Genomic DNA, 57,671 nt, shown 5'->3' on the forward strand with positions numbered 1-57,671 from the left:
CAGCCTCCGCCCGCCCGGGTGCCAGCGGCAGCAGAAGCACAATCATCAGGATGGCGGTAAGTGCTGCTTGCATACTTTTACGATTCATAGTTACCCCTCCGGCTTCTCAAATCTCTTCTATTACTATATCGGTTACGCACAGGATGGACTTATAGTTCCCTCTCTCTTATGTGTATGTCCGAATCTAGCAAATATTCGAAAGAGACCGCCGGGCCCTTTACTCGTTGTTGAACCGGTCCGGGTGAGAGCCGAAGCGCTGATCGCGGTTCAGGCCGTTGATCCGGCTGATCTCCTCTTCAGACAGCTCGAAGTCAAAAATATCGGCATTCGCAATAATCCGTTCCTCCTTGACCGACTTCGGAATCGTCACGATTCCGTTCTGCAGATCCCAGCGCAGGATGATCTGCGGCAGTGTTTTGTTGTGTCGGGCTGCAATATCAGCCAGTACCTCATTATCCAGCAGATGCCCTTGGGCCAGCGGGGCCCAGGCTTCAATCTGAATGCCCTGTGCCTTGCAATATTCGCGGAGCTCCTGCTGGTTAAGCAGCGGATGCAGCTCCACCTGGTTGACCATCGGCTTCACGGTGGCGTCAGCCAGCAGATCCTCCAGATGATCGATCTGGAAGTTGGATACTCCGATGGCACGGACTTTACCGTCCGCATACAGCTTCTCAAGTGCGCGCCAGGTGTCTTTGTATTTGGCCCGGATCGGCCAGTGTACCAGATACAGATCGGCATAATCCAGCCCCAGCTTGCTTAAGCTCTGGTCAAATGCAGCCAGCGTAGAATCATAGCCCTGCTCTGTATTCCATACCTTGGTGGTGATGAACAGTTCCTCACGCGCAACTCCTGATTCACGGATAGCCTGTCCGACCCCTTCTTCATTTCCATATACGGATGCGGTATCAATACTTCTATAACCGGCCTTGATGGCTGCTTTGACCGAATCCATAACCTCCTGGCCCTCTTGTACCTTGAAGACACCCAGCCCGAACCATGGCATTTCTACACCGTTAGCTAATTTCGTTGCCGATTTTAAGTTCATCATAATCACACTACCACCTGTCTATTGGATTGGTTAGATTAACTAGAATAATGAAGCAGGGATCAGCTTGCGCCCGCCTTTGATCAGGGTCGAATCCAGGGCATCCCCTTTATCTCCGCCAAAATACAGCTGCCAGTACACGCCGAAGCGGATGCTGACATCATTCTTGACCAGCTCCGGCGGCGTGACGATCAGCCACTGGAACTTCAGCGCCTTCGAGATCTCGAAGACCGGATCGAGCACGTTATTCGAGACCATCTCACCGAACGGGTTATCGTACAGGAAGACCGTCCAGCCTTTGTTTTCCCGGTTAACGCGCTTGTGAGTCATAATCATCATCGCCACCAGCAATTGAACAGACTGACGCTGTCCGCCGCTGCCCACCGCCTCATCCAGTGCGCCGCGGTTGATAACCTCCCAATCGGAATAATGATAGTCCTCGGGAGCGGCATACAGGAAGTAATTCTCCGTCACCGGCTTATACACCTGCAACACCGGGAAGCGGTTCTGCAGTGCGGCGTACACCATGCGTCCATCGTTAATCAGCTCTCTGACAGCTGAAGCCGGAACCTGCTCCATCTTCGGGAACCGCTCCAGCAGGCTGCTGATGCAGCGGTTGAAGTACTCGCTGACCAGCGGTTCGATGTCATCGGTCGTCCGTGGAACGTTAATATTCCTGTAATTCAGCTTAACCAGCGGGAAGGCATGGCCGTTCTCATTGTGAATGATCATCCGGCGTTCCATCCGCTTCAGAATATCAACGATCTGCACCACACGCTTGGTTGCCCGGCCTACCCACAGCTTGCGGGATAGCTCCATATCCTCTTTATCGCTGCGGATGCTCTCCATCTGATCACGTGAGCTCTGAAGCATCGAATCCAGCACCTGTAAGGCGATAGCGAAATCATCCCAGTGAACATTGTTCAGGCGTTCCTGAATCTTGGTCTCAAGCTCTGCATTCCAGCCAGACTTGGCCACCTTGCCGCTTAGCTCCGTCTTCTCTTCCTTCACCTTGCGGGAGATCTCTGCCCGCTGGCTGCGGCTCTCCTTGCTGCGCTGCAGCCAATCCTCCACCAGCGTCTCGCAGCTCTCCCGCACCTTCAGCTGCAATTCTTCAGGCACATCCCGGAGCGGCACACGGTGCTCGACATGGGTATCCATGATCCGGCTCTGATTGCCGAGAACGAGCAGCCATTGATCCATAGAAGCCAGCGCCTGCTTACTGGTATTCAGCAGATGCTCATTCTCCCGGACCCGCAGACTGATCTCTTCTTCCTTCTGTTCCAGCGGCTCATGCCACAGCTCTACCGTCCGCTCATGCTTCTCCTTGATCGCCTTCTCGGACTTGCCCAGCTCTTTGCGCAGGCTGTCAAGCTCGGTCTGGCAGCGGATGAAGGAATCACGGAGCTGTTGATAGTCCTCGTCCAGAATCATCGTGTCGCTCTTCTGTCGGACTCTGGCGGACTGAATCATATCCGGTGACTCCTGCGGCTCAGGGGCAGACGGCCATCCGGCATCTACCTGCTGCACAGCAGCTTCCAGCTCAGCCAGCTGTTCTTTTGCCGCCTTGATCTGAGCTGTTCTTGTGCGGATCTCCAGCTCATTCTGGCTTAGCGACTGCTGAAGACTCTCAACCGTACTGAGCAGCTGCAGCAGCTTGTCCTGTACCGCCTCATTCAGCAGTTCATCGGCAGCAGCTTCATCTGCCTTAACATCCGCCTCAGCATCAGCACCCTGAACCTTTGCACCCCCAAATTCACCGGGGAACTCTATGTCTGGGAACCAGTTCTGCAGCCGCGGGAATACAGAATAGCGGGCATCCCCGATCCATTTCTCGCGCTGCAAGGCGAGACTGTCCATCTCCGCCTTCAGCCGGGCGAGCTGCTGGTCCTTAACCGCAATCTCTTTGCTGAGATTATTCTTCTGTTCCACAGACTTGTGCTTGTCTGTATAGTTCTGCTCGTGCTTCCGGCTCCGCTCACTCCACTCCCGCAGCGCCGCCGCCCGGGTCTCCTGCTCGGACTTCTCCGCTTCACAGGCTGACAGGTCTCTGGAAATTCCAGCCAGAACCTCCTCATAGCGTGCCTGTTCTGCATTCATTTCATTCAGCTGGCTCCGAAGCTCCTGCAGCAGGGTCTCTGCACTCTTCTGTCTAATCCGCAGACTTGCGGTATGCTCGCCCTGATGCAGGCGTTCATATTCCTGCCGGGCGGATCTCAGCTTGGCAAGATATGTTTCCTCCGCCTGAAGCTCCTCCTCCTGCTCACGGAGTCTGGAGGCCATCCCCCGCTTCCACTCCTGGAAATGATCCGGCTGCAAGACCATCTGCGGCCCTTGATGCGCCAGCAGCAGGAAGGCGTCTCTACCGCCCTCCGCCATCTCCTCGCGCACGAAAATCGGGACCGGAGCCTTAAGCAGAAGCTCCTTAAGTAGCTCCGGCTGGAGCTTAGCCGCCTCACGCTTCGTAACAATCAGACCGTAAGGAAGCAGCGGATGGCGTTCCAGCTCCTCCTCGCGGACCAGGTAAGGCTGATCGTTCAGATACATGGTGCCGGTCATGGAGCTAATCTTGAGGGCATCCAGCGTATCCTTCACCGTTACGATATCATGGTTAGGCAGCCAGTAGGTTTCCTGCTGCAGCTCGACATCCAATAGCTGCTGATAATAATCCCGCCGCAGCCGCTTCGTCTGCTGCTCGGTATCCTCCAGCCTGCGAATGAACCGCTCCTGGATTAGAGGCTTCGCTTCAAATAGAGCTGTCGCGCCAAGCAGCTGATGCTCCTCATACATCTCCAGCAGCACTACGAGCTGTGACCAGAGCTGTGATTCCTTGTTCATCTGGGCTTCGATGCGTCCGGTAAGCTCCTCTGCCTGGGCCTCGGCCCCCAGCAGCTTCTCAGCCAGCCGGGTATGCTGCGTATGCAGGAGCAGCTTCTGGTCTTCAGCGGTCTTGCGCTGTTCGTTCAAGGCCTCAATCTGCTCAGTCAGCCCTCTGGCCGCAATCAGCGTCCGCTGTAGGGCGGCTGCCGGTGAGTGGGCGGCTTCCTGTCCGTGGCGGGAAGCGAACACACCCAGCTCCTCTGTATACTGACGGATCATGGCTGTTAATTCCTGGAGCTTCCCATCCAGCCTGCCAAGCTCCAGCAGCAATTCCTCCCTGCCCTTGCGCAGAATCTGTTCTTCCGCTGCATGGGAATACTGCTGTCCGCTGTAGAACAGGATCTTCGCCTGCCATAGCCGGTAGACCTCCTCCCACTGTACCCGCAGCTCCTGCTTGGCCCCTTGAATCACCTCTTGGCGCTCCTTCATCGCAAGCGACCCTTCGATGGCTTCAATCTCCTTCTGCCACTGCTCCATCTGGCGGAGCTGCAGCTTGCGCCGGGCCAGATAATGGGCAACCTCCAGCGACTTCTCCCGCTGCTTGGATTCTTCCAGACGCTGCTTGGCCCGTGTCTGATTGTCCGAGACCGCTCTGAAGTGCTCCTGCTTGCCGTCATGCTCTTCCTTCAGCCGCAGGTACTTCAGATTATCGCTCTCGAATCTGAGCGTCTTCGCTTCCAGATAATGTCCGGCCAGCTCATCCGCCGTTCTGCGGCGCTTGTCTTCCGCCTGCTTCAGTTCATCATGAATAACGGTATAGAGCTGCGCTCCTAGCCTCTCGGTCTCCCGGAAGCTGAGGTCCGCCTCCGTTCCGAGTTTCACCGCTTCATACAGAGGAGCCGCAAGAGAGGTGAACTCGGCAAAAGCCCGCTCCCGCTGCTCCAGCATCGGCAGCCGCTGTGCAACCGTAGCGGTATCCACGAACATCCGCTGAAGCGAGCCTTCATCCTCGCGCATACTTCCCCCAAGACTGGAACCAATCTCTGGAATAATCAGCCGCTCAAAAAGATTATGATTGGTGAATGCGTCATTTTTCTGAAAATAGCCCTTGATGCCGCCCTCTTCCCCGTTGATTCTGCGCATATTGCGCCATTCATCAATATGGATATCATGGTCAGCCAGGTAGGCATAGTATTTCTTCAGATCGGAGCTGCTGCTGCCGTAAACATTAATCTCACCCCGCCGTTCCCGCACAAACTGCTGAATCGCTTCGAAGCTCGCTGGCGTATTCAGCTCATGATCATATAAGGGCAGGGTGGATAGTGTAAGCTCAGCCGTCTCCTCATATTTCAGCAGCGCGTATAGCAGATAATCCACTTTGATCTCAAGCTGGTCCATGGAATGTTGAGCAGTCATCGCGATCCCGGTGGTGACATACTCCGTCCGCTCCTTATCGTCGAGCCGCCATTCGATCGCCACGTGGAAGGTGTAGGGCTTCAGCTGTTTTTTGTGATTATGGAAGAAGGCCTCGACCTGGTTCTCATTATCCTTACCCCAGGCGGCTCTAGGCATCAGCAACTGGAAAATCGACTGCAACAATACGCCCTTCCCCCCGCCGTTCATCAGCGTAATCAGGGTATTGGCCGGGCCTTCTTCATTACACAGATCGAGGATCATATCCTCATATTTCTTCAGCATCTTCTCATATTTCAGTCCGGCGATGCGGATTCGCTCAATGCGCGGCATGGGCTTCACCCTCCTGTTCGCTGAGTGTCCGGCCAACCAGAGCCTTCAGCTCTTTGTACCGGTCCACATCGTGGTAGAGATAACGCATCCGCTCGTACAGCTCTTCTCTTGGGAAAATCCGCTTCTCATGCTCGGAAATGAACACCAGATGCTCTTCCTCCAGCAGCTTCATGCCTTCGTGGATGAGGCCAATCCGGGAGCCTGCACCGCGGGTCAGCGAATCGCCCTCCTCCTGGCTGCGGGTCTGCATATAGAGGCTGGTCCATACTCTGTGCATGGCCTGGATATCCAGCCGCCACTGCTTGCTGAAGCTGCCGTCTTCATCCATACCGATCCAGCCTTGGAACAGCTCGGATACCTGATCAGACAGTTGTATGTAAGACATGCTGTCCTGTCCCGGCTTGAAGTGCTGCTCATCCTGGTCCATCTCCGCCAGAAAAACGAGGATAATAACGTTAATGATATGTAGATGCGTCTTGCGCTCAATCCGTGAATACTTATTGCGCAGCTGAGTGAAGTTGCTGGCGAATCCGGAGCCGATCGGACTCACGAGCAGGTGCAGGCGGTGACCGGAATTCATAATCCGGCAGCCGGCTTCTTTGGCTACGTATTGCAAGGCATCATAAGCGGCGGTATCCTGCAGACATTCGGCGGCAGCGGGATCATCCAGCGGAATCACCTTGCGCTTAAGCAGGTCGAAGAACAGCCGGGAAGCCTGCTGAACTTGCTCTAGGGAATAACTCATATCCGAATCATCTCACTTCTCTCTACTATAGTAATGGTATAAGGGCTGATCTCAAGACCAGGGATACAGATGCGGTCCTGCTGCTGTGAAGAGATGGTGGTCCGCAGCCTTGCGCCGCGAAGCACTTCCAGCTCCGGGTGGTCCAGCATCAGCCGCTGTAGCAGCTTCTGGCACTCGTCCGCCACGCCATGGCCTTCCGCTTCCTGCTCCTCGACAGTAATTGCGGTATGGAAAAATTGCACCCACAAATCCACGGCATCCGGGCAATCCGCCCAGCGCCGTTGCTCCTGTTCCGTGAACGCCTCGGCAGTGAAGGTGAAGCTGCCGTACGCAGCCACTCCGGCTATAACCGGCAGCCACAGCTCGCATACCTCGGTCCAGGGAATACCTCTGGGCACATAATGGATGTCCTCGTCTTCCCCAGCTTCCTCCGTCACATCCGGCGTATCCTCCGGCAGGAAGCCAACCTCCTGCTCTTCCCAGGCCCAGGCCAGCGGATAGATGAAATCCTGGCTGGGCGAGAACAGCCCGCTGATCAGCGTCTCCAGGCTATCCCCATCCCTCAGCCCTTCGGGCTTCACCCATTCCTCCCACACATGGGTGCGGAAGTTAAAGCCCGCTGCTCCCCAGAATAATTCCGGGAAGTTCAGCCGCAGATTCGTCTCCGCTTCGAAGATGCTCAGCACGACCTCGGCCAGCTCGTCATGCACCCGCCGGGACAGCTCCACCCGCTCGGAGAGCTGACGCAGCTCATTGAAATCAATGACATCCTTCTCATCATTGGCCAGCCGGGCCAGCGAGCGGTGGATATTATCGAAATGCTTGCGTTCCTCGTCAAACTGCTGGTGGATCTCCTCCAGCCGCTCGTGCCGCTGAGTGCCGTATTCGCTGAAGATATGCTTCGGATTACGGCGCAGGGCATTACGATATTCCTGCTGCTGCTGTGTCATTTTGCGTACGCGGGAGATCAGCTCATTCACATCCTGCATCGCCTGGGTAACCCGTCCATGCTTGATATGCATCTGAATCTCCAGCAGCTTGATGCTGACCTGGAACTCGTCGATAATCTCGTGGCTCATGAAGATCAGCTCCATCGCATACTCGGAGAGCCGGTAAATGGTAGTCCCGTTCTCCTCCCAGCTGATACGCGTAGCATCCTCGTCCACAGTGAAATACTTGTATTTCTGGACCCCGATCTGCCGGGTGTGATCATCGTAATAATGGGACTCGAAATCCCCGCCGCTGCCGCTCCACAGCAGTCCGTCTACCAGCCGTTCAACCGATTCCGGGCTGCCGAGCTTCTCTATGCCGAAGCGCTCCAACGAGCTCCAGGCCAGATCCACCAGGTCCTCCCTGGCCCGCTGTTCATTCGATTCCAGCTCCAGATAATAGACCTGCAGCAGCACACTAAGCGCAATCATTTCCTTATACGGCTGCAGCTCACCCAGATTCATGCCTGCACCGAGACTCCACAAGGGGTTAAGCCGCTTGTTCCGTTCTCCGAAATCATTCCAGTTCATGCTCTTGCCAACCTCGCCATCACTTCATAATTTCCCTACAACATAACATAAACCCAAATCCGCACCGAAGGGTGAAGGTTGGGCCGGAACATACACAGTTATAGACGGTTTGTTCATGCTCAGAACCCCGAGATAATGGGAATGTATGTTTCTATTCTCATGTCATTCTATTATATCAATGTTTCATAGATATGGCTATTTGCAAAAAAAATAGAGGCGCCCGCGCAGGGACCCCTCTATTTTTTAAAGCTACTTCATACCACACCATAGCACACCGCTATTTGTATTTCTCATTCACCAGATATTGCAGATTCTTCTTCACCGCAGGCCATTCTTCATCGATAATGCTGTACAGCACATTGTCCATAACAGCGCCTTGAGCGGTGATCCTATGCTTGCGCAGAATACCCTCCCGGACCGCTCCAATTCGCTCAATGGCCCGCCGGGAGCGCAAATTGTGACTGACAATGGAGAAGTCCACGCGGATCAGGCCCAGCACTTCGAAGGCATATTGCAGTAAAAGCAGCTTCGACTCTGTATTCACCGCAGTTCTCCAGTATTCCGGTGAAATCCAGGTGCAGCCGATCTCTGCATTGCGATGCGTACGGTCCAGATGCATCAACCGCGTGGTCCCTACGATCCGGCCGGATGGCTGCTCCACCATCACATAAGGGATTTCCTTGCCTGCCGCCTGATTCTCCAGAGCCGTATCCACCAGTTGTCCTGCCCCTTCCTCTGAGCTGATCTGCCTCCAGGTGTACTCCCAGATCTGCGGATTGTGCAGCAGCTTCTTAAGCTCAAGCTTATGCTCCTCTGCCAAAGGCACAAGCCGGATTACGCCACCTGCAAGCTGGCCTGCTTCTATTACTGTCAACTGACTTCCCCCTATATCTTTTTACCTGTTATACTTTTCACCTATTATATATGAAGCGATTTATTCCCAACCGTCAATCTTAGCTGTCAATTGCTGAATGAACTCCTGGGCGCTCAGTGTGAATAATGTGTTCTCCGCACGGCTTCGTACCGAGATTGTTCCGTCATTCTGCTCCTGATCTCCCAGCACCAGCATATAAGGGATTTTCTCCAGCTGAGCTTCACGGATTCTGTAGCCCAGCTTCTCATTCCGGGAATCTACCTCCACCCGCAGTCCGGCAGTAGCCAGCTGTCTTCTGACCTGCTCAGCATACTCGTCATGAACCACAGAGACTGGCAGCAGCTTGACCTGCACCGGAGACAACCACAGCGGGAACGCTCCGCTATAGTGCTCTGTAAGAATACCCATGAACCGGTCAATAGAGCCGAACACCGCACGATGGATGACAACCGGACGATGCTTGTTGTTATCTTCGCCAATGTAAGTCAGGTCGAACTTCTCAGGCATCTGGAAATCCAGTTGAATCGTACCGCATTGCCAGCTCCGCTTCAGGGCATCGAGGACATGGAAATCAATCTTCGGTCCGTAAAAAGCGCCATCCCCCGCATTCACGCGGTACTCTATTCCATTCTTCTTCAGTACACGCTCCAGCGACTCCTCCGCCTGATCCCAGAGCTCTTCGGAACCCATATAGTCCTCCGGGCGTGTAGACAGCTCGACCTTGTACTCAAATCCAAAGATCGAATAGAACTGATCGATCAGCTCCAGCACCCGAGTAATCTCAGATTCAATCTGCTCCGGCAGCACGAACAAATGAGCATCATCCTGGCAAAAGGTACGGACCCGCATCATTCCGTTCAGCGCACCGGAGGATTCATGGCGGTGAACCTGGCCATATTCCGCAATGCGGATCGGCAGATCCCGATAGGAACGGAGGCTGTTCTTGTAGATCAGCATGTGTCCTGGACAGTTCATCGGCTTCAGCGCAAAGTCTGTCTCATCCACCTTCGTGAAATACATCTCATCCTTGTAATGATCCCAATGTCCGGATTGCTCCCACAGACGACGGTTCATCATCAGCGGTGAGCGCACCTCTTCGTACCCGTCGGCACGCTGCAGCTTGCGGGAGAAATCCTCCAGCGCTGTGCGGATCAGCATCCCTTTGGCCAGGTAGAACGGCATGCCCGGCGCTTCCTCGGAGAACATGAACAATTCCAGCTCCTTGCCCAGCTTGCGGTGATCCCGTTTCTTCGCTTCCTCCAGCAGATGCAGATGCTCCTCAAGTAGGGCTGTGCTCAGGAAAGCCGTGCCGTATATCCGCTGAAGCACCTGATTGTCAGCATCCCCGCGCCAGTAGGCACCAGCTACACTTAGCAGCTTGAACGCCTTAATCCGTCCAGTGGAGGGCAGATGCGGCCCCCGGCACAGGTCCGTGAATTCGCCTTGCTCATACAGGCTGATGACCGCGTCCTCCGGCAGATCCCGGAGCAGCTCCAGCTTCAGCGGCTCTTCCAGCTGTTCAAAGAACTGCACCGCTTCCGCCCGGCTGACCACCCGGCGCCGGATCGGCAGGTTCTCCTTGATGATCTTCCCCATCTCCCGCTCAATCGCAGCAAGATCCTCGCTGGACAGGGGCTGTTCAATATCTATATCGTAATAGAAGCCGTCCTCGATCACCGGACCAATGCCCAGCTTCACGTTCCGTTCTCCATAGATCCGTTTGATTGCCTGGGCCAACACATGGGCTGTGCTGTGTCTGTGAATCATCAGCCCGTCGCTGCTGTCTGCTAACACAATCTCCACGAGGCTGTCCCCTTCAACCGGACAATCAAGGTCAACGAGTCTGCCATCGATTTTGCCGGCTACTGCATTCTTCCTTAGACTTACGCTAATCGACTCCGCAATCTGCGCAATTGTGGTGTTACGCGAATACCTCCTATTTGCTCCATCCGGCAGCTGCACTTGAATCTCCATGATTATGGCCTCCATTTCTTCAGTGTATATTCGTATATGTGAACACAAAAAAACGCATCTCATCCCGGAAAGGGACGAGTGCGTCTTAAGCTCGTGGTTCCACCCTAATTCGACTATACGTCACTTCACCCCCGGCTGTTCGGCGGAAACGTGATCAGTACAATCCTCATGGCATCCGTTAACGGGGATGGGTCGGTGGCATTTACAGCCTCGCTAACAGCAGGAGGGTTCAGTGTCACGGCTATAGAGGGGTAACATCCGGCTGGTCTCTGTAAGAAGCTCTCACCTTGCACTTCTCTCTCTGGTCAGTCCTCACGGGATATCCTGTCTCTGGTCATTGCCTTGGTTATGGTGTTGCTGGTTACATAATACGCACGGTCTTCGTCAGAAGTCAATACCGCGCAGAAAAAAACTTAAAATCCGCTTCCCGCTCGACCGCTTAATCCTTTTAACTTTAACTCCCTTAATCCCTCAGCCCGCGGGCCTTATCCGTTAAGCTCACTCCGCTGCAATCGCAGGATGATATCCCCCACTTCTTCCACCGTATGCGCAATAGAGTCTGCTCCGGCAGCCGATAGCTCCTCCTCCGATCCATAGCCGAACAGGACCCCTATGGAGGTTACGCCACAGGCTTTTGCCCCAATAATGTCATGCTCCCGGTCCCCGATCATCAGCGACTGCGAAGCAACAAGATCATTCTCGTCCAGTACATGCTGAATCACCTCGCGCTTCTTCGAGCGTGTCCCGTCCAGATTGCTGCCTGCCGCATACTTGAAGAACCCGTCCAGCTCATAATGGCGCAGGATCTGCTCAGCGAATACAATAGGCTTGGAGGTCGCCACATACAGCTCGAACCCCTTGGCTCTCAAGCTCTCCAGCAGCTCCGGAATGCCTGGAATCACATGGTTCTCGAACATCCCCAACGTCCGGTAACGCTCCCGGTAGAACTCCACAGCCTGTGCCGCTGCCTCCGCCGTAAAGCCCTGAATTTCAATAAAAGAATCATATAGCGGCGGACCTATGTAAGGAATCAGCAGGTCAGGATGCTCCACCTCGATGCTGAATTGGTTAAGCGCATACTCCACGCTTTTGGTAATGCCTTCCTTGGGGTCAGTCAATGTGCCGTCCAGATCAAATAAGATGTGCTTCAAGCTGTCCTTCATCTCTCCCGGATGCTCCCTTCGTGTGCAATTGCTATCTATCATACCTTTCTTCCTGTTTATTTTCTATAGATTAGCCTTTTTAGTCTCTTTGGATTGAATAGACATGTGAAAGAGCCGGTTGCCTGCTTATATTCAGGACCGGCTCTATATGCGATAGCTCTCATTTGCTGATGATTGAGGAAGCTGAGCTGCTGGAAGCCATCGGCTCTATGCTTACCAGGCCACGCGGATAATCAGGCCTTTAGGGTCGCCGACTTCAAGATAAGCTGCCTGGCCGTTGACATCATCATACGGGAAGCCGTAAGCCAGTCCGCTGATGCTATGGTCATGCCAGAATTTTGCATAAAAGTTCGCTGGAGCCGCATTGTAATAGTTCGCTACGTTGTTCCAGTTACTAGTGGTGTACACATGGCGGTTGATCGCAGCGGAAGTGGCGGCATCGATTAACGAACCGTCATTGCGCAGAATATCCTGGGTGCTATAGCTGGAATACCCTGCGAAGTAATTCGCATTGGCTCCACCGGCCTTGAACGATCCATGGACTGGAGCAATAATCCGGTAAGGCGCCTGATCGGTTGCCAGCGATTTGAAGGCGGACGGAACTTCATTCTGGTATTTGGTGAAAATGCCGGCCCGTGTCTCCGATTCCAGCTCACCAACCGTCTTGTCATAACCGCCGGACAAGCCTACCAGCCGGTGCTGGATCGGGAAGCCGAAGGCATCTACACGGGTGGTATTACCATGATAGCCTGTAGCATCCACCGTGAATTCAACGAAGTCGAAATAGAGATTACGGTTAGGATCGGTTGGATTATCGATATCCGGTCCGGCAAAACCGTCGTCATAGGTCTTGATGTACAGTGGTGTGCCTACACTGAGGAACATGCGGCCGGAGGTGATTTTGGGCAGCGTTACCCAATTGGTCTGGCTAACCGTATGATAAATATTGGCATAGTTGACCCCGTTCTTGGTCAGATGGCCGGAAGCATTATTCAGCGCATTCGAGATCGGAATGAGATTGCCGCTAAGATCCAGATAACTCCATTTACCGTTGGCCGGATTGATGCCGATGACGCCCCAATAGACCTGGTTATCGGGGTAAGCGCCTCCCGTTCCATTCATGACTTTGACAGACACGGAGCCTCCCGGCGGTGTCGGAATAGAAGAGGCAGCGATAGAATAGATCGAACCGGAAGACCCGGAAGGCGGAGTAGTCGGCGCTGCAGTGGGCGCGGTTCCCGCAGTGTAGTTGAACCAGCCGGTATCATAAGCCGGAGTCCCATTGTTGTAGGTGAAGAAGTACGAGAGTGCTGTGCCGCTGGCGACGCCTGTAACCACCTGCTCATAACGCGATTTACTGTTGTTATAAGTCATTCGGTAGTTTAGCTGGGTTCCCGAGTTCACCTTGTAATGCACATCGGTCCAGCTGGTACTGACCGTAGATTTGAACCAGATGGTAGCTGAGGTTCCCGACAGATCTACCCCTTGGGTATAATCAGCTGCGGCTGCTTTGGAATTGAACAAAGGCAGGCAAGAGAGCAAAAGCACGAACGCAAGCATCGTCATTAGCCATTTTTTGGACATTCTTAGATTCCTCCTGAATAATATTGGCATTGCAGCACTTCCCTTCAACTACAGGAGCTATAGAGCATTCTGTATTTCGCTGAGCTGCTTATTCTATCCCCTGTTTCCTCCTCTCTCTTCCCGCTGCATCAAAACCAGAATTACCAATGCTTGTATCCGTTTACAAATATGATTATAGTTGCACAATCGGCAATTGAGTAGGCACGGAATTTCGGATTTAGGTTCCCATATTTTGGTTTTTGGCATAATGATCTATAGCTTAACCCACAGGATGCTGCAAAAATAGTAAAAAGCCCGCAATTCCCAGATGCCGGGTAATCACAGGCTTTGTCTAACGGATATTCACGAATCACTTGTGCCAGTGCTGCGAAATAAAGGTATCCCGTCCGGATTGCTCACGGTCCTCTTTATAATGCTTCGGATTCTTCTTATGATAGTCCTGATGATAGTCTTCTGCCGGATAAAATACCGGCGCAGGCAGAATCTCCGTCACCACCGGAAGCTCGAATCTGCCGCTGACTGCCACCTGCTCCCGGGAAGCAAGTGCAGCCAGCCGCTGCTCTTCCGTATAATAGAATACCGCCGTGCGGTACTGCGTTCCCCGGTCCTGAAACTGTCCACCGTCATCCGTCGGGTCAATCTGCGGCCAGAATAACGCAAGCAGCCGCTCATATGGGAACAATTCCGGGTCAAAAGTGATTTGAACCACCTCGTAGTGACCGGTTGTACCGCTCTTCACCTGCTCATAAGTAGGGTTATCTACCGTTCCTCCGGCGTATCCCGATACAATCCCGTGAATTCCGGGAAGCTCTTCGAACGGCGTAACCATGCACCAGAAGCAGCCTCCGGCAAACATTGCCTGTTCCATAGCCATACTTCCACTCCCTGTCTCTCATCTAATGACTCTTGCTAAACCCTGTACTTGAAGATAATGCCTAACGATCTGAAAGTCAATTTGATCGCTAGGACTGATTGCCCTTAGATAAACTTAAGAAATAGAATATTTATTCTATTGATAGTTCAGAAAGAGAATAATTAAACTTCAAGTATGTTCGGAATGGAAATTCCTTTTTGCAGAATAATGACTAAAATATAGTTTTTCTATTGTCTATTTCACCACAAAATCTATCTTTTTGATACTTGGAAGTGGAATACAAATTCTGTTAATTGACATTTCCTTGCAGAAGCTGTACTATTTTATAGAATGATTTTTCCGCTAGTGAGGTGTAATGATGGGTAAACGCGATGATATTCTTCAGGCAACCCTTGATTTAATTACTGAAGAAGGCTTACAATCTGTTACTTTTGCCAAAATATTCAAGAGGGCCAATGTAGGCTCCAGCACATTCTACCATTATTTCGAGAACAAGGAGCAGCTGGTCAATGAGTTGTACCATAAAGTCCGCATACATAAAAATGAGTTCGTCATGAACGGCTATGATCCCGGCTTAACCATCTATGAGCGTGTGAAGAGCCTTCTGAAGAATACGGCCAACTATTCGCTTCAATACCCCAAAGAGGTTGATTTCACAGAGAACTATTGCTCCTCGCCCTATATTTCCGAGGACTTGCGGAACACACTGGCCCCCTCAACCTTAGAGATATTCTCCATCATTGAAGAAGGCCAGCGGCAGGGAATCATCCGGGAAATGAATGTCTGTCTGTGCTATCAGCTGATCTACGGGATATTAATTGCTGTCATTAAAGGATACCTGGACGGAAAATATCCGCTTAACGAGCAGCAGATTACGCAGACCATTGAAGCCTGCTGGCTTGCGATTAAGCTGTAGCAGCTTACGGTCTCTTCCGGCAGCATAAATAAGGCCGTCCCTTAAGCAGAACTCTGCCTAAGAGACAGCCTATTCCGGCATCAGCCGGTTGATGAATGCTAGACCTGAGGGACCAGATTCCGGCTGCCCGAGGACTTGTAGATCTCTGCAATCAGCGTGAGCGCTTTGATGCCCTCTGCACCGTCAATCCAGAACCTGCGGCCTTCACGGATGTGGGCATAGAAATCATGAATTAACCGTGAGTGCCCGGTGCCCCAGTACGATTTTCCGCCGCTGCTGATGCTCTGCGGCTCGCAGAGCATCGTCTCCTGACCATCCTTCCACAGATACAGGCTGTCCCGGCGCTGCTGCAGGGTCCCTTGCTCGAAGACCAGCTCCAGCTCCACCGGCGAATTGGCCTGATACGCATTGGTTCCATAGAAGAGCCCGCGCGCCTTGTTTTTGAAGTCGATACACGCATGTGCGCTGTCCTCGACCTCAATGACATCGTTCAACACATCGGTGCTGACACTGCCTTTCACGGCAGCGATGTCACCGCCGAACCATTGCAGCAGATCCAGGGTATGGATAGCCTGATTGATCAATACCCCTCCACCTTCCGTAGCCCAGCGGCCTCTCCAGGGACTGTTCGTGTAGTACTCCTCAGTCCGGGTCCAGGTTACCAGACCCTTCATACAGAGGAGATTGCCCAGGCTGCCGGAATCGATTACTTGTCTGATCCGCACTGAAGGTTCATTATAACGGTTCTGGAACACTACACCCAGCTGACCCGCTGCATGCTCCGCCGCCTCCTGCATCAAGAGGGCCGAAGGTACATCCAGCGCCATGGGCTTCTCGGTTAACACATGCTTGCCGGCCTTCAGCAGCTCTACCGCCATTCCGGCATGCAGATGATGCGGCGTGCAGAGATGGACAATGCCGATATCTGCACGCTCCAGCAGCTCCCTGTAATCCGTCAGGCCTTCACATTCGTAATCCTGAGCAGACTGTGCTGCCTGAACAGGATCACTGTCCACCACGGCTACCAGCCGCGCATTCTGGATGGAAGCAATGGCTCTGGCATGCAGCGGGGCAATCGCCCCGCAGCCGATAATCGCTGCTCCATTGGTATTCATCTTAACCACCTTCCGATCTTCTGATAGCTGTAATGCAACTATTTGAGCGTATCCGGGGTCAGATTCACCGCTTGACGCTGCGCCTCCAGACACAGCTCAGCAGCCTTGAACGCATGCTCCTGCGTCATCGCCTTCTCCGTCCGTTCCAGGCAGTCCAGAATCAGCTCACCGAAGAACGGGAAACCGATCTTCCCGGCCACATGCTCATAATGCTCTCCCTCGCCGTCTACCCAGTAGACATGGTCCGGTGTGCTGGAGCGGCCGATATCGCTGTATTTGCGCAGTTCAATATAGCCTTCCGTGCCGAGAATGATCGTCCGGCCATCGCCCCAGGTTCCGAGTCCTGACGGAGTGAACCAGTCCACGCGAAAATACTGCGTAGCCCCGTTATCCCCAACCAGCGTAGCATCCCCGTAATCCTCCAGCTCCGGGTAAGCCGGATTGTTGTAGTTGGCGACCTTACTGTGCAGTACCTTGGCATCACGGCAGCCCGCGTAGAAGAGGAACTGTTCAATCTGATGGCTGCCGATGTCACAGAGAATGCCGCCGTATTTGTCACGCTGGAAGAACCATTCCGGCCGGCTGGGTGCATTTAACCGGTGCGGCCCCAGTCCCATCACCTGAAGCACACGGCCAATCGCCCCCTGCTGCACCAGCTGACCGGCATAGACAGCGCTCTCTACATGCAGTCTTTCACTGTAGTATGTCATGTATTTCCGCCCCGTCTGTTCCACTTGAAGGCGTGCTGCCGCGAGCTGGTCCAGAGAAGTAAACGGAGATTTGTCCGTGAAATAATCCTTCCCGTGTGCCATCACCCGCAGACCGAGCGGACCGCGCTCCGAAGGAACGGCCGCTGCTGCTACGAGCCGGACCTCAGGATCTTCAAGAATCTCTTCAGCAGAGCGTGCGGCTTTGACGCCGGGATACTTGTTCAGGAATGCTTTTACCTTCTCGGGGTCAGGATCGTATACCCACTTCAGCTCGGCTCCCGCCTCCACCAGCCCGTTGCACATCCCGTAGATATGCCCATGATCCAGTGCCAGCGCAGCAATTACGAATTCACCCGGTCCCACCACAGGCTTCGCCTCATGTACCGGAGCATACATCATTCCATCCTTGCGGCTCATGCTTGCACCTCCAATCTGGAATGCAGATGCCGGAGGCTGATCTCCAGGCTCTCGAACGGATCACGCTGGCACACATCCTGCTCCACGATATGCCATTCCACCCCCGTCTTGCGGCAGGCATCAATAATCGCTCCATAGTTCATATTGCCTTCGCCGATCTCGGCAAACACTGCCTTACGGTTCAGAATAGTCATATCCTTGAAATGCACGGCCTGCATTCTGCCTTCCACCTTGTGAATCCACTCTACAGGATCTCCGCCCCCCGCCTGAACCCAGTACAGATCCAGCTCGAACCCGAAGACCTCCGGATCACTGTCCTGCAGCAGCACATCCATACCGGTCAGACCGTCAAAACGTTCAAATTCAAAATCATGATTATGATAAACGAATTGCAGACCATACTCTTCCTTAAGTGTACGTGCAATGCCGGAAGCCAGCTTGGCAAAGGTGCGGTAGCCCTCCTGGCTGGTCTGATATTCCGCAGGCAGCGAGCCAAGACCGATGTATTTGCAGTCCCACAGCTTATGTTCGGCGGCGAGCGCATCCAGATCATTCACCAGCCGGTCCCAGGGAACGTGTGTCGCACATATTTTCAGATTAAATTCATCGGCATATTCCTTCACCAGCCTAGGGTCCATAGGACCGATCCCGGAGATCTGCACAGCCTGGTACCCGATGCTGCTCACCTTCCGCAGGCTCTCCCGTAAGGCTTCCGGCGTCTGGGTATATTCACGCAGGGTATACATTTGGGCGGCAATCGTTGAACGGTTCATTGTATTCATCCACTCCTAGATAAGTTTAATTGGCGTAAGAGAGTAAAGTTAATCTAGTGGGTACCCGATACATCAAGGGCTTTCTGGCTGACCGGAGCTTTCTGAAAAGTCGAATTCTCCACCTGCTCCATCAGCTTCTCATAGAACAGCTCGCTGTCGATCGGCAGGTCCACCCAGTTGTCGATCCACGCAGACAGATACATGGCATTGGACAGGGTCAGCCCGTGAATGCCCTCTTCCCCCGGAGCCAATAGCGGCTCATCATGCAGAATCGCATTGGTGAAGTTGCGCAGAATCCCCTTATGCTGCTCTCCATTCCCGGCTTCCACGGGAATCTCGCATTTCCAGCATTCCGGCGCTCCGAAGCCCCCGGTATATTCCGCATTGAACTTCGGCTCAGGGGTGCGAAGGCGGAAGAAGGTCAGCGTGCCGTCTTCGATGACGATTTTACCGTTGTCGCCTGTAATCTCGAACCGGTTCGTCCCCGGCGCTTCCCCTGTAGTCGTGATAAACAGCCCGGTTGCGCCATTCTCATACTCCACGTAGGCGGTCACATCATCCTCAACCTCAATATTCCGGTACTTCCCGAACTGGCAAAAAGCGCGTACCCGCTTAGGCATCATTCCCGTAGTCCACTGCCAGAGATCAAGCTGGTGCGGGTCCTGGTTCAGCAGCACTCCGCCGCCTTCCCCGCCCCAGGTCGCCCGCCAGCCGCCGGAATCATAGTAGCTCTGAGAGCGGTACCAATTGGTGATAATCCAATTCGTGCGCCGGATCTCTCCCAGCTCCCCGGACTGAATCAATTCTCTCAGCTTCTGATAGAGCGGATTCGTCCGCTGGTTATACATAATGCCGAATTTGCGGTCAGACTTCGCTGCGGCGTCATTCATCTCCTGTACTGCCTTCGTATAGACACCGGCAGGCTTCTCAATCAGAACATGCAGCCCGTAGCCCAACGCTTCAATCGCCAGTGGCGGATGGTCATAATGCGGGGTGGCAATCATCACCGCATCAATGATCCCGGACTTGAACAGCTCCTCCGGCGACAGAAAGCGCTGCACATGATCCGGCAAATGCTCCTCTGCCCATTCCAGCCGCTCAGGGCTGGTGTCGCAGACGGCCGTTAGCTCGGCCCCTTTAATATCACTCAGCAGACTCTGTGCATGGGTCCGCCCCATACCCCCAACGCCAATAATTCCATAACGTACCTTATCCATCTCCCATTCCCTTCCTGAAACAGTTTATGTTATGAGGATAACCCTATTTGCCGGTGGTGAACATGACTGTAATTAAGGTATATTTGTATAATAATAAGATGTATTAGATAAATGGAAGCGTTATAATAGATTTATATCCTTAATGGAGGAGCCCAGACATGAATATGATTGCGAACGGCAATTTGACTGGACGCCTGCTGCACAACCTGACGGTTACCGTTACCCATGCCCAGTTAACCAGCAGATATCCGGGATGGAACCGGACGAATGAGACCCCTGCCTTCAACCGGCTGTATTATATTGATTCCGGCGAAGGCAAGGTGATTATCAACGGAGTGGCGTACTATCCGAGACCCGGACAGCTGATGATTATGCCCGCAGGCTCTACCCAGACCACGGATACTTCACGTGATGATCCTTATACACGCTACTATTGCCACTTCGATGCGCAGATTGGGGAATGGCCGCTGTTTCATTCGGCGAATAAGCTCTACATCTGTGATGTGCCTGATCCGGAGGCCACCCGGACGATGTTCACGGAGATGATTGAATGGTTCCAGGATACCGGCTTCCTCGCTACCCTGCGGACGCAGGCCGCGCTGCTTACACTACTGTCCCTCTGTCTGGAATCGGGGGGCTATAGCAATTTCCTTGACGATCTGACACATACGAGCGACCAGGGCAAGCTGGCGAATGTGCTGGGCTACATCGATCAACGGTTAATGCGGCCGCTGACGGTCGAGGAGTTGGCAGAGCGGGTCCATCTGCACCCGAACTATTTCATTCCCTACTTCAAGAAGTTCATCGGCGTTCCGCCGATGCAGTACGTCCAGCTGAAACGGATGGAGCTCGCGAAGAGGCAGCTCTCCTACACCGATTTCAGCATCTCCAGTATCGCCGAGCAGGTCGGCATGGAGCTGGCCCACTTCTCGAAGGTGTTCAAGAAGTCAACCGGCGTATCCCCGTCTGCTTACCGGAGCAGTACGCGGTAGAATGCACCGGAAGGTACCAGAACAAATACGCACCAGCACCAAATGTATGCTGTTTTCCGCATACATTCGGGCCACGCGCCTGCGTACCACTTATCCACAACAGAGGAAAATCATAGTTTCCTCAAGAAACAAAAAATCAGCATGCCTCTTTAAGAAGCCTGCTGATTTTTTGAAAATATAAGAATTTATAGGTTTCACGCTATGAATGATCCTTCTATTTCTTGCCGAAACGGTACCGTCCTTTAAAAGGACGGCAAAGCCGTTTCCACTTGTGCTTTTCCAACCCATGAATGGTATGCTGCGCTCCTGCTCTCTACTTGATCCCGAAATACGCATCCGCATTGTTGTAGCAAATATTCTCAATGGTCCGGCCGATTAAGGCATAGTCTCGCGGCAGGTCTCCCTCTTCCATCCACGTGCCGAACAGGTTGCAGAGAATGCGCCGGAAGTATTCATGACGCGTGAAGGAGAGGAAGCTTCTGGAGTCAGTCAGCATGCCGACAAAAGGGCTGATCAGGCCGATGCTGGAGAGCGCCTTCAATTGCTGCAGCATACCCTCCTTCTGATCATGGAACCACCAGCCGGAACCCATCTGCACCTTGCCCTTGATGCCATCGCCCTGGAAGTTACCGATTGCGGTGGCGATCATCTCATACTGCGAAGGGTTCAGCGTATAGACGATGGTCTTCGGCAGCTGTCCACTGGCATCCAGCTCATTCAACAGCGCGTTGAGACTGCGGGCCATATTGAAATCCAGAATCGAATCGAAGCCGCTGTCCTTGCCGATGGCACTGAACATCCGTGCGTTGTTGTTGCGCAGCGCTCCGATATGCAGCTGCATGCTCATGCCCCGCTCATGATAGAGCCGGCCTAATTTGATCAGCGTATGGCTCTGGAACTTCTGTTCCTCCTGCGGGCTGATCTCTTCCCCTTTGAAGGCCCGGGCGAATATGTAGGCCGCTTCATGCTCTGTAGACTGAGCATGCGGCAGCTCACCGAAGGCCTGATCCGACAGCCGGCAGCCATGCTGATGGAAATAATCGATCCGCGCGGTCACAGCCTGGAGGAATCCGGAGTAATCGTGGATCTCAATACCGCTCGCCTCACCAAGCAGGCCCACGTATCCGGTGAATCCTTCATCACGGATATTCAGCACCCGGTCCGGTCTGAAGGTCGGGGCAACCACCGTCTGAAGCACTTTGTCCTTCTTAATCTTAATGTGATGCTCCAGTGAATCAATGGGATCATCCGTTGTGCAGACCACATCGACATTGAGTTTTTTGAGAATCCCCTGCGTAGTCAGTTCATCTCCCTGGAGCTGCTCATTGCAGCGTTCCCACACACTGTCCGCAGTCTCCCCGGAGAGCAGCTCGTCGATCCCGAAGTAGCGCTTCAACTCCAGATGAGTCCAGTGGTAGAGCGGATTGCCCACCATCTCAGGCAGGGAACGCGCCCAGACCATGAACTTGTCCTTGTCCGGCGCATTCCCGGTAATGAGCTGTTCGTCAACGCCCAGCCAGCGGAGCGCCCGCCACTTGTAATGGTCCCCAGATAAGGCGAGATCAGCGATATTGCGGAACCTGCGGTTACTGCTGATCTCCTGCGGATTCAGATGACTGTGGAAATCATAAATCGGCATTGCAGCGGCATAATCGTGATACAGTCTCTGTGCACTTGGACTTAACAGCAGCCAGTCGTCATGAATAAAAGATGAGGTACTCATATTGTTATCCAGCCTCTCGTGTATGATATTGACGGGCCACGGATACCGTCCTTAAGCGGACAGCAGGCGCTTCTGCCCATTCGCACTACCATACTACCATACAAGTATGGTAGTATGGTAGTGCTTACACAATCAATAACAGGAGGGTTACACGATGGAATATACTATCGGTACACAAGCACTCTCCACAAGGGACATCGTGTATCGTTCACTGAAGAATCAGATTCTGCTGCTGGAGCTGCCGCCCGGAACCGGGATTTCGGAGAAGGAGATTTCGCTGAAGTTCAGTGTCAGCCGCACTCCGGTCCGTGAGGCCTTTGTCCGTCTGGCCCAGGAGGGCCTGCTTGCTGTATACCCCCAGCGGGGAACGGTGGTCTCCCTGATTGATTCCGAGCTCGTGGAAGAAGCCCGCTTCATGCGCGAGCATCTGGAGCGGGCAGTCATCCGGGAATCGTGCAGCGCCTTCCAGGCCAGGAATCTTATCGATCTGAAGGCTAATCTGGACAAGCAGAAGCTCTGCATCGAGGATCAGGACTATAAGGAAATGTTCATGCTGGACGAAGAGTTCCATCATGTGATTTTCATGGGCTGCAATAAAAAGAATACCTGGGAGGTCATCCAGCAGATCAAGGTTCATCTGAACCGCAGCCGGATGCTCAAGCTCACGGCAGATCACAACTGGGAGCATCTGTACCGGCAGCATTATGGTCTATATGAAGCCATTGAGCAGCATAATATTCAGCAAGGGGATCAGCTTATGCAGGAGCATATGGCCCTGACGATCGCCGATCAGGAGATGCTGATGGAGAAATATCCGCAATATTATAAGCAAAGATCCGCAGACTGATATAACCTGACGTACGATCATACTTTCACCAAGAAGGGTTGGATCACTATGTCCGAGTTGGCATTACAGCCTGCATTGGCAGGCAAGACCGCTGTAATTACCGGAGGAGCCGGAGCCCTCTGCAGCGCTATGGCGCTGGAATTGGCCCGTCAAGGCATGAAGGTCGCCATCCTGAACCGTACGGAGGCCAAAGGGGCAGCTCTGGCTGCACAGATCACTTCCGGCGGCGGCCAGTCCCTGGCCTTGGCCTGCGATGTTATGGATGCCGGGAGTGTCCGGCAGGCTGCGGAAGAGATCCACAAGCTGTGGGGTCCCTGCGACTTGTTGATCAATGGAGCCGGGGGCAATCAGCCTTCGGCGATTACCACCAAGGAGACCTTAGAACCGGGAGACCTGGAGAATCCCGATGTCATCTCCTTCTTCGATCTGTCCGTGAGCGGGTTCCGAACGGTCCTTGACCTCAATCTGACCGGAACATTAATTCCAACCCAAATCTTCGCCAAGCAGATGCTCGGACGCCCCGGAGCAGCGGTGATCAACATCTCCTCCATGAGCGCCGCATCGCCACTCACCAAGGTTCCGGCTTACAGTGCGGCCAAGGCAGGCATCAACAACTTCACACAGTGGCTTGCGGTGCATCTGGCAGAGTCCGGCATACGGGTGAATGCCATCGCCCCCGGCTTCTTCGTCACTGCACAGAATGAACAGCTGCTAAAGAACCCGAACGGTGAACTGACCGAACGTTCGCTCAAAATCATCTCCCAGACCCCGATGCGCCGCTTCGGCACACCGGAGGATCTGCTCGGCACCTTGCTCTGGCTGGCCGATGAGCGCATGTCCGGGTTCGTAACCGGGGTAACCATTCCCGTAGACGGCGGGTTTATGGCCTACTCGGGCGTGTGAAGGCATTCTGCAGCGGGAAACCGGCAATCAAAAAAACTGAACCCCGTCCCCAGGGTTCAGTTCCAATTAATTAAGGCTATGCGCTTCAACCAGCACGCCATCCTCCAGATGCAGCACCCGGTCGCACCAGTCCAGCATTCGTTCGTCATGAGTAACCATTACAGCAGCCTTGCCTTCGCTCCGCACCTCGTCTGCTATCATCCGTACCACTTCCCGGCCACGGCTGTAATCCAGGCTGGCTGTAGGCTCGTCTGCGAACAGAATGGCCGGCTTGTTCATCCACGCCCGGGCAATCGCCACCCGCTGCTTCTCGCCCCCGGACAGCTGTTCGGGGTAATGGTTGCGGCGTTCCCAGATCTCCAGACGCTTCAGCAGATAGGCGGCACGCACCTTCGCTTCCTTCGGGCTGAGCTTAGCCAGCTTCGCTACATAGAGCAGCTGCTCCTCTACCTTCAGGAACGGCAGCAGCTGCGCACTTTGGAACATGAAGCCGATTTTTTTCAGCCGCAGCTCCGTCAATTCCCCCTTGTCCTTGTCACGCAGCGACTCGCCGTCGAGGAGGATTTCTCCGCTGGTGGGCGTAAGCAGCGCACCAGCTGCGGAGAGAAATGTGCTTTTCCCGGAGCCGGATGGCCCCAGTACTGCTATGAATTCGCCTTCGTTCACCGTAAGGTCCAGATGGTTCAGAACGGTCATCGCCCCGTCCCCATCCCCGTAAGTCTTGGTTACCTGCTTCATCACTAATTTCGCACTCATGCTCCAGTCCTCCCTATCGCTTCCAAGGCATCCACCTTAGCTACTCTTGCTACCGAAATTAACGAGCCCAGCAGGGACATCCCTATGAACAGCAGACTGGTCATCGCCATCGTCTGTCCGTCCAGCTCAAACGGCATCGTGTCGGGCAGGCCCATATTCATCCCAAGCGTAAGCAATATGCCCAGCACCAGACTGGCGACAGACAGCAGCATCACTTGACCGATTACACTCCAGGCCAGATAGGACATCTTGGTCCCCATCGCCTTCAGGATACCGAATTGGCTGGTCTTCTGGATCGTAATGACATAGAAGAATACAGCAAGAACTACTGCGGCAATCACGAACAGGAACACAATCATCATCAGCAGCGAATTCTGCTCGGCGGAGTAACCGGGAACACTGGCGATCGCCTGTTTTTGCGTAATTACCTCTACGGACTGTAGCTGATCTGCAATCTGCCCAGCTTGAGCCGCCGTTACATCCAGCGCGATTACATTGTACGGGGCATTGGCCTTGCCTGAACCTCCGCCTCCCTGAACCGTTCCTTGCTTCATCGCCTGCCAGTCCAGCTGATTGATATAGACCACCGGAGTATGGCTGTAGGAGCTGTCCTTCACGAAGCCGGTAACCGTCCAGCTCATGCCGGAAGCCTGATCACGGATCGTACTGCCAATGGTAACGCCGGACTGTTCCAGCTTGGAGTCTGCAACCGCGCTGCCTTGAACCTCATTGGTGAATCCGGCGCCTTCCGTTACTTCAGGAGCCAGCATGCCCGTCATATCTACGGCAAAAAAAGTAATATCCGCCTTCACATCCGCACCGGCAGCTGTAATTGTACTGGTCTGTACACCCAGCGGAGTCGCGTTCGCCTCTCCGGCTACTGACCGGGCAGCCGCAAGCTCCGTATCCGTTAACTGTGAACGCCTGAAGGTATGATCCGCATCGCTCTGCACGGCAAAGTAATTGGCGGGCATATTTTTCAGCGCCGAAATGTTGGCATAAGCAAGACCTCTAGCCAGGCCGGTGACGAACAGCACCAGGAACGACACCAGCAGCATAATCACCATAATGAGACTGTAGCGTGCTTTGGAGTGCCTCATCTCCCGTATTGCCAAGAACATATAACCACTCCTTCTAATCTGTATATCCACAGTTTAGAGAGTGAAGATGAACGGAGTATGAATAGAGAATTACACTATATAGATTGAACATAGCCGCTTCCAAAAACAGATGGCAGGCGCAACTGCGGTGAATATTGGACTTCCGGCCGCTGTTGTTCCCGGATTTCTTGATTTATACAACTATCCGTGGTAGAAATCCGGTAACAAAGGCGTACGCTATCGCTCCTACAGTTCCAAATTCCCCTCCGTTGCTTTCATCTATTTTATGAAGGACTAATCAATCTATATCGTTAGGGTGGCAGGGCAAAGAAACAGTGAACGTCGTTCCTTCTCCTACTATGCTCGTCACCTCGATGGTTCCGCCATGCGCCTGGACGATCTTTTGGGCAATGGCCAGACCCAGCCCGCTGCTACCCGGCTCACGGGATCGCGACTGATCCACCTTGTAGAACCGGTCGAAGATCATCGGCAGCTGCTCCGCCGGAATACCCGCCCCGTTGTCGGTCACTGTTACAATACATTGCTGGCCCTCCACATGGGCTGCGATACTGAGGGTCCCGCCCGCCGGGGTGTATTTGATCGCATTCGTCACCAGATTCATCCACACCTGATAGAGCAGATTGGAATCGCCCGCAAGCGTGATGTCTCCGGCATGCAACCGCACCGCAAGCTCTTTCTCCGTAAGATGCCATTCCATAATCTGAATGACCTGGCGCAGTTGGGCGCGCAGATCGAAGCTTCTCTTCTGCAGGGCATTCTCATCGTAATCCAGTGAGGACAAGGTTAGCAGCTGCGTGCTGAGCATGGACAACCGCCGGCTCTCATCCCCGATAATGGACAGATACTCCAGACGCTGGGCTTCCGGCAGAGTACCGTCCTGGAGCGCATGGGCGAAGCCCTGAATAGAGGTTAGCGGCGACTCAATCTCATGCGAGACATTGGCGACAAACTCCTGTCTTGCCCGGTTCGTGCGTTCCAGCTCACGGCTCATCGTCATGAAGTGGGAAGCCAGTTGGCCGATCTCGTCGCGGCGTGCGGTGTAGAGCTTAATGTCGTAGCGCCCTTTGGAGATTAGGAGCGTGGCCTCGGTTAACCGGGTGATCGGCCGCACCACATGAAATACAGTAATCAGCATGAACCACAGGCTTAGCAGAATAATGACCCCGATAATCACGACAAAAAAGATCCGCAGCTCCCCGAACTGCACCTGGGCATCCGGACGCATGAACAAGGCATAGGTCTCCCCGTTAATATGGACCGGCACCCCAATGGAATTGCTGAGCTGGTTATCGAAGAACCCTGTCACGAACAGCTGGCCGGGGAAATTACCCACCCCATGGTAAATCTCCCCGGCCAGCACACTGCGCAGCGCTTCCTCCTTGAGGTCATTTTTGCGGAAAGGCAGGCCATAGAAGCGTTCCTCTCCATCGGCATTGACCAGATACATTTTGTACCCCAGGGAAGCCGTACTCAGGAGATATTCTTCCACAGCATCCGGGTGATCCTCAATGAACTGCTGCAAACCTATGGCCATCCGGGTCAGCTTAGCATCATTCTTCGGCTTGACCTGGGATTGGTAATACAGGTTGGAGACCAGAAATCCCAGCACGCTGCTGATCATAATCACCGAGCAGAAGATAATACTCATCCGTACATAGAGCGATCTCATGAGTTCACCATGTCCACTTTGTAGCCAATTCCCCGGACCGTGCGGATGATAAAATCATTCTGGTATTCACTGAACCGCTGACGCAGGCGCTTGATATGCACATCCACCGTCCGCTCGTCCCCTTCGTAGTCCGCCCCCCAGACCAGCTCAATCAGCTCACCACGCGTGAACAGGCGTCCCGGATATTGGGCCAGCTGGGCCAGCAGTTCGAATTCCTTCACCGGCAGCAGCAGCACCTCTGTCCCGTCACTGATCTCGTAATTCTTACGGTCGATCACCAGCGAATTCAGGCGAATCCGGTCATCTGAAGCGATGGAATAACGGCGGAACAAGGCCTTGATGCGAAAGATCAACTCCTCCGGTTCAAAAGGCTTGGTCACATAATCATCCGTCCCGTGCAGATAACCCTGCTCCTTATCACTGAGCTGCTGACGGGCCGTCAGCAGAATGACGGGAATGTCATAGTTCTCCCTTATGTATGCACACAGCTCCAATCCGTCCATATGCGGCATCATCACATCCACCACCGCCAGATCGACCGTCTGCTCCTTCATGCGTGCCGCGGCTTCCAGCCCGTCTCCGGCTTCTATCGCTTGATATCCTTCTCTGGTAAGAACATGCCGCAGCAGCGTGCGGATATGAACATCATCATCGGCTACCAGTATCTTTTTCAACTTACATACGCTCCCTCCGGCTTGCCTGATCAATGTCATCATACTAGCAACAAACCCTGCTCAAAACAATAGGACTCCAAACCAACAAGCTCACTTAGGTCAGTACGTTCTAAACTATAAAAGGCAGTATGCTGTCCCGCAAGGGGGTGACCGGTCTGCCCGTAAGCCGCTCCAAATCCCCGGAGGTGGAAGCCGTATCCAGCTTGCTCATAAAAGCATAGATCCAGTGCTGAATTCCGTCATCCTGACGGTGCACCACCGGCTTGCCGGCAACCTCTGTCAGAACTTCGGCTAGATCGCCAAAATCCCAGGTCTGCGGAGCGGTCAATTCGTAGATGCGGTTGCCTGCTCCCTCTTCGCCAAGTACAGCAGCAACAGCAGCCAATGCAAGATCCCGTCGGCCTGCCGAGTTAAACTTCCATTCTCCCGGTGCCGTCACCAGCTCTCCGCTGGAGAGGGCTTCCTTCAGCCCCAGCACCCCTACGAAATCAATATAAAGAGCATTGCGCAAAAAGGTATATTCCAGCCCGGACTCTATAATCGCCTGTTCCGTCAATGTATGCACATTATCCGGCTTGCTCTGATCTGTTCTCCGCCCTGAGAATGCAAAACCAGTATATAGGATATGTCTCACACCGCTTCGTTTGGCCGCATCAATCACCCGCTTATGCTGGGACAGACGAACATTATCATCCGTATGCGAGCTGGAGATCAGCAGGAGCCGGGAAATCCCGCGAAAAGCTTCATTCAGTGTTTCCGGCAGATCATAATCCACCTTGCGGACTTCAATTCCCTGCTCCCGGATAAAAGGAGCTTGCTCCGCACTTCTTACTCCGGCAATGATTTGCCCTACAGGGATGCGGCTACGCAGATTCTCCAGAATCAGACTTCCCAGTTGCCCGTTTGCTCCCGTAATCAATATTGTCGTCATAGGCGATAACACCCTTTCCTTATTGGAATCAGATTTCTTCACATATCCACCGGCATACTCCAGCCGCTATATATAATCTCTGTCTGCGGGCAGCCTCCCGGCATGCGGAACATTCCACACCTTCTATCCTCTGCTCAGCTTATTCAGCAGCTCCAGCAGCAGCTGCAGCTCCGGCTCATCCAGCCGGTTCATTACCGCCGCAACGGCTTTCCGGTTCCCCGGCAGCTGCTCCAGCAGCAGGCGCTTACCTGCTTCAGTCAGCGAAATGACTGTCTTACGGCCATCCTGTGCGTGAGCCGCCCGTGTAATATAGCCATCCTTCTCCAGCGGAGTCAGCAGCAGGCTGATGTTGGCTTTAGTTACCGCGATTCGCTCAGCAAGCAGTGAGGGCAGAATCGATCCCCCGTGCTTTGCAATCTCAACCAGTACACGAATTCTTGCCCCGTTCAGCCCCTGTACCTGCCAGTATTTCTCGGAGACGGCCACAGTGCCCGCTGTCGCTCCCACCAAGGCGAAAAAAACCTCATTTTCAAGCGGCAGCTCAAGCACAATCTTTTGCAAATCATCCATTAGCAGTCGTCAACTCCATTTAGTTAATAGCTTAACTATTTCTACAGATAGATTAGCGGATTCCGGCAGGAATGTCAAAAGAAAATGAATAACTCCTCCATAACCCGAAAAAAACCCCCTATCTTCCCTAAGGAAGGTAGAGGGTTCAATCCTGCCACATGCAGGTTTCCGTTAGATCAAAACAGGCTTAGCCGCAGGTGACACCTTGTCTGCACCAAAGCTCATGCTGCCATCCAGCACAAGTTCCAGCTTAATCAGCTCTGAGCGGCTGGCCAGGCGGATCGGCGGTCCCCAGGTTCCGTAGCCGGAGGAGACAATGACATGCAGCTTGTTTTTGAGCAGGTAGCCCCAATCCAGTTCGAACAACCGCCGGGTAATCCAGTGATTCGGTGCAATCTGCCCCCGGTGGGTATGTCCAGACAGCAGCACATCCACTCCAGCCTCCGAAGCGATCCCGAAGCCAGTCGGCTGATGATCCATCATCAGGATCGGCTTGCTGCGGTCCACTCCCTGTAGAAGAGTCTCCACGCTGAGCCGTCCACCCTCCATGTGCTCGGCAGTCTTGTCTTTGCGCCCGACCACGTAGACTCCCGACGTCTCCACCACTTCATCCTGTAACACCTGAATGCCGACACCCCGCATAACCTCTGTATACTGCGCAATCGAGCCGCCGTAGTATTCGTGATTCCCCAGCACGGCGTAGACTCCATAACGTGCCTTCAGCTGCTTCAGCTGCTGCTCCATCCCATTGCGGAGAAAAGGCTCAATGCTGTCATCCAGCACATCCCCGGCCAGCAGAATGATATCCGGGTTCATCGCGTTCATCTCCCTGACCATTCTTCGCAGATGGCGGTTGCCGACAATGTTGCCCAGATGGAGGTCGGAGGCTACTGCTACCGTCAGCGGAACGCTGGTTCCGATGGATTTTTCCACCTTAAGCCGGTGGGTCCGCACCACAGTACTCCAGGCATTGCGCGATCCCCAGACCAGGAAGACAGCGAGCAATACCAGCACTGTAGTCCCGGCTTCCGTTACGAATGCGGAGAGTCCTACGCCTGCGAGCGCCAGCACACCATAGAGCAGATCGGTCAGCGGCAGCATGATCACGGCGAACTCCATACAAGCCAGATAATAAGAGCCAATCACCTTGAACAACCTGCCTACCGGTCTCAGCGCCTGCGGCAGCGGCACCCGGCCAATCATATAAGAGAAGGAAATGACAAGAAAGACAGTCCAGTACGCAGCAGTATTCATCCCCGGCAGCCATGCCTGGAGCAATACGGACAGATGCCATCCAATGTAGACATTCACCAGTCCAAGCACCAGCACCATGACCGCAGCCCCGGCCAGCATCCGCATGTTTTTCACTTCATTCCACTCCCTTAAAGTAAGTTTCTATACGATCTACTTCAAATCATAACACAAAGTATTCACCAGGTATAAACTGTGCCGTCAACCTGTGATAAACCTGAGTTCCCCTTGGACAAAAAAGAAAGACAGCCCTGCGGCTGCCGTTGAAGGAATGTGTGTTTTCGCTTATTGTCTCAGTTCCTTAATTTCTTCAAGCAATAAGCCGGTGGCTTCGGAAATGGTTTGCAGGTCTATGCCGCGCTCCAGAAGTTTAATGGCAATTTCTTTGCTCGTCTCGGACTTGGCTCCTTCAATACGGGAATGTTCATCGCTCAGCGCCTTCATCCGGGCATTATAAGCCATTCGCGCTGCCGCATCCTGACTTAGAAACTCCAGGGTGTCCATCGCTTTTTTCAGCATCGGCTCTTTCTCAGCCAACCCTTCCACCATTCTCCGTCTCGTCTCGCCCAGCCGTTCCCCTGCCCCGTCGGGGTGCAGCGGTTCTCCCCACAGTAGCCCGTCCCCCTCATACCGGGGAAGCACATGCATATGATAGTGGGTCAGATCATTGAATTTACCGCCGTCTGCAATAATTCTGATCCCGTCCGGCTGGTAAAGAGATTTGAGCAGCGCGGAGAGCTTTTGTGAAGCCTCCATAACAGCATGTGCAGTCTTCGCATCCATCTCATCGACGTCCCAATAGTGCTTTTTCGGCAGAATCAGGGTATGGCCTTCATTGAAGGGCTCGATATCGAGTACACAGGTGATATATTCATTCTCATAGACGATATTCAGGTCAGGCTCAAGCCCGTTCGCAATTCTACACCCCAGGCAATCCATGATGATCCTCCCCCCTTAAACACAATGAATACTATGATAATATCAACAGGCAATAGGGTTCATTGAAGTATTTTGGTAACTCTTATAGAAATGTGATCGGTTTTTCGATTACATTTGGCCTACGTAGAGCTCCCAGTTCAATTGTGATCGGTTTTTCGATTACATTCGGCTTACGTAGATCTTACAGTCCAATTGTAATCGGTTTTTCGATTACATTCGGCTTACGTAGAGCTTACAGTCCAATTATGATCGGTTTTTCGATTACATTCGGCCTACGCGGCGCATCCGGTCCAAGCAGCTAATATAAAAAAAGAAATGCCTTACAGCATTTCCTTGTTCCCGATCATTCAGTTAGCCCGCCCGGTTACCTTTGGCAGCGATGCATTCACCGATTAGCTTGTCGCATTTGTGAATATGATTGATCAGCCAATCCGTCAGCGTCCGGTTCAGCTTGATCGTGGATAATACGGATACGCCCTTGGTCTTAATCGTCTCCTCCAGTTCCAACACCGTCTGCACGAATTCAGCGTGTGTCTTCTGATGCTCCGTCAGCTCCGGGAAGTCGATGTCCTTCATTAACTGCTCTTCACTGCCGAAATGCTCCACGGTGTAATCCTTGAGGAACCTCAGCGTCTCTTCGATCTTTTCTTTGCCCTGCTGGTTGCTGCAAGCGTCAAAAAAGTCGTTCAGCTTCACCAGCAGCTGCCTGTGCTGACAATCAATTTTTTCTACTCCGATATCATACGAATCCTTCCAGCTAATCATAGGCTCACCTTGTCCTTTGCCATAAACACAATAGTCAAAATATAACTAATTGTCTGCTTTTCCCTATGAAAGTTCTATTAAGAACATCACAAGGCAGCGTTGCCGGACAGAAGGGCATTCTCAAAATAAATTCCATTCCCGGTTATACCGGTACAGCTTCGAGGGACGGTGTCCGGCATCCCGGGTGCTCTGATCCGTCTCGATGACCCGCTCGGCGATTTTGCGGCGGAAGGCGGCGGCGAGCAGCTCTTTGCCGAGGATAATCTCATACACACGCTGCAGCTCGGACAAGGTGAACAACGGCGGCATGAGATTGAAGATAATATCCGTATATTCCGCCTTGCCGCGCAGACGTTCGATGGCATACTGCACCATGAGCAGATGGTCAAAAGAAAACCCCGCGCTGCGCACGATCTCACGGCTGACCTGTCGGACATGCCCTTGAATAGTCTCGGTAAGCTTGACCACCCCGCTTAGCTTCTCCTGCTCACTCTCCAGTATAATCTCCACCAGTGTCTCCTGACGGACGTCCTGCTCCAGTACCTCGCGGCGGGTCTCCAGAATGTGGTACGAGACATCGAACCAGGCTGCTGCGGCTGCATCATCCCCTGCCTGTACGTCCAGAGCCTTGCGGTCCACGAGCGCCATGTAGGAGCAGCTGATCACCCGCATCCGCGGATCACGGTCTACCTCGCCCCAGGTATACAGCTGCTCCATGTAGATATTATCGATATTAGTCTCGCTGTACAGCTCCCGGCGGGCTGCTTCCTCTACGCTCTCACTGATCCCTACGAACCCTCCCGGCAAGGCCCACTGTCCCAGAAAAGGATGCTCCCCGCGCTGAATCAGCAAGAGCTGTAAGGACTTATCCGCCAGCTTGCGGTAGTTATTCTGCTCTCGCTCCATCACGGTGAAAATCAGCATATCGACGGTGACAGACGGACGTTCGTAGTTGCCCGCATTATAATTCTGCAGGAATTGCTCCTCGTTCAAGCCGTTAGAGTCGGTTACGGGTTGATTTGGCATGGATATTCTCCTTGTCTTGAATCGATTAATAGGATTCGGTTGTTAATAACATATTGTTATTATATACATGGTATTGGAATGCGGGCAAGTCCGGCCAGGGCGAAGATCGTTTTTTCCCAATCTATATAAGACGTACTAAAGGTTTGAACTTGAAGCTTTGTCGTCGCTGCGGTGAACATTTGGACTTCCGGCCACTGCCCGCTCCCAGATTTCTTGATTTAAACCACTATTCGTGGTAGAAATCCGGTGACAAAGGCGTTCGCTAACGCTCCTACAGTTCCAAATTTCCCCTCCGCTTCTTTTTGCTGTTCGTTAATTTCTTTAGTGCGCCTTATCTAGCACAAAAAAATGCCCCACCCGAAGGCAAGGCAATTCATATAACCTATTCTTGTTGTACACCTGTTGATCACATCGGTTCGATGTGGACGAGTACGGTTGAGACCTGATGACGGTCCTTAAGCTGATCTTCGATCTCCTCCGTAATATCGTGACTCTGCACCACATTCAGACTGGAATCCACCAGTACTGTAGTATCGACCAGCACATTATTACCGTGAATACGGGCTTTGATATCCTTAATCGACTCCACACCTTCAATCTCAGCTACTGTCTGCTTCATCAGTTCCAGCTTACCGGCATCGAAGCCGTCGGTGAGGTCATGTGTAGCTTTGCGGAAAATATCCCAGGCCGTCTTGCAGATCAGCAATCCGACAATCGTAGCTGTGAGCGGATCTAACCAGGGAATGCCGAACTGTGAGCCGATAATGCCAACGAAGGCTCCCATGCTGACCAGCGCATCCGATCGGTTATCCTGCGCCACTGCATGCATGGCATTGCTGTTCAGCTTGCGAGCAAGCCTGATGTTGTACCGGTATACTGCGATCATAACCACAGCACAGGCAGCTGCCGTCCACGCTGCAATCAGATCAGGGGTCTCCAGCACAGGCTGAATGAATTTGTTCACACCCTGATAGAGCACTTGGAAGCCTACAGCAATCATGATAAAAGAGGCGACCAGTGCGGCAACTGTCTCTGCTCTGAAATGACCATAGCCATGGTTCGAATCCGGGGGTCTGCGGGAAATCCTGAGTCCGGTCAGAATGGCCAGGGAAGCAATAATGTCGGTGCTGTTATTCAGCCCGTCAGCCAGGAGTGCCTGAGAGCCTGACACCGTTCCTATGAATAATTTGACTGCAGATAAGAGTATGTATGCTAAAAGACTTAGCCATGCTCCTTTTTCACTTTGTTTGATATCGCTGTAATTTTCCAAGAAAAAGGACCTCCAAAGATTAGTATTGTTCCATACTACACGCTGACTTACGGGTGGGTCTAGAGAAACAGTGTTGCCGGACAGCGCAAGAGTTAACCCCGCTAAATAGAGTTGGGAGCCCGGAAGTAAGTTGCCACTTCCTACATTCTTTGCCCTTGTTCAACTTTGCAGTCCATCTGCTGCTGACAGGCCGTGTAACTTTTCTCGCAAAACGTAGTCTAAGTATATGGGGACCTTAGGTCGGCCAAGCAGAAACGGCGTTCCCGTCCTATCAAGGACGGTACCGTTTCAGCGAGAAATAGAAGGATAAGTTATCGTGTGAAACATATAATTCCTTATATTTGCACACAAAAAAGCGGCTTCCCCCTCTTCAGGAGAATGCCGCTAAGCTTGCGTATGAATGGTTACCCTAGCTGTTCTCTACTCCGCTGGCGGTGTAAATGAACGTCCTGCAAATTCTGCATCCAGCATATAGAAGGCATTGCTGTCGGTTTCGATCCGTTTGAGCTTGGCGATAATGTTGCTGAAGAGTGCCTCTTCTTCCACCTGCTCATCAATGAACCATTTCAGGAAATAGATGGTCGCATGCTCCCGTTCATCCAGGGCCAAATCCGCCAGATGATAGAATTTCTTCGTATTCTGCTGCTCATGGGCGAAGGCATGCTCGAACGCATCCAGCATGGAGCTATACTCATTGTTCGGTTCAGGCATCGCCGCAAGGGTGGCCCGGTAGTCCCGGTCATTCAGGAATTTGTAGATTTTCATGGCATGGAACCGTTCTTCTTCAGCCTGCACCAGAAAGAAATTGGCGAATCCGTCCAGGCTCTCACCGGAACAATACGCAGCCATCGCAAGATAGACATGAGCAGAATAGAATTCGAAATTCATTTGTTCATTAAGCGTGTTCATTAATTGCTCTTTCATTGACAGGTCACCTCATCCTATAGTATTGATTATGCTTGAAGCAGTTCATATGTAATGTCTTATTCATTCTATCATCCTTATCCGCCAAACCGCAATCGAAAGGAAGATTCCCCCTATGAAATGGTTCAGCCGTCAAAAAATAAACAATACTTCCCCCCGCCGCGCTCTCCTCCTGCTCGCTGCCTCCGCCTCTCTGCTGCTGGCAAGCGGCTGTGAGGGGAATGGAAATTCAGCACAACTGACAAACGCAGGCTCCTCCCAGGCAGCGGTGCCAGCCTCTCCGGCTGCCGCACAGACGCCTGTGCCTGCGGCAACCGATGCCCCAGTGACCCCGTCACCTGAGGCTTCGGCCACTCCTGACCCGGTCTCCCGGAAGCTCGCCGGAATGACCCTGGAGGAGAAGATCGGGCAGATGCTGCTGGTCGGCATCCAAGGCAAAGCGGCAGGAGCAGAAGCCCTGAAGATGATTGCCGAAGATAAGGTCGGCGGAATCATTCTGTATTCTAATAATGTCGGCAGCCTGAAGGAGCTGGTGCAGCTGACCAACGCTCTGAAGCAGAGCAATGCGGGGAATCCCGCACCGCTGTTCATGAGTGTCGATCAGGAGGGCGGCAAGGTCAGCCGTCTCCCCGATGACTACGCCACCTTCCCTTCGAACGCGGCAGTCGGCAGAGGAGATGATGCCGCCGCTGCCGGAACGATGGGCGAACTGCTTGCCCGGGCGGTGAAATCCTCCGGCTTCAATATGGACTTCGCGCCGGTGCTCGACATCAACAGCAACCCGGATAATCCGGTAATTGGTGACCGTTCCTTCGGCAGCAACGCAGAGCTGGTCACCCGGCTCGGCATTGCCGAGATGCAGGGGCTCGAGCGTGAAGGCGTTATTCCCGTGGTCAAGCATTATCCAGGCCATGGCGATACCTCGGTAGACTCACACCTGGAGCTGCCGGTCATCAACAAGACGGAGACCCAGCTGGCAGAACTGGAATGGCTGCCATTCCAGGCAGCGATACGGGAGAAGGCTGATGCTGTAATGGTGGCCCATATTCTATATCCGAAGCTCGACCCGGACAAGCCCGCCTCCCTGTCCCAAGTGATTATCGGCCAGCAGCTCCGCGGGCTGATGGGATACGAAGGGGTAGTCATTACGGATGACTTGACCATGGGCGCAATCGTCAAGAACTACAGCCTCCCTGCTGCGGCAGTAGAATCTGTATTGGCCGGCAGCGATATCCTGCTGGTCGCCCATGAATACAAGAACGAGCAAGCCGTACGCGCCGCACTGCTGGACAGTGTCAAGAATGGCCGCATCTCCGAAGCACGGATTGACGAGAGTGTCTACCGGATTCTGGCGCTGAAGGCCAAGTATCAGTTAACGGACGAAGCGGTGCCCTTGCCTGATCTCGCCGGACTGAACAGTGACATCCAGGCTTGGCGTAAGCCGTATCAGCAGAACAAGTAGTTAACAAGCGGAATCGGTACACTCTCAACCATTTATATACTTAGGGGGAGTTTACTCCACTAACCCGTGGGATGAACCGTCAGAGTTGGAAAAAAGGCACTTAATTAAGCCGAAACCATGCGCTGTGGGGAAGCAGTTGGAAAAAGTACATTTTATCCACCAAGCCCCATAATCTCAGCAGAATTCGGTCTGATTAAGTGTTATTTATCCAACTGCTATAAGTAATTGTTCCTGCGACCATAAATTAGATGTACTATTTCCACTTAGATGATCCGCCGCGCGCCACTCACGCCTATACTTTCTATTCAAAAAGCCCCAAACCCGGCAATCAACCAGGTTTGGGGCTATATACGGTTTGGGCCCATCAACTGCTATCAACTACTGCAGAACTACCGTGTCTCCTGCCTTCAGTCCCGACAGCACCTCTGTTTTATCGGTCGTTTCCATTCCAGTCTTGATCTCTTTGCGTTCGTATTGGCCGTTTCCTTTGTCCACCATAACGAAGGCCAGATCCCCTTCACGGATGACGGCGATATTGGATACAACTACCGCCTTCTCTTTGCGTGAGGTCTCGACGTCTCCGCTAAGGCTGAGGCCGCCCATCAAATGCTCGTCCGGCTGCATGGAGATGACCACCTCGAATTGCGGAAGCTGGCCGGCTGTGTTCTGTCCGGTGGTCGTCGTGGCGAACTTGGCCACATCGGTTACCTCCCCGTCCAGGACCAGATCTTTTACGGCCGTCATCTTCACCTTCACCTTCATGCCCTTTTTGATGCGGAAGATATCCTGCTCCCCGACCTGTGCTATGAACTCTACCTTGTTGGTGTCCACAATCTTGCCGATGTACTGATTGTCGGTGACAGTCTGCGGCCGTTCTGTGCTGCTGTCGAAAAGGAAGATGCCGTTCTCCGGTGCATGGAATACCGCAGTGTTCAGCTTCGCCTTCTTCTCCGTAAGCTCTTTGGCTTGAATCTCGGCGTTCACCTGGTTCAGCTCATCGCTCAGACGGGCGGTTTCCTGGGCAGCCAAGGCCTTCAGCCGTTCTGCTTCCGTACCGGCCGGGGCCGGAGAATCATCCTCCTGCTGCGCGACAAAAGCATTCAGTTCCCCCTCCAGCTTCGCCTTGCGGGCGGCTGCCTCCGCCGTGGCAATCTCATTACGGAGTGTGCTCTGATCCAGGGTGAAGAGCACCTGGCCCTTCTTCACCTGTGCCCCGTTCTCCACCTTCCAGGCAGTCACCTTGGAAGCAAAGGGGGCATACACCAGTGTCTCCTTCTGGTATTGCGATCTGCCTTTGATCTGCACAGAGCTGGTTAACGTCTCTTCCGTTACCGGGAAGCTGATTACCTGCATCGGTTCAGGCGGGAGTTCTGCGGTATCATCAGCCTTGAAGAATTTGGTATATCCGAAATAACCGGCAGTTCCGATGATACCTAAGATTATGATCCATTTCAGGCTCTTCTTTAGAGTCCTCTTCATTGTTTCGGCTTCCTTTCTAGCTTAGGGTTAGTCTCGTTTAATAGCAGTTAATGCATCGGTTCTGGAGGCGCTGATCGCCGGATAGATCCCCGACAGCACGCCGGTCATAATGGCAAAAGATATCCCGATCGGCAGATTCGTCGTCGGAATGAAGAAATTCATCCCGTCCCCTGCACTGCCTACCAGCTTGTTGAGCGCCATCACAATGAGATAGGAGAATGCAACACCCAGCATGCCCCCGAGCAGCCCCAGAAGCGCAGCTTCGGTAATGAACATGTTACGGATCTGTCCCATGTTGGCCCCGAGGACCTTCATAATCCCAATCTGGCGCCGCCGCTGATGGGTGGACATGGTCATGGCCACTATGATGGAGATGGAAGCGATGATCAGGATGAATACCCCGATGCCGAGAGCCGCCATTTTGATCATATCAAATTGCTCCTTCAGCATCTCCTGCTGGAACAGATTGTCTTGAGCACTCAGTGACAGCTTCTGAATCATCTGCTCCACCGGCTTGATGTTCGCCACATCGTCCACCTTGACCGTAATCGAGTTATAGCTGCCCTCCGGCGGAAGCGTAAGCACACTGGTGGTGGAATTATCGAACGCAAGCTCCTTGGAGAGCTGCTGTGCGGTCTCGGGAGACACATACATAATCTTCTCATAGGATGACCGCAGTTCATCCATACCCTTGGGAAGCGCCAGAATTCCGGAGATCTGCAGGGGCGAGCTAAGCTTGAACACCGGGGATGTAGAGCTATAGTCCTGCGCCTGAATCTGAACCTGCTTGCGGTACAATTCAGTAGGCACAGTGGCCATTTTGTCATATTGCTGGTACAGCTCCTGGTTGAACGGATCCGCACTCATCTGATCGAACAGCTTCTGCCGGGTCTCCAGGTCAATCAGGCCCAGTGTAGCCCCGTGATTGAGCACAATGGATCCGAGCTGACCATTCGCCCCTCCCTGCTTGAACTTGTGGTCGTACGCCGTCAGCTTCTGTAAATCGGCGACAACGACCTGAACATCGGAGATCTTGTTGTCTATGGTTACCATCTGCAGATATCCTGCTTGATGAAAAGGCGAAGCCGCCTTCACATGATTCAGCCCCTGGATGATCTTCAGCTTCTGATCGGTCAGCTTGCCGGGGTCGAGGTTCTCATTTACCTCACCCGATCCGCCGCCTCCGCTCTTCCCGTTCGTTGGAAGTCCTCCGCCCGGTGAGACCATAATCTCATCCATTTTGAAGTTGGCATTAACTTGTTCCGTTACATAGACCTGTGCAGATTGGCCTACACTCAAAGCCACGATAATTGCTGCGCAGCCGATGGATATCCCGGTCATACATAGACCTGTAACCACCTTGCGCCGTTTGACCTGTTCCCAGGCCATCCGTGAAATGTCTCTGATCTTCACGGCTTCCCTCCCTCTGCAGGATCAGCTTCCTCAGCGGTCTGGTGTTCAGGTTCCTCAGCCGGCAGATCTTCATCCGCTCCTGCTGTCTGCGGTACTGGCTCTACAGCTTCCTGTTCAGCTCCTGCAGCTAATTGTTCTTCAACCTCTACCATGGTCTGCGGTTCAGCTTCCTCAGCGATTTGCTCTTCAACCTGTACTTCTGTCTGCGTATCAAGCTGCGGTTCTATTTGCGGTTCTGTATCTGCTTGCGGTTGTGTCTGCGATTCAGTGACCAGGAAGCCGTCCTTCAGGGTGAAAATCCGCTGCATTTGTTCAGCCACCTTGTATTCATGAGTAACGACGATAAAAGTCGTCTTCATCGTCCGGTTCAGGTTCAGCAGAATGCCGATAATTTCTTCCTCAGTCTTGGAATCCAGATTCCCCGTCGGTTCATCGGCGAAGATGACCGACGGCTCTGTGATCAGCGACCGGGCGATACTGACCCGCTGCTGCTGTCCTCCGGAGAGCTGCGAGGGGAAGAGATCCGCCTTGTCGGGAATTCCCACCTGCTCCAGCAGCGCCAGCGCCTTGGCCTTGCGTGCCCTGGGAGAGACTGACTGGAAGACCAGCGGCAGCTCCACGTTCTCGCGGACCGTCAGGCTGGTAATTAGCTCATAGGCCTGAAAAATAAATCCGATATTCTTGCGGCGGAACTCGGCCAGCTTATTCTCGCCCATTTTCACAATGTCCTGATCAGCAATGTAGATATGACCTTCCGTGGGCTTCATCAAGCCGGCCATGAGGTTGAGAAGCGTGGACTTCCCGGAACCTGAACTGCCCAGCAGGGCAACCATTTCTCCTTTTTTGACGGCGAAATTGATTTTATGAAGAACGGAGGTCCATTCATTACCGCTTTTGTACGAATGCGTAATATCTTCAACACGCAACATGGAAGCTGCTCCTTTTTTAAAAATACAAGAATGTTTTAGTTAAGCGAATGACGATTATTCCTGTGTCTTGTTCGGAACCACGTTGGTGACTCCAAAGGCCTGGCTGCCCAGCATCAGACGTTCACCCTGGAATTCATCATAGAAGGCTAACTTATAAGCGCCGCCGTCCATCGTCTTGTACACGGGTCTGCTGAGGGAGAAGGAATACTGGTTGTTCGTCCCTTCAATCAGGTCTGTGCCCAGTGTAAGAACCTTCTCGGTCGCGATGCCGAACGGATCGGTAATCTGCAGAATCAGCTTATGCTCCAGCACGCCTGCATCGTAGAGGTTATCCTTCCTCAGGCTGTAATTCATAGTAATATCCAGGGTATCCGATGACTTCATCCGCTTGCCTTCAGAGGTCAGAACAGAAATCGTATAAGGATATAATGCCGTTGATTCCAGCGTATTCTTCGGTACGTTAGCCTGCGGATTCAGCTGAAGTGCTGCCACATTGACGAATCCGGTCGCTTCCTCCTTGGCCTCGATCAGCTTACCCTCTTTGATACCGGAACCGAGGTAGAGTGAGACATCCGCGAGGTCCGTAGCCTTAGGCACCTTGGCCCACAGGACCACGAGCTGCTTGGCACCCGGAGACGCGCTGTTCTCCGACTGGCTGGTGCCCGCTTCGAAATACTGGCCGTCCTTGGTCTTATAGTAAGCCTGGAGACGGGCCATTTTGCTCTGTCTTTTCTCCTCACTGCTCAGATAGAGCTCTGTGTACACTAGATTGTGGCTCTCCCCTTGATAGATCGTTGTCCGGTTCTCCTGTACACTGGCCGTTTTGCCTTTGCCGCTAATGGTGTAGCTCTTGCCCTTCTCGATGGTCGGAATACTGTTAATCGAGTTGTTGACGCTGACATCCAGGAACGGAACGGTCTCTGAATTCTGTGTGCCGTTCAGGGCAATCCGCATATTCTGAAACTCTGAGGTATAGGCAATTTTGCCGAGTACATACAGATCCGCCGACTTCCCTGGCGCAAGGACAGAAGCATCCTTATTGTCCATATACAGCTCTGTAGTCACGGGCAGATTCTCTTTATCCAGCTTAATGGTTCCCTTCAGCTCAGGCAGCGTAAGAGACACGTTCTGGGTATTGGTGATTCTCAGTCTGGCAGCTACGATATCATCATCTCTCCAAGGATAACGCTGCAGAGACTCTATACTGTACGAGAAGGATCCGTATGAATTCGTGGTCATATACTCCTGGCCGGTCGTTACCTCCGTACGCAGGGCATAAGGAATGACGAAATAGGCTACCGGGAAAACCATTTTGGCAGTCGGTGTTGCAGGAGGCGAAGTGGACGGCGTTCCGGTATTCCCGGTATTTCCGGTTGTCTCGCCGGTTCCGCTCGGTTCAGGCATACTTGAGCTCTCTGCGCCTACTGATTCGATCATCATAAGCTGCAATCCGGATTGATCGACTTCAAGCGGTACGCGAACCGTAAGCGGTACAATTTTGGTCTCTAGCGGCTTGAGGGTGACTCCGCTTACGCCTTTGGAGTTCACCGGAAAAACCTTGCCCTTCACCGATTTGACTGCCAGGTCGTAGCTTGGCAGGGTTACCGCCTTGTTGCCGGTATTCTTAAGCTGCATCTGGAACGTCCATACCGCATCTGCATCCTGTGCGTACACATTGGCATTGCGGAGCAGCGTGTCTACCGTGTTGTTATTGACTACAATCTTTTTGACTACCCCGCTGCCCACTACCAGATTAGGCGAGCTTGCTGCGGGCAGCTTATAAGAAGATTTAGCCAGCTCCAGCTTCGTGGTCTCGTCCCTCTGCGTGAATTGCAGCTTCATATTATCTGTTTTGAGATAGGCCGGGATTTCCGTAATATAATAAATGCTCCGTTTCTCCTGCGGTTGAATCTTGTAATCCGCCTGTGTGCCGCTCAGCGCCAGCTCGAAGGAGGTGCCGCTCGCAGATACCAGATAAGCCGAATAGCCCGGATCACTGAGGACTTTATTGCCCTTGTTGGTCAGACTGACCCCTACTTTGGCATAGACCTTGCCGCTGTATTTATAGAGCTGGAGGGAGTCTGCACTGGCCGCGACGGGAATGTCGTTCATGACTGTACTTAGGCTTGTTCCAACTGCAGCCGTAGTTGAATAATTAGCGGGCACTCCAAAAGATCCCGTCTGCTTCAGATACCCCTTCGTCTTGGCATCCCAGACCAGCATCGAGATTTTGATCCCCTGCAAAGAGGAGGTTTGTCCCACATTTACATAGTAAGTCACGCTAAGGCTTTCTTTGGCGCCGACTTTCTTCTTCAGGGCATCTGCACCTAAGGGATTACCTGGAAGTACTGATCCTCCCGGAGTGACAACGCGTGAGAAATAATGCATTAGGCTTGCGCTTGAATTGCCGGAATTCGTATATTTAAGTGTGTATGACAAGATGTTTCCGCTGGACTGGCTCCATATGTTGATATTCTCCAGTACTGCGGTCACTCCGGCACCCATGGGAACGGAATTGAACTTGAATGCCGCCGGAGCGGATACTGCGGGGGCCTTCGCCGCCGGGGCTGCATGTGCAGCAGGCGCAGTGATGCTGCCAGCCACCTGGCCGGCAACGAGTGAACTCACCAGCAATGCAGCATATGTAACTCTATACTTTCTCATTTATTTCCCTCCAGATGTATTTACTAGCAATAGTATAGTTGCTTGGCGCGTGGAATTTGTATCCACTTTGTAACCCTTTGTTTCCATTTGTAACTTTTTGTCACCTAACCAAGGCTATCGCGGCGTGAATTCTGCCTTAAATGTAACAAACTTTCTTAACACTTGGTCCTAAAAAGGGTTGATTCTATGAGTTGAAGGAACGTCTGTATTGGTTCGGTGGCATCCCTTCGAGCTGTCTGAACACCTTGATGAAATAACTGGATTGTTGAAAGCCGCTTTGCAGTGCAATTTGCGCAACGGACAACTTGGTGGAGGCCAGCAGCAGCTTGGCCCGGGCCATCCGGCAATCGCTCAAATACCGGTTCGGCGTCTTGCCCATAATGCTGCGGAACAGGCGGAGAAAATGGTAGCTGCTATAACCGGCAAGTCTGGCCATAGACTCCAGCGTCCAGGGCCGCTCACACTCACTATAGATCCTGTCAGCGGTAAGCCGGATGGAATGCCGGATCTCCAGCGGAACGGAGCCGTGGAGCGGCTCGGTGTTCTGCATCAGCGTAACCAGAATCTCATAGAGCAGTGTGGAGAGGCGCGGTTCACTCCGGGTCTCATAGCCTGCACTGAGCCGGTACATTTCCTCGAAGAGCGCTTCATAACCGGTGCCGGGATCGAAGGTGAAGAAGTAGCCGCGTGACTGATCCGCCTCCTCCAGCATAGGCAGAGGCATCGCCGTGGCGAAGTGCATCCAGCGCACATCCCAGGCGGCTCCGGGATCAGAACCGTACTGCTGATAAGCCCCTCTGGGAAAAAGAAATCCGCTGCCCCGCCTCATGGATATCCGCTCCCCTCCCTGAAATACATACCCTTCTCCCCCGAAAACCATGTGGAGATTATAGCTGTTCAGGAACCCCTCGCTTCTGCGCTCTGCATGCTCCGGGAAGTCGCTGTAATGCCCCAGCATCTCCGGATAACATACATAGTGGGCATAAGCAGGCTGCGGCAGAACCCAGTGTTTTCTCATGTAAATCTCCTCCTGCCCTGCGCTGAATCAAGCACGCAATATAATGATATAATAGCAATATTCTGTTATATAAGTGGATACACTGCTGATAATACAATAGATTGGTAGCTTAATGAAAGCACATTTTTACACTTGGAGGTTAAGATGAAGAAACCTGTTGCAGCAGAACGATTTGAACTGGGCGTCTGCTATTATCCTGAGCACTGGCCTGAATCCATGTGGGCTGACGATTACCGGCGTATGGTTGAAACCGGATTCACCATTGTACGTCTGGCTGAGTTCGCCTGGTCCATTTTTGAACCGGAAGAAGGCGTGTTTCAATACGATCTGTTTGACCGTGCGGTCGACATGGCACACAGCTACGGGCTGAAGGTCATTCTGGGAACGCCTACGGCCACTCCGCCTGCCTGGCTTACCGAGAAGTACCCTGAGGCCTTGAATGTTACTTATGAAGGTGTGACGCTACAGCACGGCATGCGCCGCCATTACAATTACAGCAGTCCCAAATACCGTGAGCTCTGTGCCCGAATTGTAACGAAGCTTGCTGAACATTACGGCAATCATCCGGGTGTTGTCGGCTGGCAGATTGACAACGAGCTGAACTGTGAGATCAATGTATTCTACTCGGAGAGTGATCATCAGGCCTTCCGCCTCTGGCTGCAGGAGAAGTATGTCAGCTTGGACAAGCTTAATCAGGCTTGGGGCACGGTGTTCTGGAATCAGACCTATACGAGCTGGTCACAGGTCTGCCTCACCCGGCCTACTCCTTCACCGAATCAGCCGAATCCGCACCAGGCTCTGGATGAGAAGCGCTTCATCTCCGATAACACCATCCATTTCGCCAAAATCCAGGCAGATATCCTCCGGGAATTGGCTCCTAATCAGTGGGTTACAACCAACGGGCTGTTCGGACATCTGGACAGCCATGAGCTGAATGACGAGCTGCTGGATTTCTTCAGCTATGACTCGTATCCGCAGTTCTCCACCATCGGCTTCGATCCGGCAGAGGTGAACCCGATGCTTGACCGCGGCTGGGGACTGTCCCTGTCGGCCGTACGTTCGGTCAGCAGCAACTTCTGTGTCATGGAGCAGCAATCCGGTCCGGGGGGCTGGGTCAACCGGCTGGACATGCCTTCACCGAAGCCGGGACAGATGCGGCTGTGGACCTACCAGTCCGTCGCCCACGGCGCTGACATGCTGCTCTATTTCCGCTGGCGGACTGCCACCATGGGCAATGAGATCTATTGGCACGGCTTGAACGACTACCATAACCAGCCTAACCGGCGGGTAAGAGAAGCGGAACAGATCGGCCGCGAGCTGGCAAGCATCGGGCAGCAGTTCATCGGCAGCCGGACTCAGGCGAGCGTTGCTATCGTGCGTGATTATGACAATGAGTGGGACGGGGAATATGATGTCTGGCACGGCCCGTTCATGTGGCAGAGCAACAAGGAATGGTTCAAGGCTCTGCAGCGGAAGCATATTCCGAATGACGTTCTGTACCTGCGCAGCCATACCACCCTTGCAGAGCTTGCCCGTTATGAAGTGCTGGTCTACCCGCATCCGGCGATTATGACCGATGATACGGCGGCTCTGCTCGACCAGTATGTACAGCAAGGCGGGAAGCTGGTCTTCGGCTGCCGCACAGGCTACAAGGATATTACCGGACAATGCTACATGCGGCCTTTTCCCGGAGCGGCGCAGGAGATGTGCGGGGTAACCGTGGAAGAATTCACGCTGGTCAAAGGAACGCGCAAGCCTACCTCCATCCGCTGGAACCATGATCCTGAGGCGCTGACCGGTGCAGATGCCTTCAATGATATCCTGCATGTCGAAGAGGACAGTGTGGAGGTCATGGCAACCTATGCGACCGACTACTATGCCGGCAAACCGGCGGTAACCCGCAACACCAGGGGCAAAGGCGAAGTATGGTATTACGGCGCCGTGTTCAATGAGCCTGCTGTGCTGCAGGTGCTTGGCAGTCTGGGGCTGGTCTCGCCAGCCGCCGATTGGGCGGAGCTGCCACCAGAGGTTGAGTTGCAGATTCGTGCTACGGGGGAAGACGCCTCTACAGGTATCGCTTTCCTGCTCAACTACAGCGAAGAACCGGCACAGATTGTGCTTAAGACAGCCAAGACGGATCTCTTAAGCGGCCAGACCCTGTCAGGGAGCTATACGATGGAAGGGTTCGGCGTACTCATCTTGAAATAACCATGAACTCCAAAAGGGTTCCGCTGCCGCAGATCGCTCTGTGGACGGCGGAACCCTTTTTACAGTTACAGCTAATATTCCCTTGCAATTCGCTATGAATTATTAGATATTAATACAATGTATTTATTATCGGCGATAGTAGAGTATCCGATGTAACTCTGTGAATAGGGTCGAATCCCGGAGGTTCCGTAAAACGAAAATACACCGGCCAGAAGAGTGTGTTCCTAACGGACCTGAGATACCCTATCCCCAGTCAAACGCCACTTTTTGCGGTTTAACGGACTGAGGAGCCCTTATCGTCTCTCTACGAGAGGTTTAGGAGTAGAAAATCCAGGAATAAGCTCCATGAGGTCCGTTACTTGCCCAAGTGGTGACTTTATACTAGAATAAGCGCACCTCAGTCCGTTACGTCAGGCCAACTGTCCCTAATGGACAACTCTCGTCTTCATCTGGGAATGACACCTGTAGGTGTGGCTCCACTCTTGTACTCATTCAGGTATGATAGCGCCCCATCTACTAGTTTAAATCGGACACTATACTAGTCATTATTCCATGAAACAGAAGGAGCATGCCCATGAAGCCAGAATCCATTCATCAGGAGCCGCTATCCGGCGGCAGCCTGGTTACAGATAGCCCAAGTGTGCCGGAGAGCAGTGATACGTTCTGGCAAGGGGTCAAGGACTGCCTCCCCACTCTGCTCGGTTATCTCAGCATCGGGTTCGCCGCAGGCGTTGTGGAGAAAACAGCGGGGCTGACCCTTGCCGAAATCGCCATGATCTCCATCATCCTGTACGCCGGTTCGGCCCAGTTTATTGCCGCTGGCATGATTGCCGCCGGGAGCAGCGCCTCCGGTATTGTCATTACGATTCTGCTGGTTAACCTGCGGCATCTACTGTTAAGCGCAGCATTGTCGCCATACTTCCGGCATCTGACTCCGCTGCGCAACCTGCTGATCGGCTCACTTCTTACAGATGAGACCTTCGGCGTAGCCATTCAGAAGAGCGCCGCAAGGAAGCAGATCAGCGAGAGATGGATGCACGGCCTGAATATTACCGCTTATCTGAACTGGTTCCTGGCCAATATCGCCGGCGCTATTCTCGGTCAATGGATATCCAGCCCCGAGAAGTGGGGACTGGATTTCGCCCTGCCGGCTATGTTCATCGGGCTGCTGGTCCTGACCATTATGGGACGGCGCAAGTATAGACTGGATATCACTGTCGGCTTAGCGGCTGTTGTTGTTGCCGTGCTCGTCTCTGTGCTGTGGTCACCCAGCATGGGCGTTATAGCTGCGGCGCTGGTAGCCTCAACGATTGGAGTGGTGATGGAACAATGGAAATAAGACTGGAAATTGCCATAATCATTCTCGGAGCCGCGCTCGTCACCTTCATTCCGCGTGTCCTTCCGCTGATGCTGCTAAGCCGGATCACGATCCCGGAATGGGGCATGCGCTGGCTTAGCTATGTGCCGATTGCTGTCATGGCTGCGTTGGTTGCCCAAGAGCTGCTCGTAACCGGCGGCAGGTTCGCAGTCCTGTCCACCAATGTGGAGCTAATCGCTGCCCTCCCCACCTTCTGGGTAGCCGTCAAGACCCGCAGCCTGCTGGCCACCGTATTGACCGGTATTGTGACGCTGATGCTGCTGCGGCTGCTGTTCTGACCCTGTTCACTGGATGCACTGTATGATCACTTTCTGACTACGGGTGCTAATCTTGCCTGCCCTCCAGCTGCAATACTCTCTTAATGAAGCTGCCTATGTTCCCGATGGCCTGCTGCGCTTCAGGAAGCATGGCAGCCATCAGCTGAAAGGCGCACCACATGTTCTTCCAGATTTGAAGTTCTACAGTGATGCCCGCCGCCTTTGCCTGTTCAGCCAAGCGCACTGCATCACTCAGCAGCACCTCATGATCTCCCGCCTGTATGAGCAGGGGCGGCAAGCCCCGGAGATCCATTCTTAATGGTGATAATATTGCAGGCCATGCACCGCCATAGTCCCCCATATATTCCTCAATCATTCTCTGATTCGCTTCCCGGCTTCCTGTCGGGTCCGTTCCCGCACGGCTGTCATAAGACTCCCCGTCCAAATGAATAAGGTCGGCATGGGGAGATAGCAGGCATGCACCGGCAGGGAGCTTATCCCCCTGGTCCCGCAGCGTAATTAATGTCATCAGCGCAAGCGTGGCTCCAACGGACTCTCCGCAGACTATAATATTCCCGGCAAGAACGCCCCGTTCCAGTAGCCAGTGGTACGCTGCAAGGCAATCCTCATTGGCTGCAGGGAAGCAGAACTCCGGTGCAAGCCGGTACTCCACAGTTAAAATGGCAATTCCCCCCGCTGCTTCAGATAGACGGGCTGCCAGATCCCTATAGATCTCGCAGCTGCCAGACACAAACCCTCCGCCGTGATAATAAAGAATTACCTTGTTCTCCGCGGGTTGCGATTGTCCTTCACCTTGTAGACTTTTCTCCTCCGCTCTGACCCACTCTCCGCTGAAGGTCTCCACCTCAACCGGTTCAACCTTCACGCCTTCAAGAAAGGGTAATTGCCTGGAAGCTTCGAGAGCCGCCGCACGGATCTCCTGAACCGGGCTTCTGGAGTAACTATTATTGCTTTTCAGATAAGCTGTAATGGCCTGCAACTGTTCAATTGGGGTACTGCTCGGATACAACATACGTGTAATTCCTCCTGTTATCCTGGGATGCCCATACTATAAACCCTGTAGCAATGTACAGAGTCAAGCGGCAATCCCGGCAGAATTACAGGTGGCAACAGATTAATCATTCATGTTCAACATATTAAGCGTATCCTGCACGCCCGGGTGCCTGTCCTGAACCAGAAGGCCGGACTTCAGTGCTTCAAGCTGTCTGCGTGTCTCGTTCCGCCGGGCAATCTCCAGATCGACAGCGGCGATCTTCCGCTCAATGACTTGGGCGAAATCACTGATGCCAATGCTGCGGTCTGCCGATTTATCAAGTGCTTTCTTAATCTCCTTAAGCGTGAACCCGCAGCTCTTGGCATTACGGATAAAAGCGATCCGGAGGAGCGTCTCCTCCGGATACAGCCGATACCCGCCTACTGAACGCTGCGGCAGCGGAATCAGCCCGTTTTTCTCATAGAATCTGAGCGTCTCCATATTAATCTGAGCCTCTTTAGCCAGCTCACCTCGCAGATAAGGGGTCATGCCTGCCGCTCCTTTCCAGTGTTCGCTGAACGTGATGATTCAGCTACAGCTTCAGCTGCTCCTTAAGCGCCGCCGCCTCAGCGGCAGTAAGTTCAGGCAGCTCCTCCTCGGTATAGCGGGCCCTGTGGTATAGGCCCAGCAGACGGTCATTGACAGAGGCATCTCCGCCAGAGTGCTTGCTCGAACGCTTCTGGCCTTGCGACCAGGCGGCTACATCAGCTGCTGTCTCCTGCGGGGTCAGGTAGGGCTTCACCTCATACCCTTCCGCATGTCTGGCCCGCAGCCAGTGCCGGTACAGCCAGCGGATGCGCTCACGGCTTCCGTCCATCCCCTCCCAGCGGTCCCGGCGGCTGGCAGGTGTCAGCTTGGAACGCACGTATTGGCGGAAGTCCTGAACGGTCTGCTCCCAGTTGAACAGGCTGGTCTCCTCATCCTGATACCCGGCAGCCGCAGGAGTCTCTCTGCGCAGCAGGGACAGCAGCCTGTCCATCGCTCTGCGCAGGATGCCTCCTGTATTCCTGTACAACCAACGAAGGATAAAATACAGTACCGCAAGAATGGCTGCCACTCCTAGAATATAGAAGCCTATATTTAGAATCATCGACAGCAAGCCCGGTTCACCCGGCTCCGCAGCCGGCATGGCAGGGATGGCCTCAGGCGGTGCTTCTGCCGGCGGTGCCTCCTCGGAACCGGAGGATAACCGGCTGAGCCAGGCGAAGAATGCCCGCACCATATTCCACAGCAGCATCCCAACCGCCCTACCGCCCCCCGCTGCAAGCAATGCTGCCAGGATAATGAAGCCGACCACGAACAGCCGGTTATGCCGCCGCAGTCCTTGAGGCAGATTTCCTGCACCTCCGTTCAAGGAGCTATAACGCAGGTGGGTGCTGTTCGTAGCCAGCAGTGCCAGGATCAGGCACAAGCTGCCGCTCCAGGTGAGCACCGGTGCACTCGGCTGGAGACCGGGGATGCGCGAGAAGGCAATCGAAGCGACAAAATACAGCATGATCCCGCTGATATACAACCACAGCCGGTTCACCCGTGTGGCCGCTGTCATGCCAAGGAAGGCAGACACAGCCGCTCCGGCTGCCAGCGGAAGACCTATAAGTGTCAGCGTACCGGTTAACGCCGCAGATATAGCTCCGAGAATTAGCGCCGCGAGCAGCTGCTTCCAGCGGCGGTTGCATATCTCCCGCAGCAGCACACCGGCTGCGGCCAGTACCGGCAGCAGATAGATCCAGCGCAGCGCCCCGGCCTCCGGCTGGAAATAAGTCTGGAGCACCAGCCATACCGGGAGCAGCAGCAGCCATTCGATGAAGGCTGCCATCCATATGGCGTAATTTTCTTTGAAGGCATCCGGGATTCGGGAAGTCATAGCTCACCGCCCCCTTCAGAAGGAATATCCAGCCACTCTACACCGTTTCCGAGGAAGCTTAAGCCTGAGGCTGCCAGCTGAAGCTCTGCCCCCCGGTGACAGGTAATGATCAGATAATCCTTATCTGCCTCCCCCTTGTCCGCTTCAATCTCCATCAGCCTGCTCATCGGCACGGTCCGGTCCAGATTCAGTCTGGCCAGCAGGCCAAGGAACTCCTCGGTATGAACAATGGACCAGGTGTCCACCGAATCTCTCGCCCCGCTCCCCTCCAGTCTTCCATTGCTGAGCAGCCGGACCTCAATACCGTGGCTGATCGCATACTCGGCTACAGTCGCCGCATAGCGGATTCCCAGCTCTATACGCTGCACATCGGTAACCGTTCTCCACATGGACTCACTCGTCTCCACGTTCAGGCAGATGACCAGCCGGGAATCGGCGGTGTAATCCTTTTGATGCACCTGCATACTTCCCGTACGGGCTGTCGCTTTCCAGTTAATGCTCGCCAGAGAATCCCCGGCGCTGTATTCTCTTGTACCGGCGGTCAGGAACGGATCTTCGACAATCCAGCGCTTGACCGGCAGCTCTCCAAGCCAGCTGTGAACCGGCAACGGAAGGTCATGGAAACGCAGCAATCCGGGGTAGACCAGCAGCTCCAGATGAAGCGGGAAGGTCTTGGCGCTGCGGCTCAGTCCGAACAGATCGCCGGTAGTCATGGTTGCCGTCTCCAGGACGAACAGCCCCCGCTCCCTGCAAGTGATATTATGCCGCCGTTTGATATGGCGGAAAGACCTCAGGAAGAACAGGCTGACATGATTCTGGGAAATCTCTCCGCTGCTGATGCCCAGATTCTCCTGGTTACCGAATTCAAGCCCCTTAGCTATGCTGGATTCCAGCCGCAGCCACGGCAGCGGCAGCAGCTTCTTGTTCATGATCTCCTCAACCATCTCTACCTGTTCACCGGCGTACACCGCTTTGGCAGAAAAGTAACGGGTATAGCTGACCTTCTTCAGCGCATGCCGGTCATAGACCAGCGAGATCAGGACCAGCAAGATGAACGTGCTTGCAATGAACCACGGCAGCGACATGGATCACTCCACCCTTCCGCCTCTGGACAGGACAGCAGGTTCAGCCGGCACCTCAATTTCACGCAACACCTGAAGCACTACCTCTGCCGACTGGCCTTCACGGACTCCGGGACCGCGCTGAAGAATCAGCCGGTGCGCCAGCACAGGGACCGCAACCTCTTTGATATCATCCGGGATACAGTAGCTTCTGCCCTGGATCAGTGCGTATCCCTGCGAAGCGCGCAGCAAGGCGAAAGCTGCCCTGGGGCTTGCTCCCAGCCGGACCGCCGGGGAGGTACGGGTAGCCTCAACCACGCGCATCATATAAGCGAGCAGCTCGTCACTGACAGTAACCTCCGCAGCCAGACGTTGAACGTCCTGAATCTGCCGGGCCGTGGCCACCGCAGCGGTATCTTCCAGCGGGTTATTCTGGCGGAACCGCTGGAGGATATGTACCCCTTCATCAAATGTAGGATATCCGCTGGTAATCCGCATGAGGAACCGGTCCAGCTGCGCTTCCGGCAGCGGAAAGGTCCCCTGGCTGTCCACCGGATTCTGGGTAGCAATGACCAGGAACGGCCGCTCCAGCTCATGCGTCACGCCGTCAATTGTAATCTGCCGCTCCTCCATACACTCCAGCAGGCTGGACTGGGTGCGCGGCGTGGCCCGGTTGATCTCATCCGCAAGCAGAATGCTGGCAAATACCGGACCGGGACGGAATTGAAATTCGCCGCTCTTCTGGTTATAGTAATTGATGCCGCTTAAGTCAGACGGCAGCAGGTCGGGCGTGAACTGAATCCGCTTGAACGTGCAGTCCAGGGAGCGGGCCAATGTTTTGGCGAGCAGGGTCTTTCCGGTACCCGGCACATCCTCCAGCAGCACATGACCATTGGCCAGCAAAGCGGTCAGCAGCAGGTTCACACCGCTCTCTTTGCCCACGATAACTTGTGCCAGATTGCTTCGGATCGATTCAATTAGAGCGGTTGCTTCTTGAAGATTCATGAATAATAACACCATCCTATTCCATAAAAAGGTATGTACATATAAACTAATCATACCAGAAAGCGCCTACATTATATAATAGCGGAAATTGCAGCCCTGGCTTATGCCTGCGGCTGCCGCTTCTTCCGGAGCATTAACGCAAAGAAATAGTACATCGGAATAAACTCTACAATCAGCCACACAAGAGCCATATTGAAGGAGTAATAGTCATGATCATACCGGGCCAGATTTCTGGAATAGAGATAGGCAATCGTTACAGAGCAAACTGTCAGGCCGGGAATCAGCAGCTTCTTCGCTCTCTGCCCGGTAAGATATGCAGCACATTTACTCGCTACATAGATCAGAAATGAACTGTGAATGAACATAGAGGCGGACCAGATTCCGATCAGCAGGGGATCGGAATTGCCCAGAAGCTCGTTGTTGGACGAGCTGCGGACGAGCTGCAAATAGGGGAACGCCAGCTCTTTGCCCAGATAGGCTCCGAAATTCAGCAGGGTCATCACCCAGCCCAGCAGAATCGTCAGCATGACGCACATACCCCCAAGAGCCAGCTTTTTCATGGTGCTCTTGCTGATTTTCAGCTCCGGGGCAACAAACAGGAACACCACCCATTCTCCCAGCCAGGACATGACGGTTAACGAGTCCTTGAAGGCGATGAACGGATCATGGTAATGGAGAAACGCCGGGAGAATCGCGTAATTGGCATGCTGGATGAACAGATAGATGCTCAGCAGCGTCGAACCTACGAAAATAATCGATATGCCGTCAGACATATACACTATAGAGGTGACTCCGAGATGAGCCGTGTACATAATGACCAGTCCTATAAGGAGCTGAATCAGCAGCGGCGGTGTTCCGCGCAGATAGTTAGATCCGAAGAACAGAACAAAATTCTCGATATCATACGAAGCATAGTAAACACACCAGCATAGCAGCAGAAGGACTATAACCCGGTGCATCCACTTCCCCGTAATCTCTGCTCCGAAATCCACCCAGCCCGTCCCGGGCTTCAGCTTCCCGAGCTGAACGGTGAAGAACAGCGGAATCAGCGCCAGGGCACAGCCGGCCACAATCCCGATCCACCCCTGATAGCCGGAGGATTCAATGAGGCCGGGAACTAGAAACATGGTACTCTGGGAGCCCAGATATACGATTGAGAACCTGGTGATTTGCCATTTCGATGTCTGCATAATGTTCTTCCCCTTATTTTTCTGAACCGAAATCCTCGATAATGAATTTCGCGGTCACCTTAATCCGGGCTTCCGAGGTATAGTAGTCTTTCCAGCGCTCACGCAGCTTTCTCCACGCTGCCGGATCATTCCATTCCACCAGCATACCCAACTGCAGCACATCCACACCCTCCTGCCGAATACGGTCAAGCGCAGCCGTGATTTCTCCGGCCACCTTCTGTTCAAGCTTGCTCAGCAGCAAGGGGCTGAGCTTGTTCGCATCGCGGTGCTCGGAATCCTTGAAGTAGGTGATGCTGGCGTGTCCTTTTATTTTCACATGAAACAACGGACCTTCGGGGGTCATGCTTACGGAGGAAGCTGCGGTGTTCCTGAGGAAGATTGCATTTGCAGCTCCTGCGCCGTCATCATCCCAGTCTATCGAATATACCGGGAACGCGATGTGTCCAGCGAGATTCCCAGCAGCCCAGGCCAAGGCTCTGCCCTCACTGACATTCATCAGACCTCTCATCTTCATCTCCTGGAACAGCATTACACCGCCGATCCCAACCCAGTATTCCTCCTTCTTCTCAGCGTTGCCGCTCTTTAGTCCAAAGGATAAATAATCCATGGCATACCCCATATGAGAAGCCTCCGAGAGCATGCAGTCTCTGATCGTAGTGCTGAACAGGAGGTTTTCCTTGGAGATGCTGCTGAGGACCTGATCCGGCAGCTGTTCGAAGATCGGAGACAATTTGGGAATATCGCTGGCTCTGCCGGGGGCAGCCATGATATAGGTTCCTAAAGGGACCTCCGGCTGTCTTTTGAACCATTCAAGCATTTCCCCAATACCTTGACTGGCATACTCCTTACCCACGACAACTATCTTGATATGGGAGATCTCCAGCCTGCGGGACAGGTCCTTCTGAATCAGGATCACTGCTTCCGGTATAGTGGCGGCTGTCTTGGTGATCATCGAATACGCCCTTCCGTCTGCCGCACCGCTCCCGCCTTGGGTTCCTGACATCAGCCGGTTCGGCAGCGGTGAGCTGATCGACACTTCAACGGTACCCCGCTCCTCCCCCTTGTCAATGAACATCCCATAGATAAAGGTCAATTCGTCGAGCTCTACTTTGGACCAGCAGCCGGTCAGATTCAAGAGCAGCAGCAGTGCCATGCCCAGCCTGATGACTCTCATGGCTTCTGTCTCCTTCTATTCTTCCTGTTGGTAAAAGAGCTGCTCCGCTTATTCATATACTGGGTGGGCACACGAAACAGGGTATCCCTCCAGTCTTCAAACACAAGCGGGGCCAGCGGCTGCAGATAAGGTGAACCAAAGGACCGGAGATGCGCCAAATGGCCATAGATGACAAACACAGCAATAAAGACGCCGATCAGTCCCAAGGTTCCGCCCAGAATGAGCAGCACAAAGCGCAGCAGCCTGAAAGTCAGTCCAAGCTCCAGATGCGGAATGATGTACGAAGCGATCCCGGTAATGGACACTACAATGACCATCGGTGCCGAGACAATTCCCGCCTGGACCGCCGCCTGTCCGATAACGATACCTCCGATAATGGAGACAGTCTGACCCACTGGCTTCGGAATACGGGTCCCGGCTTCACGCAGGGCTTCGAACGTAAGCTCCATAATCAGCGCCTCCGTCAGGGCAGTGAACGGGATATTCTCGCGGGCCGCAGCTATCGTTATCAGCAGATCAGAGGGAATGATCTGTGAGTGAAAGGTTGTAATGGCGACATATAATGACGGCAGTATCATCGAGATCAGCGAGAAAAAAAGGCGGACCAGCCGGATCCAGCTGCCGGCATAGAAGCTCTGGTAATAATCCTCTGAGGACTGCAGCAGCGCAAAAAAAGTTACCGGCGCCAGCAAAGCGGACGGTGTGCCGTCCTGCAGAATGCCGACTCTGCCTTCCATGAGCGAGGCGGCGACAGAGTCAGGGCGTTCCGTATATTGATAGATCGGAAAAGGGGAGAATTGCTCCCGGGACATATGCTCCGCCAGATAGCTGATGCCCAGAATTCCGTCCACATCGAGACTGCCCAGCTTCTGTTCCATTTCCGCCAGAATTTTCGGCTTGCAGAGCCCTTCGAGATAGACCAGATATACATCGGTCTTAGTGTATTTGCCGATAGCGAAATGCTTGGTCTTCAGATCCGCATGCTTGATCTTGTGGCGCAGCAGCGAGAGATTCGTCTGAATATCCTCGATAAAAGCTTCCTGCGGCCCGATCACCACCAGCTCGTTCTGTGATTCGGACACCGCCCTTTTCTGATAGTGGGCAATCTCAAAATAATACACATACGGCAAACCTGCGATGCTGAGTACAGGATTCCCGCTGACGATCAGCTCCACCACCCGGCCGGGATGATAGGCCTTGATATAAGGAATCGCGAATGCAGATCCGTGATCCAGACGCTCCATGAAATCCGCCCAGTGCGGCTCCGCATTGGCTTCTGCCTTCAGGGGCGTGGCGACAAATTCCTGCAGGCTTAGGGTATCCACGATGGAAGGAATATAGATCAGCATACAGGAATGCCCGTAGACATTAATAGACTGGTAGACCGCATCGCTGCAATCTGTCAGCTGCTCCTTGATTAACTCCAGCATATCCTGATCAGGCAATCTGGCAGCCTCCTTCCGGTAGTGGGGATTCTGCCTTAGTATTCCAGCTCGTTCCTGGATTTATGCCCGGACATGCTAAAGAAGCCGGATCACCGGCTCCTGCTTGTGAAACTGCTCATGCTGTCAGTTCTGGATAAAAGGCTTCAGCTTCTGCAGCAGCTCCTGCAATTGCTCTGAACAATTTCCGTACATTTGCTTCGCCGCTTTGTTCTTGGT

General features: G+C 53.4%; 48 protein-coding genes and 1 pseudogene (2 of these 49 only partly in view). 8 read left to right on the top strand and 41 right to left on the bottom strand.

The features are described from left to right. From MKY64_RS11720 to msrA, 10 genes are all read right to left on the bottom strand, one after another. Positions 1 to 88, bottom strand: partial view of a TPM domain-containing protein gene (locus tag MKY64_RS11720; RefSeq protein ID WP_340953167.1) — the 5' portion only. Its footprint begins 1,403 nt before the window's first position; the window shows 88 of its 1,491 coding nt (coding positions 1-88); its start codon is at positions 86 to 88; its stop codon lies beyond the left edge, outside the window. Positions 89 to 217: 129 nt separating this feature from the next. Next, positions 218 to 1,048, bottom strand: a complete 831-nt coding sequence (locus MKY64_RS11725) for an aldo/keto reductase (protein WP_036728649.1) — start codon at positions 1,046 to 1,048, stop codon at positions 218 to 220. A 39-nt stretch (positions 1,049 to 1,087) separates the two neighbouring features. Then, positions 1,088 to 5,611 carry a hypothetical protein gene (locus tag MKY64_RS11730; protein ID WP_340953169.1) on the bottom strand — a complete coding sequence of 1,508 codons (4,524 nt, stop codon included), beginning with the start codon at positions 5,609 to 5,611 and terminating at the stop codon, positions 1,088 to 1,090. Then, on the bottom strand, positions 5,598 to 6,356 hold the full coding sequence (locus tag MKY64_RS11735; protein WP_340953171.1) for a DUF6063 family protein: 759 nt from the start codon (positions 6,354 to 6,356) through the stop codon (positions 5,598 to 5,600). Before MKY64_RS11735 ends, MKY64_RS11730 begins: the two co-directional genes overlap by 14 nt. Then, complete coding sequence (locus MKY64_RS11740) at positions 6,353 to 7,876, bottom strand: hypothetical protein (protein ID WP_340953172.1); 1,524 nt, start codon at positions 7,874 to 7,876, stop codon at positions 6,353 to 6,355. Before MKY64_RS11740 ends, MKY64_RS11735 begins: the two co-directional genes overlap by 4 nt. A gap of 277 nt (positions 7,877 to 8,153) precedes the next feature. Beyond that, complete coding sequence (locus MKY64_RS11745; protein ID WP_340953173.1) at positions 8,154 to 8,750, bottom strand: GNAT family N-acetyltransferase; 597 nt, start codon at positions 8,748 to 8,750, stop codon at positions 8,154 to 8,156. A 60-nt stretch (positions 8,751 to 8,810) separates the two neighbouring features. Beyond that, positions 8,811 to 10,724, bottom strand: coding sequence for a threonine--tRNA ligase (gene thrS, locus MKY64_RS11750; RefSeq protein WP_340953175.1), 1,914 nt, complete (start codon positions 10,722 to 10,724; stop codon positions 8,811 to 8,813). A gap of 485 nt (positions 10,725 to 11,209) precedes the next feature. Further along, positions 11,210 to 11,929 (bottom strand): HAD family hydrolase, encoded by a 720-nt coding sequence (locus tag MKY64_RS11755; protein WP_340953177.1) that lies wholly within the window; start codon positions 11,927 to 11,929, stop codon positions 11,210 to 11,212. Positions 11,930 to 12,100: 171 nt separating this feature from the next. Further along, a complete protein-coding gene (locus MKY64_RS11760; RefSeq protein WP_340953179.1) occupies positions 12,101 to 13,471 on the bottom strand; it encodes a glycoside hydrolase family 64 protein in 1,371 nt (456 codons plus the stop codon). 349 nt (positions 13,472 to 13,820) lie between these two features. Then, positions 13,821 to 14,339 (bottom strand): peptide-methionine (S)-S-oxide reductase MsrA, encoded by a 519-nt coding sequence (gene msrA, locus MKY64_RS11765; protein WP_340958065.1) that lies wholly within the window; start codon positions 14,337 to 14,339, stop codon positions 13,821 to 13,823. Positions 14,340 to 14,700: 361 nt separating this feature from the next. On the opposite strand from msrA, the gene MKY64_RS11770 reads away from it, so the two are divergent. Next, positions 14,701 to 15,261: a TetR/AcrR family transcriptional regulator gene (locus MKY64_RS11770; RefSeq protein ID WP_340953181.1), complete on the top strand. Its 561-nt coding sequence runs from the start codon at positions 14,701 to 14,703 to the stop codon at positions 15,259 to 15,261. Between the two features lie 98 nt (positions 15,262 to 15,359). On the opposite strand, the gene MKY64_RS11775 is transcribed toward MKY64_RS11770, so the two are convergent. Genes MKY64_RS11775 through MKY64_RS11790 form a run of 4 tightly spaced genes read right to left on the bottom strand, consistent with a single transcriptional unit; the run spans position 15,360 to position 19,493 of the window. Further along, positions 15,360 to 16,376, bottom strand: a complete 1,017-nt coding sequence (locus MKY64_RS11775) for a Gfo/Idh/MocA family protein (RefSeq protein ID WP_340953182.1) — start codon at positions 16,374 to 16,376, stop codon at positions 15,360 to 15,362. A gap of 38 nt (positions 16,377 to 16,414) precedes the next feature. Continuing rightward, positions 16,415 to 17,503 carry a Gfo/Idh/MocA family protein gene (locus MKY64_RS11780; protein ID WP_209870394.1) on the bottom strand — a complete coding sequence of 363 codons (1,089 nt, stop codon included), beginning with the start codon at positions 17,501 to 17,503 and terminating at the stop codon, positions 16,415 to 16,417. After that, positions 17,500 to 18,276: a sugar phosphate isomerase/epimerase family protein gene (locus tag MKY64_RS11785; protein WP_209870392.1), complete on the bottom strand. Its 777-nt coding sequence runs from the start codon at positions 18,274 to 18,276 to the stop codon at positions 17,500 to 17,502. The genes MKY64_RS11780 and MKY64_RS11785 overlap by 4 nt, the downstream gene beginning before the upstream one ends. 53 nt (positions 18,277 to 18,329) lie before the next feature. Continuing rightward, positions 18,330 to 19,493, bottom strand: a complete 1,164-nt coding sequence (locus MKY64_RS11790) for a Gfo/Idh/MocA family protein (protein ID WP_340953184.1) — start codon at positions 19,491 to 19,493, stop codon at positions 18,330 to 18,332. Between the two features lie 158 nt (positions 19,494 to 19,651). Here MKY64_RS11790 and MKY64_RS11795 point away from each other — a divergent pair, with 158 nt between their 5' ends. Further along, positions 19,652 to 20,485, top strand: a complete 834-nt coding sequence (locus MKY64_RS11795) for a helix-turn-helix domain-containing protein (RefSeq protein ID WP_340953185.1) — start codon at positions 19,652 to 19,654, stop codon at positions 20,483 to 20,485. A 313-nt stretch (positions 20,486 to 20,798) separates the two neighbouring features. Here MKY64_RS11795 and uxaC read toward each other — a convergent pair whose 3' ends face one another. Next, positions 20,799 to 22,208, bottom strand: a complete 1,410-nt coding sequence (gene uxaC / locus MKY64_RS11800) for a glucuronate isomerase (RefSeq protein ID WP_340953186.1) — start codon at positions 22,206 to 22,208, stop codon at positions 20,799 to 20,801. A 154-nt stretch (positions 22,209 to 22,362) separates the two neighbouring features. On the opposite strand from uxaC, the gene MKY64_RS11805 reads away from it, so the two are divergent. Together MKY64_RS11805 and MKY64_RS11810 are read left to right on the top strand one after the other, a co-directional pair. Next, positions 22,363 to 23,055 carry a GntR family transcriptional regulator gene (locus MKY64_RS11805; protein ID WP_339256501.1) on the top strand — a complete coding sequence of 231 codons (693 nt, stop codon included), beginning with the start codon at positions 22,363 to 22,365 and terminating at the stop codon, positions 23,053 to 23,055. 48 nt (positions 23,056 to 23,103) lie between these two features. Further along, the gene (locus MKY64_RS11810) at positions 23,104 to 23,958 is read left to right on the top strand and encodes an SDR family oxidoreductase (protein ID WP_340953188.1); all 855 of its coding nucleotides are present in this window, start codon (positions 23,104 to 23,106) and stop codon (positions 23,956 to 23,958) included. A gap of 66 nt (positions 23,959 to 24,024) precedes the next feature. Here the strand turns inward: MKY64_RS11810 and MKY64_RS11815 are convergent, their stop codons facing one another. The 12 genes from MKY64_RS11815 to MKY64_RS11870 all read right to left on the bottom strand — a co-directional run bounded on the left by MKY64_RS11815 (position 24,025) and on the right by MKY64_RS11870 (position 35,854). After that, entirely contained in the window at positions 24,025 to 24,714 is a 690-nt protein-coding gene (locus tag MKY64_RS11815; RefSeq protein WP_036728687.1) for an ABC transporter ATP-binding protein, read from the bottom strand. Further along, positions 24,711 to 25,835, bottom strand: a complete 1,125-nt coding sequence (locus tag MKY64_RS11820) for an ABC transporter permease (protein ID WP_340953191.1) — start codon at positions 25,833 to 25,835, stop codon at positions 24,711 to 24,713. The genes MKY64_RS11815 and MKY64_RS11820 overlap by 4 nt, the downstream gene beginning before the upstream one ends. Before the next feature lie 277 nt (positions 25,836 to 26,112). Next, a complete protein-coding gene (locus MKY64_RS11825; protein ID WP_340953193.1) occupies positions 26,113 to 27,504 on the bottom strand; it encodes a sensor histidine kinase in 1,392 nt (463 codons plus the stop codon). Beyond that, positions 27,501 to 28,178 carry a response regulator transcription factor gene (locus MKY64_RS11830; protein ID WP_036728695.1) on the bottom strand — a complete coding sequence of 226 codons (678 nt, stop codon included), beginning with the start codon at positions 28,176 to 28,178 and terminating at the stop codon, positions 27,501 to 27,503. Before MKY64_RS11830 ends, MKY64_RS11825 begins: the two co-directional genes overlap by 4 nt. Before the next feature lie 109 nt (positions 28,179 to 28,287). After that, positions 28,288 to 29,109 carry an SDR family oxidoreductase gene (locus tag MKY64_RS11835; protein WP_340953197.1) on the bottom strand — a complete coding sequence of 274 codons (822 nt, stop codon included), beginning with the start codon at positions 29,107 to 29,109 and terminating at the stop codon, positions 28,288 to 28,290. Positions 29,110 to 29,232: 123 nt separating this feature from the next. Then, positions 29,233 to 29,679: a MarR family winged helix-turn-helix transcriptional regulator gene (locus tag MKY64_RS11840; protein ID WP_339314090.1), complete on the bottom strand. Its 447-nt coding sequence runs from the start codon at positions 29,677 to 29,679 to the stop codon at positions 29,233 to 29,235. Between the two features lie 171 nt (positions 29,680 to 29,850). Beyond that, a complete protein-coding gene (locus tag MKY64_RS11845) occupies positions 29,851 to 31,038 on the bottom strand; it encodes a metallophosphoesterase (protein WP_340958067.1) in 1,188 nt (395 codons plus the stop codon). 177 nt (positions 31,039 to 31,215) lie between these two features. Next, positions 31,216 to 31,869, bottom strand: coding sequence for an HIT domain-containing protein (locus tag MKY64_RS33410; protein WP_445323324.1), 654 nt, complete (start codon positions 31,867 to 31,869; stop codon positions 31,216 to 31,218). Positions 31,870 to 32,220: 351 nt separating this feature from the next. Then, the gene (locus tag MKY64_RS11855) at positions 32,221 to 32,634 is read right to left on the bottom strand and encodes a bacteriohemerythrin (RefSeq protein WP_081751292.1); all 414 of its coding nucleotides are present in this window, start codon (positions 32,632 to 32,634) and stop codon (positions 32,221 to 32,223) included. A 120-nt stretch (positions 32,635 to 32,754) separates the two neighbouring features. Then, positions 32,755 to 33,660 carry an NUDIX hydrolase gene (locus tag MKY64_RS11860; protein WP_036728705.1) on the bottom strand — a complete coding sequence of 302 codons (906 nt, stop codon included), beginning with the start codon at positions 33,658 to 33,660 and terminating at the stop codon, positions 32,755 to 32,757. A gap of 406 nt (positions 33,661 to 34,066) precedes the next feature. Then, positions 34,067 to 34,930, bottom strand: coding sequence for a cation diffusion facilitator family transporter (locus MKY64_RS11865; RefSeq protein WP_340953201.1), 864 nt, complete (start codon positions 34,928 to 34,930; stop codon positions 34,067 to 34,069). Between the two features lie 420 nt (positions 34,931 to 35,350). Next, the gene (locus MKY64_RS11870; protein WP_036728710.1) at positions 35,351 to 35,854 is read right to left on the bottom strand and encodes a ferritin; all 504 of its coding nucleotides are present in this window, start codon (positions 35,852 to 35,854) and stop codon (positions 35,351 to 35,353) included. 115 nt (positions 35,855 to 35,969) lie between these two features. Here MKY64_RS11870 and nagZ point away from each other — a divergent pair, with 115 nt between their 5' ends. Then, positions 35,970 to 37,316, top strand: a complete 1,347-nt coding sequence (nagZ, locus tag MKY64_RS11875; RefSeq protein WP_340953203.1) for a beta-N-acetylhexosaminidase — start codon at positions 35,970 to 35,972, stop codon at positions 37,314 to 37,316. Between the two features lie 378 nt (positions 37,317 to 37,694). Here nagZ and MKY64_RS11880 read toward each other — a convergent pair whose 3' ends face one another. The 5 genes and pseudogenes from MKY64_RS11880 to MKY64_RS11900 form a co-directional block, all read right to left on the bottom strand. Then, the gene (locus MKY64_RS11880) at positions 37,695 to 38,795 is read right to left on the bottom strand and encodes an efflux RND transporter periplasmic adaptor subunit (RefSeq protein ID WP_036728712.1); all 1,101 of its coding nucleotides are present in this window, start codon (positions 38,793 to 38,795) and stop codon (positions 37,695 to 37,697) included. Positions 38,796 to 38,822: 27 nt separating this feature from the next. Next, positions 38,823 to 40,208, bottom strand: coding sequence for an ABC transporter permease (locus MKY64_RS11885; protein WP_339256473.1), 1,386 nt, complete (start codon positions 40,206 to 40,208; stop codon positions 38,823 to 38,825). A gap of 263 nt (positions 40,209 to 40,471) precedes the next feature. Continuing rightward, positions 40,472 to 41,137: pseudogene (locus MKY64_RS11890) on the bottom strand (ABC transporter ATP-binding protein); the annotation flags it as partial. A gap of 54 nt (positions 41,138 to 41,191) precedes the next feature. Further along, complete coding sequence (locus tag MKY64_RS11895) at positions 41,192 to 43,801, bottom strand: hypothetical protein (RefSeq protein WP_340953206.1); 2,610 nt, start codon at positions 43,799 to 43,801, stop codon at positions 41,192 to 41,194. A gap of 184 nt (positions 43,802 to 43,985) precedes the next feature. Continuing rightward, a complete protein-coding gene (locus tag MKY64_RS11900; protein WP_036728714.1) occupies positions 43,986 to 44,819 on the bottom strand; it encodes a helix-turn-helix transcriptional regulator in 834 nt (277 codons plus the stop codon). A 144-nt stretch (positions 44,820 to 44,963) separates the two neighbouring features. On the opposite strand from MKY64_RS11900, the gene MKY64_RS11905 reads away from it, so the two are divergent. The 3 genes from MKY64_RS11905 to MKY64_RS11915 all read left to right on the top strand — a co-directional run bounded on the left by MKY64_RS11905 (position 44,964) and on the right by MKY64_RS11915 (position 48,683). Continuing rightward, positions 44,964 to 47,027 carry a beta-galactosidase gene (locus MKY64_RS11905; RefSeq protein WP_340953208.1) on the top strand — a complete coding sequence of 688 codons (2,064 nt, stop codon included), beginning with the start codon at positions 44,964 to 44,966 and terminating at the stop codon, positions 47,025 to 47,027. A 574-nt stretch (positions 47,028 to 47,601) separates the two neighbouring features. Then, a complete protein-coding gene (locus tag MKY64_RS11910; RefSeq protein WP_083684804.1) occupies positions 47,602 to 48,366 on the top strand; it encodes an AzlC family ABC transporter permease in 765 nt (254 codons plus the stop codon). Beyond that, on the top strand, positions 48,357 to 48,683 hold the full coding sequence (locus MKY64_RS11915) for an AzlD domain-containing protein (RefSeq protein WP_339256466.1): 327 nt from the start codon (positions 48,357 to 48,359) through the stop codon (positions 48,681 to 48,683). Before MKY64_RS11910 ends, MKY64_RS11915 begins: the two co-directional genes overlap by 10 nt. 46 nt (positions 48,684 to 48,729) lie before the next feature. Here MKY64_RS11915 and MKY64_RS11920 read toward each other — a convergent pair whose 3' ends face one another. The 9 genes from MKY64_RS11920 to MKY64_RS11960 all read right to left on the bottom strand — a co-directional run. Then, complete coding sequence (locus MKY64_RS11920; protein WP_340953210.1) at positions 48,730 to 49,695, bottom strand: alpha/beta hydrolase; 966 nt, start codon at positions 49,693 to 49,695, stop codon at positions 48,730 to 48,732. Positions 49,696 to 49,797: 102 nt separating this feature from the next. Next, positions 49,798 to 50,205 (bottom strand): MerR family transcriptional regulator, encoded by a 408-nt coding sequence (locus tag MKY64_RS11925; protein ID WP_340953211.1) that lies wholly within the window; start codon positions 50,203 to 50,205, stop codon positions 49,798 to 49,800. A gap of 43 nt (positions 50,206 to 50,248) precedes the next feature. Beyond that, the gene (locus MKY64_RS11930) at positions 50,249 to 51,580 is read right to left on the bottom strand and encodes a hypothetical protein (protein WP_340953212.1); all 1,332 of its coding nucleotides are present in this window, start codon (positions 51,578 to 51,580) and stop codon (positions 50,249 to 50,251) included. Further along, positions 51,577 to 52,665 carry a DUF58 domain-containing protein gene (locus MKY64_RS11935; protein WP_036728723.1) on the bottom strand — a complete coding sequence of 363 codons (1,089 nt, stop codon included), beginning with the start codon at positions 52,663 to 52,665 and terminating at the stop codon, positions 51,577 to 51,579. The genes MKY64_RS11930 and MKY64_RS11935 overlap by 4 nt, the downstream gene beginning before the upstream one ends. A 3-nt stretch (positions 52,666 to 52,668) precedes the next feature. After that, the gene (locus tag MKY64_RS11940; RefSeq protein ID WP_340953215.1) at positions 52,669 to 53,646 is read right to left on the bottom strand and encodes an AAA family ATPase; all 978 of its coding nucleotides are present in this window, start codon (positions 53,644 to 53,646) and stop codon (positions 52,669 to 52,671) included. Between the two features lie 101 nt (positions 53,647 to 53,747). Then, positions 53,748 to 54,836 (bottom strand): GerAB/ArcD/ProY family transporter, encoded by a 1,089-nt coding sequence (locus tag MKY64_RS11945; protein ID WP_340953217.1) that lies wholly within the window; start codon positions 54,834 to 54,836, stop codon positions 53,748 to 53,750. 13 nt (positions 54,837 to 54,849) lie between these two features. Then, on the bottom strand, positions 54,850 to 56,010 hold the full coding sequence (locus MKY64_RS11950) for a Ger(x)C family spore germination protein (RefSeq protein ID WP_340953219.1): 1,161 nt from the start codon (positions 56,008 to 56,010) through the stop codon (positions 54,850 to 54,852). Next, on the bottom strand, positions 56,007 to 57,440 hold the full coding sequence (locus tag MKY64_RS11955; RefSeq protein ID WP_445671723.1) for a spore germination protein: 1,434 nt from the start codon (positions 57,438 to 57,440) through the stop codon (positions 56,007 to 56,009). Before MKY64_RS11955 ends, MKY64_RS11950 begins: the two co-directional genes overlap by 4 nt. Before the next feature lie 138 nt (positions 57,441 to 57,578). Beyond that, positions 57,579 to 57,671, bottom strand: the 3' portion of a protein-coding gene (locus MKY64_RS11960; RefSeq protein ID WP_340953221.1) for a DUF421 domain-containing protein. Its footprint extends 768 nt past the window's final position; 93 of the gene's 861 nt are visible here — the last part of the coding sequence; the start codon falls outside the window, past its right edge; its stop codon occupies positions 57,579 to 57,581.

Source organism: Paenibacillus sp. FSL R7-0210 (genome assembly GCF_038009085.1).
Taxonomy (GTDB): Bacteria; Bacillota; Bacilli; order Paenibacillales; family Paenibacillaceae; genus Paenibacillus_AQ; species Paenibacillus_AQ silagei.

Bases quoted from the DNA above. Each gene is read 5' to 3' on its own strand.
- MKY64_RS11725 (WP_036728649.1), bottom strand. From the start codon at position 1,048: ATGATGAACTTAAAATCGGCAACGAAATTAGCTAACGGTGTAGAAATG.
- MKY64_RS11730 (WP_340953169.1), bottom strand. From the start codon at position 5,611: ATGCCGCGCATTGAGCGAATCCGCATCGCCGGACTGAAATATGAGAAG.
- MKY64_RS11735 (WP_340953171.1), bottom strand. From the start codon at position 6,356: ATGAGTTATTCCCTAGAGCAAGTTCAGCAGGCTTCCCGGCTGTTCTTC.
- MKY64_RS11740 (WP_340953172.1), bottom strand. From the start codon at position 7,876: ATGAACTGGAATGATTTCGGAGAACGGAACAAGCGGCTTAACCCCTTG.
- thrS (WP_340953175.1), bottom strand. From the start codon at position 10,724: ATGGAGATTCAAGTGCAGCTGCCGGATGGAGCAAATAGGAGGTATTCG.
- MKY64_RS11755 (WP_340953177.1), bottom strand. From the start codon at position 11,929: ATGATAGATAGCAATTGCACACGAAGGGAGCATCCGGGAGAGATGAAG.
- MKY64_RS11760 (WP_340953179.1), bottom strand. From the start codon at position 13,471: ATGTCCAAAAAATGGCTAATGACGATGCTTGCGTTCGTGCTTTTGCTC.
- msrA (WP_340958065.1), bottom strand. From the start codon at position 14,339: ATGGAACAGGCAATGTTTGCCGGAGGCTGCTTCTGGTGCATGGTTACG.
- MKY64_RS11770 (WP_340953181.1), top strand. From the start codon at position 14,701: ATGATGGGTAAACGCGATGATATTCTTCAGGCAACCCTTGATTTAATT.
- MKY64_RS11775 (WP_340953182.1), bottom strand. From the start codon at position 16,376: ATGAATACCAATGGAGCAGCGATTATCGGCTGCGGGGCGATTGCCCCG.
- MKY64_RS11780 (WP_209870394.1), bottom strand. From the start codon at position 17,503: ATGAGCCGCAAGGATGGAATGATGTATGCTCCGGTACATGAGGCGAAG.
- MKY64_RS11785 (WP_209870392.1), bottom strand. From the start codon at position 18,276: ATGAACCGTTCAACGATTGCCGCCCAAATGTATACCCTGCGTGAATAT.
- MKY64_RS11790 (WP_340953184.1), bottom strand. From the start codon at position 19,493: ATGGATAAGGTACGTTATGGAATTATTGGCGTTGGGGGTATGGGGCGG.
- MKY64_RS11795 (WP_340953185.1), top strand. From the start codon at position 19,652: ATGAATATGATTGCGAACGGCAATTTGACTGGACGCCTGCTGCACAAC.
- uxaC (WP_340953186.1), bottom strand. From the start codon at position 22,208: ATGAGTACCTCATCTTTTATTCATGACGACTGGCTGCTGTTAAGTCCA.
- MKY64_RS11805 (WP_339256501.1), top strand. From the start codon at position 22,363: ATGGAATATACTATCGGTACACAAGCACTCTCCACAAGGGACATCGTG.
- MKY64_RS11810 (WP_340953188.1), top strand. From the start codon at position 23,104: ATGTCCGAGTTGGCATTACAGCCTGCATTGGCAGGCAAGACCGCTGTA.
- MKY64_RS11815 (WP_036728687.1), bottom strand. From the start codon at position 24,714: ATGAGTGCGAAATTAGTGATGAAGCAGGTAACCAAGACTTACGGGGAT.
- MKY64_RS11820 (WP_340953191.1), bottom strand. From the start codon at position 25,835: ATGTTCTTGGCAATACGGGAGATGAGGCACTCCAAAGCACGCTACAGT.
- MKY64_RS11825 (WP_340953193.1), bottom strand. From the start codon at position 27,504: ATGAGATCGCTCTATGTACGGATGAGTATTATCTTCTGCTCGGTGATT.
- MKY64_RS11835 (WP_340953197.1), bottom strand. From the start codon at position 29,109: ATGACGACAATATTGATTACGGGAGCAAACGGGCAACTGGGAAGTCTG.
- MKY64_RS11840 (WP_339314090.1), bottom strand. From the start codon at position 29,679: ATGGATGATTTGCAAAAGATTGTGCTTGAGCTGCCGCTTGAAAATGAG.
- MKY64_RS11845 (WP_340958067.1), bottom strand. From the start codon at position 31,038: ATGCGGATGCTGGCCGGGGCTGCGGTCATGGTGCTGGTGCTTGGACTG.
- MKY64_RS33410 (WP_445323324.1), bottom strand. From the start codon at position 31,869: ATGGATTGCCTGGGGTGTAGAATTGCGAACGGGCTTGAGCCTGACCTG.
- MKY64_RS11855 (WP_081751292.1), bottom strand. From the start codon at position 32,634: ATGATTAGCTGGAAGGATTCGTATGATATCGGAGTAGAAAAAATTGAT.
- MKY64_RS11860 (WP_036728705.1), bottom strand. From the start codon at position 33,660: ATGCCAAATCAACCCGTAACCGACTCTAACGGCTTGAACGAGGAGCAA.
- MKY64_RS11870 (WP_036728710.1), bottom strand. From the start codon at position 35,854: ATGAAAGAGCAATTAATGAACACGCTTAATGAACAAATGAATTTCGAA.
- nagZ (WP_340953203.1), top strand. From the start codon at position 35,970: ATGAAATGGTTCAGCCGTCAAAAAATAAACAATACTTCCCCCCGCCGC.
- MKY64_RS11880 (WP_036728712.1), bottom strand. From the start codon at position 38,795: ATGAAGAGGACTCTAAAGAAGAGCCTGAAATGGATCATAATCTTAGGT.
- MKY64_RS11895 (WP_340953206.1), bottom strand. From the start codon at position 43,801: ATGAGAAAGTATAGAGTTACATATGCTGCATTGCTGGTGAGTTCACTC.
- MKY64_RS11900 (WP_036728714.1), bottom strand. From the start codon at position 44,819: ATGAGAAAACACTGGGTTCTGCCGCAGCCTGCTTATGCCCACTATGTA.
- MKY64_RS11905 (WP_340953208.1), top strand. From the start codon at position 44,964: ATGAAGAAACCTGTTGCAGCAGAACGATTTGAACTGGGCGTCTGCTAT.
- MKY64_RS11910 (WP_083684804.1), top strand. From the start codon at position 47,602: ATGAAGCCAGAATCCATTCATCAGGAGCCGCTATCCGGCGGCAGCCTG.
- MKY64_RS11915 (WP_339256466.1), top strand. From the start codon at position 48,357: ATGGAAATAAGACTGGAAATTGCCATAATCATTCTCGGAGCCGCGCTC.
- MKY64_RS11920 (WP_340953210.1), bottom strand. From the start codon at position 49,695: ATGTTGTATCCGAGCAGTACCCCAATTGAACAGTTGCAGGCCATTACA.
- MKY64_RS11925 (WP_340953211.1), bottom strand. From the start codon at position 50,205: ATGACCCCTTATCTGCGAGGTGAGCTGGCTAAAGAGGCTCAGATTAAT.
- MKY64_RS11930 (WP_340953212.1), bottom strand. From the start codon at position 51,580: ATGACTTCCCGAATCCCGGATGCCTTCAAAGAAAATTACGCCATATGG.
- MKY64_RS11935 (WP_036728723.1), bottom strand. From the start codon at position 52,665: ATGTCGCTGCCGTGGTTCATTGCAAGCACGTTCATCTTGCTGGTCCTG.
- MKY64_RS11940 (WP_340953215.1), bottom strand. From the start codon at position 53,646: ATGAATCTTCAAGAAGCAACCGCTCTAATTGAATCGATCCGAAGCAAT.
- MKY64_RS11945 (WP_340953217.1), bottom strand. From the start codon at position 54,836: ATGCAGACATCGAAATGGCAAATCACCAGGTTCTCAATCGTATATCTG.
- MKY64_RS11950 (WP_340953219.1), bottom strand. From the start codon at position 56,010: ATGAGAGTCATCAGGCTGGGCATGGCACTGCTGCTGCTCTTGAATCTG.
- MKY64_RS11955 (WP_445671723.1), bottom strand. From the start codon at position 57,440: ATGCTGGAGTTAATCAAGGAGCAGCTGACAGATTGCAGCGATGCGGTC.